The sequence below is a fragment of the Actinoallomurus acanthiterrae genome, assembly GCF_054775715.1.
Window position 1 is genome coordinate 564,327 of sequence record NZ_BAAHCO010000001.1, and the last position, 55,760, is coordinate 620,086.

At 71.4% G+C, this 55,760-nt stretch carries 53 protein-coding genes and 3 pseudogenes (1 of these 56 only partly in view); 25 read left to right on the forward strand and 31 right to left on the reverse strand.

From position 1 onward, the window contains the following. Positions 1-156 precede the first annotated feature (156 nt). The 5 genes from ACYVF7_RS02775 to ACYVF7_RS02795 all read right to left on the reverse strand — a co-directional run bounded on the left by ACYVF7_RS02775 (position 157) and on the right by ACYVF7_RS02795 (position 3,523). Positions 157-366: a heavy-metal-associated domain-containing protein gene (locus ACYVF7_RS02775; protein ID WP_460334348.1), complete on the reverse strand. Its 210-nt coding sequence runs from the start codon at positions 364-366 to the stop codon at positions 157-159. Positions 367-539: 173 nt separating this feature from the next. After that, positions 540-770 carry a heavy-metal-associated domain-containing protein gene (locus tag ACYVF7_RS02780; RefSeq protein WP_460334351.1) on the reverse strand — a complete coding sequence of 77 codons (231 nt, stop codon included), beginning with the start codon at positions 768-770 and terminating at the stop codon, positions 540-542. A 118-nt stretch (positions 771-888) separates the two neighbouring features. Next, positions 889-2,310, reverse strand: a complete 1,422-nt coding sequence (locus ACYVF7_RS02785) for a serine/threonine protein kinase (RefSeq protein ID WP_460334354.1) — start codon at positions 2,308-2,310, stop codon at positions 889-891. Positions 2,311-2,500: 190 nt separating this feature from the next. Continuing rightward, the gene (locus ACYVF7_RS02790) at positions 2,501-2,623 is read right to left on the reverse strand and encodes a DUF397 domain-containing protein (protein WP_460334357.1); all 123 of its coding nucleotides are present in this window, start codon (positions 2,621-2,623) and stop codon (positions 2,501-2,503) included. Positions 2,624-2,641: 18 nt separating this feature from the next. Continuing rightward, positions 2,642-3,523: a helix-turn-helix domain-containing protein gene (locus ACYVF7_RS02795; protein WP_460334360.1), complete on the reverse strand. Its 882-nt coding sequence runs from the start codon at positions 3,521-3,523 to the stop codon at positions 2,642-2,644. 241 nt (positions 3,524-3,764) lie between these two features. Here ACYVF7_RS02795 and ACYVF7_RS02800 point away from each other — a divergent pair, with 241 nt between their 5' ends. The 3 genes from ACYVF7_RS02800 (at position 3,765) to ACYVF7_RS02810 (ending at position 5,879) form a co-directional block, all read left to right on the forward strand. After that, entirely contained in the window at positions 3,765-4,064 is a 300-nt protein-coding gene (locus tag ACYVF7_RS02800; RefSeq protein WP_460334363.1) for a hypothetical protein, read from the forward strand. A gap of 178 nt (positions 4,065-4,242) precedes the next feature. Further along, the gene (locus tag ACYVF7_RS02805; protein ID WP_460357758.1) at positions 4,243-4,644 is read left to right on the forward strand and encodes an ATP-binding protein; all 402 of its coding nucleotides are present in this window, start codon (positions 4,243-4,245) and stop codon (positions 4,642-4,644) included. A gap of 104 nt (positions 4,645-4,748) precedes the next feature. Further along, a complete protein-coding gene (locus tag ACYVF7_RS02810) occupies positions 4,749-5,879 on the forward strand; it encodes a methyltransferase domain-containing protein (protein WP_460334366.1) in 1,131 nt (376 codons plus the stop codon). 166 nt (positions 5,880-6,045) lie between these two features. On the opposite strand, the gene ACYVF7_RS02815 is transcribed toward ACYVF7_RS02810, so the two are convergent. Continuing rightward, the gene (locus ACYVF7_RS02815; protein ID WP_460334369.1) at positions 6,046-7,599 is read right to left on the reverse strand and encodes a protein kinase domain-containing protein; all 1,554 of its coding nucleotides are present in this window, start codon (positions 7,597-7,599) and stop codon (positions 6,046-6,048) included. Between the two features lie 441 nt (positions 7,600-8,040). Here ACYVF7_RS02815 and ACYVF7_RS02820 point away from each other — a divergent pair, with 441 nt between their 5' ends. After that, entirely contained in the window at positions 8,041-8,964 is a 924-nt protein-coding gene (locus ACYVF7_RS02820; RefSeq protein ID WP_460334372.1) for a C39 family peptidase, read from the forward strand. Between the two features lie 79 nt (positions 8,965-9,043). Here ACYVF7_RS02820 and ACYVF7_RS02825 read toward each other — a convergent pair whose 3' ends face one another. After that, entirely contained in the window at positions 9,044-9,592 is a 549-nt protein-coding gene (locus ACYVF7_RS02825; protein ID WP_460334374.1) for a DUF6069 family protein, read from the reverse strand. Positions 9,593-9,760: 168 nt separating this feature from the next. Next, positions 9,761-10,906, reverse strand: coding sequence for an MFS transporter (locus tag ACYVF7_RS02830; protein ID WP_460357761.1), 1,146 nt, complete (start codon positions 10,904-10,906; stop codon positions 9,761-9,763). A 188-nt stretch (positions 10,907-11,094) separates the two neighbouring features. On the opposite strand from ACYVF7_RS02830, the gene ACYVF7_RS02835 reads away from it, so the two are divergent. Further along, positions 11,095-12,840, forward strand: coding sequence for a sigma-54-dependent Fis family transcriptional regulator (locus tag ACYVF7_RS02835; protein WP_460334378.1), 1,746 nt, complete (start codon positions 11,095-11,097; stop codon positions 12,838-12,840). Between the two features lie 28 nt (positions 12,841-12,868). Here ACYVF7_RS02835 and ACYVF7_RS02840 read toward each other — a convergent pair whose 3' ends face one another. The 3 genes from ACYVF7_RS02840 to ACYVF7_RS02850 all read right to left on the reverse strand — a co-directional run bounded on the left by ACYVF7_RS02840 (position 12,869) and on the right by ACYVF7_RS02850 (position 15,822). Continuing rightward, entirely contained in the window at positions 12,869-13,966 is a 1,098-nt protein-coding gene (locus ACYVF7_RS02840) for an NAD(P)-dependent alcohol dehydrogenase (RefSeq protein ID WP_460334381.1), read from the reverse strand. An 11-nt stretch (positions 13,967-13,977) separates the two neighbouring features. After that, positions 13,978-15,423 (reverse strand): aldehyde dehydrogenase, encoded by a 1,446-nt coding sequence (locus ACYVF7_RS02845; protein WP_460334384.1) that lies wholly within the window; start codon positions 15,421-15,423, stop codon positions 13,978-13,980. A gap of 138 nt (positions 15,424-15,561) precedes the next feature. Next, a complete protein-coding gene (locus tag ACYVF7_RS02850) occupies positions 15,562-15,822 on the reverse strand; it encodes a hypothetical protein (RefSeq protein ID WP_460334386.1) in 261 nt (86 codons plus the stop codon). 62 nt (positions 15,823-15,884) lie between these two features. On the opposite strand from ACYVF7_RS02850, the gene ACYVF7_RS02855 reads away from it, so the two are divergent. After that, positions 15,885-16,496, forward strand: a complete 612-nt coding sequence (locus tag ACYVF7_RS02855) for a hypothetical protein (RefSeq protein WP_460334388.1) — start codon at positions 15,885-15,887, stop codon at positions 16,494-16,496. Positions 16,497-16,499: 3 nt separating this feature from the next. Here ACYVF7_RS02855 and ACYVF7_RS02860 read toward each other — a convergent pair whose 3' ends face one another. Then, complete coding sequence (locus ACYVF7_RS02860) at positions 16,500-17,396, reverse strand: LysR family transcriptional regulator (protein ID WP_460334392.1); 897 nt, start codon at positions 17,394-17,396, stop codon at positions 16,500-16,502. Positions 17,397-17,508: 112 nt separating this feature from the next. Between ACYVF7_RS02860 and ACYVF7_RS02865 the strand changes: the two genes are divergently transcribed. Together ACYVF7_RS02865 and ACYVF7_RS02870 are read left to right on the forward strand one after the other, a co-directional pair. Next, the gene (locus ACYVF7_RS02865) at positions 17,509-18,009 is read left to right on the forward strand and encodes a nuclear transport factor 2 family protein (protein ID WP_460334395.1); all 501 of its coding nucleotides are present in this window, start codon (positions 17,509-17,511) and stop codon (positions 18,007-18,009) included. 170 nt (positions 18,010-18,179) lie between these two features. After that, on the forward strand, positions 18,180-19,484 hold the full coding sequence (locus ACYVF7_RS02870) for an FAD-binding oxidoreductase (RefSeq protein ID WP_460334398.1): 1,305 nt from the start codon (positions 18,180-18,182) through the stop codon (positions 19,482-19,484). Positions 19,485-19,494: 10 nt separating this feature from the next. On the opposite strand, the gene ACYVF7_RS02875 is transcribed toward ACYVF7_RS02870, so the two are convergent. After that, positions 19,495-19,857, reverse strand: a complete 363-nt coding sequence (locus tag ACYVF7_RS02875) for an ArsR/SmtB family transcription factor (RefSeq protein ID WP_460334401.1) — start codon at positions 19,855-19,857, stop codon at positions 19,495-19,497. A gap of 95 nt (positions 19,858-19,952) precedes the next feature. Here ACYVF7_RS02875 and ACYVF7_RS02880 point away from each other — a divergent pair, with 95 nt between their 5' ends. Further along, positions 19,953-20,885 carry a cation diffusion facilitator family transporter gene (locus ACYVF7_RS02880; RefSeq protein ID WP_460334404.1) on the forward strand — a complete coding sequence of 311 codons (933 nt, stop codon included), beginning with the start codon at positions 19,953-19,955 and terminating at the stop codon, positions 20,883-20,885. A 118-nt stretch (positions 20,886-21,003) separates the two neighbouring features. Here ACYVF7_RS02880 and ACYVF7_RS02885 read toward each other — a convergent pair whose 3' ends face one another. Beyond that, positions 21,004-22,086 (reverse strand): glycosyltransferase family 4 protein, encoded by a 1,083-nt coding sequence (locus tag ACYVF7_RS02885; RefSeq protein WP_460334407.1) that lies wholly within the window; start codon positions 22,084-22,086, stop codon positions 21,004-21,006. Positions 22,087-22,090: 4 nt separating this feature from the next. Here ACYVF7_RS02885 and ACYVF7_RS02890 point away from each other — a divergent pair, with 4 nt between their 5' ends. Further along, on the forward strand, positions 22,091-23,158 hold the full coding sequence (locus tag ACYVF7_RS02890; protein ID WP_460334410.1) for a glycosyltransferase family 4 protein: 1,068 nt from the start codon (positions 22,091-22,093) through the stop codon (positions 23,156-23,158). Here the strand turns inward: ACYVF7_RS02890 and ACYVF7_RS02895 are convergent. Further along, the gene (locus ACYVF7_RS02895; protein WP_460334413.1) at positions 23,134-23,517 is read right to left on the reverse strand and encodes a 6-pyruvoyl trahydropterin synthase family protein; all 384 of its coding nucleotides are present in this window, start codon (positions 23,515-23,517) and stop codon (positions 23,134-23,136) included. The two genes, ACYVF7_RS02890 and ACYVF7_RS02895, sit on opposite strands and share 25 nt — an antisense overlap. Beyond that, positions 23,518-24,498 carry a zinc-dependent alcohol dehydrogenase gene (locus ACYVF7_RS02900; RefSeq protein ID WP_460334416.1) on the reverse strand — a complete coding sequence of 327 codons (981 nt, stop codon included), beginning with the start codon at positions 24,496-24,498 and terminating at the stop codon, positions 23,518-23,520. Between the two features lie 201 nt (positions 24,499-24,699). Between ACYVF7_RS02900 and ACYVF7_RS02905 the strand changes: the two genes are divergently transcribed. Further along, positions 24,700-24,966 (forward strand): hypothetical protein, encoded by a 267-nt coding sequence (locus ACYVF7_RS02905; RefSeq protein WP_460334419.1) that lies wholly within the window; start codon positions 24,700-24,702, stop codon positions 24,964-24,966. Positions 24,967-25,098: 132 nt separating this feature from the next. Next, entirely contained in the window at positions 25,099-25,995 is an 897-nt protein-coding gene (locus ACYVF7_RS02910) for an alpha/beta hydrolase (protein ID WP_460334421.1), read from the forward strand. Between the two features lie 18 nt (positions 25,996-26,013). Here ACYVF7_RS02910 and ACYVF7_RS02915 read toward each other — a convergent pair whose 3' ends face one another. Further along, positions 26,014-27,309, reverse strand: coding sequence for an MFS transporter (locus ACYVF7_RS02915; protein ID WP_460334424.1), 1,296 nt, complete (start codon positions 27,307-27,309; stop codon positions 26,014-26,016). 26 nt (positions 27,310-27,335) lie between these two features. Next, positions 27,336-28,718: a M20 family metallopeptidase gene (locus ACYVF7_RS02920; RefSeq protein ID WP_460334427.1), complete on the reverse strand. Its 1,383-nt coding sequence runs from the start codon at positions 28,716-28,718 to the stop codon at positions 27,336-27,338. A gap of 219 nt (positions 28,719-28,937) precedes the next feature. Between ACYVF7_RS02920 and ACYVF7_RS02925 the strand changes: the two genes are divergently transcribed. After that, positions 28,938-29,852 (forward strand): LysR family transcriptional regulator, encoded by a 915-nt coding sequence (locus ACYVF7_RS02925; protein ID WP_460334430.1) that lies wholly within the window; start codon positions 28,938-28,940, stop codon positions 29,850-29,852. A 4-nt stretch (positions 29,853-29,856) separates the two neighbouring features. Here the strand turns inward: ACYVF7_RS02925 and ACYVF7_RS02930 are convergent, their stop codons facing one another. Next, positions 29,857-30,951, reverse strand: a complete 1,095-nt coding sequence (locus ACYVF7_RS02930) for a carboxylate-amine ligase (RefSeq protein WP_460334433.1) — start codon at positions 30,949-30,951, stop codon at positions 29,857-29,859. 310 nt (positions 30,952-31,261) lie between these two features. Here ACYVF7_RS02930 and ACYVF7_RS02935 point away from each other — a divergent pair, with 310 nt between their 5' ends. From ACYVF7_RS02935 to ACYVF7_RS02950, 4 genes are all read left to right on the forward strand, one after another. Next, entirely contained in the window at positions 31,262-32,020 is a 759-nt protein-coding gene (locus ACYVF7_RS02935; RefSeq protein ID WP_460334436.1) for an AfsR/SARP family transcriptional regulator, read from the forward strand. A gap of 425 nt (positions 32,021-32,445) precedes the next feature. Next, positions 32,446-33,933, forward strand: a complete 1,488-nt coding sequence (locus ACYVF7_RS02940; RefSeq protein WP_460334438.1) for an ATP-binding protein — start codon at positions 32,446-32,448, stop codon at positions 33,931-33,933. Next, on the forward strand, positions 33,930-34,415 hold the full coding sequence (locus ACYVF7_RS02945; protein ID WP_460334441.1) for a hypothetical protein: 486 nt from the start codon (positions 33,930-33,932) through the stop codon (positions 34,413-34,415). Before ACYVF7_RS02940 ends, ACYVF7_RS02945 begins: the two co-directional genes overlap by 4 nt. 38 nt (positions 34,416-34,453) lie before the next feature. Further along, positions 34,454-35,641, forward strand: a complete 1,188-nt coding sequence (locus ACYVF7_RS02950) for an FAD-dependent monooxygenase (protein WP_460334444.1) — start codon at positions 34,454-34,456, stop codon at positions 35,639-35,641. 41 nt (positions 35,642-35,682) lie between these two features. Here ACYVF7_RS02950 and ACYVF7_RS02955 read toward each other — a convergent pair whose 3' ends face one another. Both ACYVF7_RS02955 and ACYVF7_RS02960 read right to left on the reverse strand, forming a co-directional pair. Continuing rightward, complete coding sequence (locus ACYVF7_RS02955) at positions 35,683-36,348, reverse strand: response regulator transcription factor (protein WP_460334447.1); 666 nt, start codon at positions 36,346-36,348, stop codon at positions 35,683-35,685. Further along, positions 36,345-37,559, reverse strand: coding sequence for a sensor histidine kinase (locus ACYVF7_RS02960; RefSeq protein ID WP_460334450.1), 1,215 nt, complete (start codon positions 37,557-37,559; stop codon positions 36,345-36,347). Before ACYVF7_RS02960 ends, ACYVF7_RS02955 begins: the two co-directional genes overlap by 4 nt. A 156-nt stretch (positions 37,560-37,715) precedes the next feature. Between ACYVF7_RS02960 and ACYVF7_RS02965 the strand changes: the two genes are divergently transcribed. From ACYVF7_RS02965 to ACYVF7_RS02975, 3 genes are all read left to right on the forward strand, one after another. Further along, positions 37,716-38,639: an ATP-binding cassette domain-containing protein gene (locus ACYVF7_RS02965; protein WP_460357764.1), complete on the forward strand. Its 924-nt coding sequence runs from the start codon at positions 37,716-37,718 to the stop codon at positions 38,637-38,639. Further along, a complete protein-coding gene (locus tag ACYVF7_RS02970; RefSeq protein ID WP_460334453.1) occupies positions 38,636-40,156 on the forward strand; it encodes an ABC transporter permease subunit in 1,521 nt (506 codons plus the stop codon). Before ACYVF7_RS02965 ends, ACYVF7_RS02970 begins: the two co-directional genes overlap by 4 nt. A gap of 91 nt (positions 40,157-40,247) precedes the next feature. Beyond that, complete coding sequence (locus ACYVF7_RS02975; RefSeq protein WP_460334456.1) at positions 40,248-41,024, forward strand: ABC transporter permease; 777 nt, start codon at positions 40,248-40,250, stop codon at positions 41,022-41,024. Between the two features lie 8 nt (positions 41,025-41,032). On the opposite strand, the gene ACYVF7_RS02980 is transcribed toward ACYVF7_RS02975, so the two are convergent. The 3 genes from ACYVF7_RS02980 to ACYVF7_RS02990 form a co-directional block, all read right to left on the reverse strand. Then, positions 41,033-41,479 (reverse strand): hypothetical protein, encoded by a 447-nt coding sequence (locus tag ACYVF7_RS02980; protein ID WP_460334459.1) that lies wholly within the window; start codon positions 41,477-41,479, stop codon positions 41,033-41,035. Between the two features lie 110 nt (positions 41,480-41,589). After that, on the reverse strand, positions 41,590-42,294 hold the full coding sequence (locus ACYVF7_RS02985; protein ID WP_460357766.1) for a TetR/AcrR family transcriptional regulator: 705 nt from the start codon (positions 42,292-42,294) through the stop codon (positions 41,590-41,592). Further along, positions 42,291-42,545: a GntR family transcriptional regulator gene (locus tag ACYVF7_RS02990; RefSeq protein ID WP_460334462.1), complete on the reverse strand. Its 255-nt coding sequence runs from the start codon at positions 42,543-42,545 to the stop codon at positions 42,291-42,293. Before ACYVF7_RS02990 ends, ACYVF7_RS02985 begins: the two co-directional genes overlap by 4 nt. Positions 42,546-42,772: 227 nt before the next feature. Between ACYVF7_RS02990 and ACYVF7_RS02995 the strand changes: the two genes are divergently transcribed. The 3 genes from ACYVF7_RS02995 (at position 42,773) to ACYVF7_RS03005 (ending at position 46,809) form a co-directional block, all read left to right on the forward strand. Further along, a complete protein-coding gene (locus tag ACYVF7_RS02995) occupies positions 42,773-43,657 on the forward strand; it encodes an alpha/beta fold hydrolase (protein WP_460334465.1) in 885 nt (294 codons plus the stop codon). A gap of 2 nt (positions 43,658-43,659) precedes the next feature. Beyond that, the gene (locus ACYVF7_RS03000) at positions 43,660-45,327 is read left to right on the forward strand and encodes an MFS transporter (RefSeq protein ID WP_460334469.1); all 1,668 of its coding nucleotides are present in this window, start codon (positions 43,660-43,662) and stop codon (positions 45,325-45,327) included. 126 nt (positions 45,328-45,453) lie between these two features. Then, positions 45,454-46,809, forward strand: a complete 1,356-nt coding sequence (locus tag ACYVF7_RS03005) for a glycoside hydrolase family 28 protein (protein ID WP_460357769.1) — start codon at positions 45,454-45,456, stop codon at positions 46,807-46,809. 29 nt (positions 46,810-46,838) lie between these two features. Here the strand turns inward: ACYVF7_RS03005 and ACYVF7_RS03010 are convergent. From ACYVF7_RS03010 to ACYVF7_RS03020, 3 genes and pseudogenes are all read right to left on the reverse strand, one after another. Further along, a pseudogene (locus tag ACYVF7_RS03010) lies at positions 46,839-47,459 on the reverse strand (aminoglycoside phosphotransferase family protein); the annotation flags it as partial. 9 nt (positions 47,460-47,468) lie between these two features. Next, positions 47,469-48,302: a class I SAM-dependent methyltransferase gene (locus ACYVF7_RS03015; protein ID WP_460334472.1), complete on the reverse strand. Its 834-nt coding sequence runs from the start codon at positions 48,300-48,302 to the stop codon at positions 47,469-47,471. Positions 48,303-48,336: 34 nt separating this feature from the next. Continuing rightward, positions 48,337-50,384: pseudogene (locus ACYVF7_RS03020) on the reverse strand (serine hydrolase domain-containing protein). A gap of 28 nt (positions 50,385-50,412) precedes the next feature. Here ACYVF7_RS03020 and ACYVF7_RS03025 point away from each other — a divergent pair. Beyond that, positions 50,413-52,140, forward strand: a complete 1,728-nt coding sequence (locus tag ACYVF7_RS03025) for a sensor histidine kinase (protein ID WP_460334475.1) — start codon at positions 50,413-50,415, stop codon at positions 52,138-52,140. Here the strand turns inward: ACYVF7_RS03025 and ACYVF7_RS03030 are convergent. From ACYVF7_RS03030 to ACYVF7_RS03045, 4 genes and pseudogenes are all read right to left on the reverse strand, one after another. After that, positions 52,060-52,665: a response regulator transcription factor gene (locus ACYVF7_RS03030; RefSeq protein ID WP_460334477.1), complete on the reverse strand. Its 606-nt coding sequence runs from the start codon at positions 52,663-52,665 to the stop codon at positions 52,060-52,062. The two genes, ACYVF7_RS03025 and ACYVF7_RS03030, sit on opposite strands and share 81 nt — an antisense overlap. A gap of 33 nt (positions 52,666-52,698) precedes the next feature. Further along, entirely contained in the window at positions 52,699-53,109 is a 411-nt protein-coding gene (locus ACYVF7_RS03035; protein ID WP_460334480.1) for an SgcJ/EcaC family oxidoreductase, read from the reverse strand. A 78-nt stretch (positions 53,110-53,187) separates the two neighbouring features. Next, positions 53,188-54,138, reverse strand: a pseudogene (locus ACYVF7_RS03040) (sigma-70 family RNA polymerase sigma factor); the annotation flags it as partial. A 75-nt stretch (positions 54,139-54,213) separates the two neighbouring features. After that, a complete protein-coding gene (locus ACYVF7_RS03045) occupies positions 54,214-55,257 on the reverse strand; it encodes an aldo/keto reductase (RefSeq protein ID WP_460334482.1) in 1,044 nt (347 codons plus the stop codon). A gap of 201 nt (positions 55,258-55,458) precedes the next feature. On the opposite strand from ACYVF7_RS03045, the gene ACYVF7_RS03050 reads away from it, so the two are divergent. Beyond that, a protein-coding gene (locus tag ACYVF7_RS03050; protein ID WP_460334486.1) for a fumarylacetoacetate hydrolase family protein crosses the window boundary here: on the forward strand, positions 55,459-55,760 show its 5' end (the start). It continues 586 nt past the right edge of the window; only the first 302 of its 888 coding nucleotides appear in the window; it begins with the start codon at positions 55,459-55,461; its stop codon lies off the right edge, out of view.

A 55,760-nucleotide genomic window follows, 5' to 3' on the forward strand; every position in this document is an offset into this window, starting at 1 on the left:
GTGCGGCTTCTCCTCGGCCCCGACGGGGCCGGCCAGCCGGCCCCCAGTGCCGCGCCGAACACCGCCGCCAGTCCGAGGCCGAAGATACCGAGCCTGGCCGGTGTGTTCATCGCTGTCTCCTCTTGCTCCGGGCGTCTCCGGAGCCGTTCGCTTCGATCAGGAATCGACGACTTCGTAACCGGCCTCGTCCACCGCGTCGCGTACCGCCCTGTCGTCGAGGGGGGCGGTGCTGGCGACGGTGACCACGCCGGAGGTCAGGTCCACCTTCACGTCGGTGACGCCGTCGATGGCGCCGACCTCGGAGGTGACGGCCGAGACGCAGTGCCCGCACGTCATTCCCTTGACCGTGTACTCGGTGGTGGTCATCGCTTTCTCCTCTGTTCGTCGGTGATCGGTCTCTGCGACCGACTCTAACCTTATACCCCTATGGGGTATTCGATGGATAGATGTGAGCCCTGCCACATCGCCGGTGCGAGGCGCCGCCGTCGGCGCCCCGCCGCTGACGCGACCGCCGCGGCGGTCAGGCCTTGGATATCTCGTCAGCCGGCGCCCGCCACGGCGCCCTGGACCGCGCTGTCGTCGGCCTCACCACTCACGGTGAGGCGGCCCGTCGCCAGGTCGACCGCCACGTCGGTGACGCCTTCGACCTGCTGGACCGCGGACGTCACCTTCGTCGCGCACGGCTGGCACGTCATGCCGGTGACGAGGTAGTCGCGTCCGTCGGTGGTGGCTCCGTTGGTCTCCGCGGCGCTGGTCGAACAGCTGCACATGGCGATGCTCCTCTCTCTGACAGGTACCCCAACGGGGTATCAATGAGGAGGACCGTAACATACCCCGGAGGGGTTTCCAAGATCGATGTCTGCGCTAGGAGCCGGTGGTGCCGGGATGTCAGCCCGTCTTCGTGATCACGCCGACCCGGGTGAACACCGTCTGGCTCGCGTCGGTCTTGTAACCGGTGAGGCTGAACCACATCTGGGTCGGCGACTGGAGCACCAGCTGGGCGTTGCTGCCATTCGGGCATTCACCTTTGGTGATGCCCTCGACGAGGTTGACCGTGTTGGCATTGGGGACCGCTTGCGCGGCCCAGGCGTTGCTGACCTGCAGCCGGCTCGCGCATCGGTAGTCCCCGTAGTCGGCGGTCGCGTACGTCGCGCCCGCCGTGATGGTGATCCGTACGCTGCTCTTGCCACCGGGGGACTCGGTGACGGTGCCGGACCAGATGCCCGCCATGTCCGCCGGGAACGCGCTGGCCAGTGGCGTGGACGACGAGGCCGTGGGCGTCGGGGTGGGTTTCGGTGTGTGGCCGCCCTGCTGCGTGGTGAGCACGAGCGGGACGGCGACCGCGGCGGCGGCGAGGACGACACCGGCCGGAATGCCGTACACGACGGCCGACCGCCGCTTGTTCGGCGGCATCGTGACGGTCGGAGGCAGGTACGGGGAAGGGGTACCCGGCGGCCATGACGGCATCGGCGGGAGAATCGCCGGCCCGCCGGATGTCTGCGGCGTCCGGCGGCCGAGGAGCCGGAGCAGGACATCCTGCGCGCTGGGCCGTGCCGCCGGATCCTTCGCGAGGCAGTCGGCGACGATCCCGCGCAGCGGCTCGGCGAGGTCCCCGAGCTCCGGTGGCTCGTGGATGATCCGCCTGATCACCTGCATCACGCTGTCATGGCCGAACGGGGGGTGCCCGGTCGCGGCGAAGACGATCACGCATCCCCACGCGAAGACGTCCATCGGCGCCGCGGCCGGCGCGCCACTGATCTGCTCCGGCGCCATGTAGGCCGGCGTACCGACGACATGTCCTGTGAGCGTCCCCGCGGCGTCCACCGCCCGGGCGATCCCAAAGTCGATCACGCGTGCGCCGTCGGGGCCCATCATGACGTTGCTCGGCTTGAAATCCCGATGGACGACGCCCGCCTCGTGGATCGCGGCGAGTGCCGTCGCCGTCGCCACCGCCAGCCGGTGCAGCGCCGAGCCGACGCGCGGCCCCTGCTCGGTGACCAGCCGATGCAACGAGGGCCCCGGAATGAACTCGCTCGCGACGTACGGCGGGGTCCCGTTGAAGTCGACCTCGATGACCTCGGCCGTACAGAACGCCTCGACCCGCTGGGTCGTCTGGATCTCCTTGACGAAGCGGCCGAGCTGGGAGACGTCGTCCGGCCGCGCGTGCAGGACCTTCACCGCCGCGCGCCTGCCGGTACCGTCCTCGCCGAGGAAGACGACCCCCTGTCCGCCCTCACCAAGCCGGCCGACCAGGGTGAACCGCCCGATGGCCGTCGGATCCCCCGCCCGCAACGCGTCAACGTCGGACATCGCCCCGCCTTCCAGTCCCGCACCCCCACGATGCGACCGGATCATCGCGATTTTATCGACCATCGGTCGAATAGGGCATACCGCCGCGAGGATCGAACGACCCGGGCATGCCGCACCGTGATCGCCGAGGCTTTTCGGTGTCAGAGCACCAGAACCCCTCGGCGATCAAGCGATGACTGCTAGAAAACGGCTATTCGCTGCGGCCGACGGTGAGTGTTGCGACCTGCACGCAGTTGCCGCCGCCGGTGCCGCCGCCACCGGAGAAGCTGCTTTTTCGCCATTCCACGCGTGCGCGCGGCGCGGGGTTCGCCATCCGCGTCTCCCTCCGTGATCAATCGAAGCGGTCCGCTGCCGAAGCGATGAGGTCAACGGACTTGCTCGGGGACAGGGCCTGATCGATCAACATGCCGAATCTGAGGGTACAGCGGCGGACATCTTCGACACTCTCCAAGTAGACCGCCCCGCCGGCTCCCTCGGTGTAACCGATGTCCGGAATGGGTTCAGGGAGCGACAGGAGCAAGAAGGGCCCTTCCAACCCGGGCGTCGCTCCGATGTGCTTGGCGAGTATCTGGACGGTTACGTTCGGGCTGTCGGCGACCTCTATCAGGTGGCGGAGCTGTCCTCGCATCGTCTTCGGGTGCCCAACCCGACGTTCCAGGATTCCCTCGTCCAGGATCACATGGAACTCCGGCGGAGCGTCTTTGGAAAGGATCTGTTGCCGTGCGAGCCGAGCGGCTACGCGACGGTCGGCCTCGTCGCGTGAGAGATCCGGCGTCACCGCGCTGATCACCGCGCGGGCGTAGTCATTTGTCTGCAGCAGTCCGGGAATGAGCATCGTCTCGAATTGACGGAGCGCCGTGGCGGCGATCTCAAGATTCGAGAGGGTGTGGAAGTCGTGAGGTAGGTGACGCCGGTAGGCCTGCCACCAGCCGCGTTCGTTGGCGGTTTGGGTGAGGTCGAGGAGTTGCTTTCGGGTCTTCTCGTCGGCCCCGTATAGATCGAGGAGTTGCTCGACGTCGCGGGGCTTGACCCCTTGATGGCGGTTCTCGATGCGGGAGAGCTTCGGCCGGGACCAGCGGGCGTGTTTCTGGCTGAGTTCGGTGACGGCCTGCTCGATCGTCAGGCCGGCCTGCTCCCGGAGTTGCTTGAGCGATTCCGTGAGCTGCCACCGGCGGACCGTCGCGCTGACCAGGTCCTCATCGTGAGGGCTCATCCGTTTTCTCCCTTTCGATCGGGGTTGCGCTATCGTCCACACTGTTCGTGAGAATCCGTTGACAATCTGTAATTCCACTCTATGGTTAGGCGGTGCGTAGCGAAGTCGTTACGCACAGTAGAGAGTGATCGCTGATCATTTCAGTCGATCGTTGGAAGCCGGGCGCTGGGGACACATCTGCGGCCGGTCACCCGACCCCGCCCTCGGATGACGCAACGGCGTATCACTGGAGGTGGCGCCCATGCCCGTGACCCACTCGGCGAACGAGCCGCACGACTCGGAGCCCTATCTGCGAGCCTTGGGCGCACGCCTCCGCGCGTTCGGCTGGCAGGAGGAACTCGCCCTGCGGCAAGGCGGGAGCCCGTACCTCTGTGTCATCAACCCCGCCGCTCCCGTGCTCAACGAAGAGATCACTGCAGCGCCGACAGTCCCCGGACTGTGGTGGTTCTGGTGGAGCTGGGGCGAACGCATCGCGTGCGTGGAGAACCTCGACCTCGTCATCGCCCGGATCGCGACGGTCCTGCGTGCAGGCGGTCGCTGACCGGCCCGCGGCCACTTCCCCCTGAGAGGGCTCAATGTCCAAAGACGTCCGGTCCTGGCGCTGGAGCACTGTCATTCTCGGCCTGGCCAAAGTCCATCCGCGAGGCCGCCATCAATCGGGTTCGACAGGCGGACGGCCCGTACGGCAGGTGAGCCCAGAGCCTCCGCCCGCCCGGCCGATGGCCGGCCAGGATCGCCATCGATGGTGTCGGCTCGACGGAGACCCGGAGGCCGTACGAACCGCGCGGGGACTGGTGGGCAACGCACTTCGGGCGTGGGGGCACGACGACCTGCTCGATGACGCGACGCTGGTGGTCTCCGAACTCGTCACGAACGCGCTCGTCCACGCGTCGCCTCCGGTCACGCTGACCGTCACGTACGACAACGCGCTCGTCATCGAGGTCGCCGACGCCTCCCGGGACCTGCCGGTTGTGGGGCGTCCCGGCAGCGGCGGGCGGTTCGGCCTGTGGATCGCGGAGGAACTCTGCGATCTCGGCGTCCTGTCCGGTCCCGACGGCAAGATCGTCCGAGCCGTGTTCGCTTCGGAGCCGGTTCCGCTTGACGAAGGGCCGGGGCGATGAACGCTTTTCCGGGTTACCTTCGGGACATGCGAGCCGACGGCCGTGACTCATCGGGAGCAGATGACCGGGAAAGTCCTCGGCCGGAAGACGAATATCCACAGGGTGTGGACGACGTCGCGGTGTTGGCTCGGTTCGCTCCGGACGAGAAGTGGCGGGCCGCGTTGGAACGCGCGCCTCGTCACCTGTTCATCCCCGAGACCGCATGGGCGAGCCCCGACCGGTGGATCGACAAGCGGACCGATCCGTACGCCTGGGCGGCGGCGGTCGCGGATGACAGGCCGATCGTCACGCAGATCGACGACGGCGACACACCGCTGACGGCCGAAACCGCTCGGCGCGCGACGGAGCACACCTGTTCGTGTTCCGCGCCCAGTGTGGTGTTCGCCTGCCTCCGGGCTCTCGAACTTCGTGATCACCATCGGGTGCTGGAGATCGGTACTGGAACAGGGTGGACGGCGGGCCTCCTCACCGCACGCCTCGGGGACGGCAACGTGACGTCGCTCGAAGTGGACCCCGCCTTGGCCACGGCTGCTCGCGTCAACCTGGACCGGGCCGGGCTGTCCCCGAACTTGATCGTCGGTGACGGCGCGATCGGGTGGCCGGATGGTGCCCCGTTCGATCGCATTCACGTCACCTGCGGAGTCCGGACCATCCCCGGCGCATGGATCGCGCAGACCCGCCCGGGTGGCGTCATCGTGTTTCCCTTGGACGCCGAATTCGGAACCGGCCTCATCACCCGCCTCGACGTCCTCGACGACGGCACCGCCATCGGCCGTTTCATCGAGGAAGCCTGGTACATGCGCATGCGCGCCCAGCGGACCGCCCGGACCGAGTGGCCGTGGCAGAGCGACCAAGACGGCGAGATCACCACCACTCGTCTGGACCCCCGAGTCATCGCCGCCATCGACGGCGGAGCGGCGGGTGTGTGGCTGTCCGCGCACCTTCGGAACGTCGATGTCTTGAGCTGGGCCCCTGATCCAGATGGCTTGATCGTTCACTGGCTGCTGGAAAGCGGCCCCCAGGCCGAATCATGGGCGGCCGTCGACTATCGACCGGGGGCGGCACGCTTCGAGGTGGAGCAGTACGGTCCCCGACGGCTGTGGGATGAGGCTGAAACGACGTATCTCGGGTGGCTGCGGGCCGGTCGTCCCGGTCACGAACGTCTCGGAGTCTCCGTCACGACCAGCGGAGACCAGCGGTTCTGGCTCGATTCACCTGACCACCCGATCGGCTGATCGGCTGCCGGAGAGGCGATCCCATGGGTAAGCATCGCAAGGAGACCCCTGCTCCATGTGCAATGGGTCTGGAAACCAAGAGATCTGGAACGACGGAAAGAAAGAGACACGGCCCTGTCCCGGCTGCCGGGGCACCGGAAAGGCCTGATCACGGTCGGTGGTGGTGTCAGCTGAGAAGGCTGACGAGGGCTCCTGCCCAGGTGTTCAGGAAGCCGACGGCACTGTGCACGGCCCAACGCTGGGTGAGGTAGCCGACGGTCTCGATCAGCGGGATCCACACGGCAGCGCAGAACAGACTTATCGCGATGGCAGCGCCCCAGGACTCGCCGGAATCCAGCTCCGAGCCGACCATGCCGAACGCGATGCCGACCGCGCCGAGGACCAGCGCGCCGATCACTGCTCCCGCGTAGAGGTCGCCGGCGATCGCTCCCACGATCAGTCCGACGGCGATGCCGAAGAGGAGCGATATCGCTCCTATGAACAGGGCGACGCCGGTCATTACGTCGTACCGCGTGATCGCGAACCCGGTGACGGAGAAGACGGCGAACATGCTCAGGGGCAGGAGAAGGGCCGCCGTGAAGTAAGTGGTGTGCGCCGCCGGGTGGGCGAAGCCCATGCCGAAGACCAGTGGCGTTCCGGTCAGCAACAGCCCGGTCAGGAAGAGACCGAGATTGCGCCACCCTTTGGAACTCTTGGGCTCATCGTCTTGCCCGGCCGTGGGCTTCCCGCCGGACATGGGCGGTTCGGCCTGCAACGTGTTGGAGGGAGGCGCGGCGACACCCACCGCCGGGACCTCGGAGAATCGTTCTTTCCCGGACGCGGGTGGTGACGTGTCGGCCGTGCCCTGATCGCCGCCGTCGGGTTCAGGCCCGTTGCCGGCGGGCTCCGGAGGGACGGTCGGCGTTCCGACGACTCGGAGTCGTCGCAGTGCCTCCTCCGCCGGCGGTCGGTTCGTCGCGTCGGGAGCCAGCAGGTCCTCGATGAGCTCGCGCAATGCCCCCGCGGCGCGCATGGAGATCGGCCGCTCGTACAGCGTGGCATGGACCGTCGCGGCCGGATTGTCGCGGCGAAAAGGGGGATTGCCCTCGACGGCGTAATAGAGGGTGGCGGCGAGGGAGAACAGGTCCGATGCCTCGATGGGGCGTTGTCCCCGGAGGCGTTCCGGATCGATGTAGCCCGGTGTGCCGATCAGCGAGCCGCTCCGGGTGAGCGTCGTGTCGTCCGCGTGCACGGCGATGCCGAAGTCCACCAGCGTCGCGTCGCCGGCGGCATCGATCAGGATGTTTCCCGGTTTCAGATCGCGGTGCAGCACGCCATGGCCGTGGACGAAGCGGAGCGCTCTGAGCAGCTGTTCGGCGAGATCGGCCGTGTGCTCCTCGGTCAGCGGGCCGTCCTCCCAGACGATCTGTTTCAGGGAGCGTCCTTCGACGAGGTCCATCACCAGCCACGGAAGGCCCTCGACGGTGATCAGGTCGCGTACGGAGACGATGCCCGGATGCGGCGGCAGCCTGGCGAGGGTCCGCCCCTCGCGGCGAGCGCGGGTCAGCAGATCCTCGGGGATCGCGCCCTCCGCGGGGATGATCATCTGCTTCAGGGCGACGTCGATCTCCAGGTGCTGGTGATGGGCGCGCCAGACCGTTCCCATCCCGCCGGTGCCGAGGCGTTCCTTCAGGAGGAACCGGCCGTCGATGACATCACCGGCGCGATGTTCCCCGCCCACCTGCGCACCTCACCCCTCGCGGCCGCGCCCTGGCGGTCCGCTCCGCCGGCGTGCGGTACCGACCTTGCACCAGCGCCGTACGGGGCGCAAGGGAATGCCCGCCCTTGATCCGAGCCGAAGACGCCGGCACCGGCATTCGTCGCCCGATCGAGGTCCGCCGACCGGGCGTCCGGCCATGGCCCTTCGAATAGGCCTGTGGTCCTAGTCGGACGCGGGTCCACAGGACCAATTCGGTGCGCTGGGTAGGGACTTCGGCTTCATACCGCTTCCGCAAATGCGGCGATATGGTGGCGCATCGGAAATCACCGCTGAAAGGCGGGTTAAATGGTGCATTCTTCGGGAAACGCCGCAGAATCGGCTGTGGCTTTCACCGCGAAGAGCGTGAAACGTCGGTGGGTCGCCAGTGTCGGACTCATGGTCGGAGCCTCCACGCTCCTCTCCGTGCCGGCGGCGGAAGCGGCGAGCTGGGGAGCGCAGAGCAGCAGCGGCGTCAGGTACGAGTCGTGCACGAGCGCGCGCAGCTACAAGAACGTCGCGTACGTGACCTGCATCCAGCACTCGTCGGGCTTCAACAAGGCGCGCGTCGTGATCCGGGTCTCGGTGTCGGCGAAGCGCTCGGTCAAGGGTAACCCCTACCTGCGGGTCATCGGCCGGTCGCACAACGTCAGTGCGCCGAGCTGTTCGGGCACCCTCGCCAGAGGTGCCAAGAAGCAGTGCGCGACGGCCTGGCTCAACGCGACGCGCATCGTCCAGTTCGGCGAGGGCACGATCTGGATCTCGGGCAGCAGGCGGCCCGGAATGCGCGTCCGCGGAATGCACTTCTGGGGCAAGAAGCAGGAGAACGCGGAGAAGTACTGCGGCCCGGCCTCGGTCCAGGCGGCCATCCACACGATGAAGGGCTCGGCTCCGTCGCAGGGGACGCTGGCGGGAAAGCTGAAGACCAACACATACGGGTTCACGCCGCCGAACAAGCTCGCTCCGGCGCTGAACGCGTACAAGCCGAGTGCGATCGCCAGTTACCACCTGTACGACTTCGGCTCGACCGGCCAGTCGACGGAGTACGCCTTCCGCCAGCTCTGGCGGTCGATCGAGTCGGGCAACCCGGTGGTGTACCTAGTCGACCCGAGCAAGCTGCCCTGGTCGAGCGCGTCAGGCACCCGGGTGCGTCACTACATCGAGTTGCACGGGTACACGGCCATGCAGGACACGGTCGACTCCAACGTCACGGGTGGGTGGAAGGTCGACCGCTTCCAGGTGTTCGACCCCGCGAGCGGCTCAGTACGCAACATCACGCCGATCCAGCTGCTGAACGCTTCGGTGGCCTCGGACTACATCGACGACGACCTGGTCTTCGCCGCCAAGTAGCGGGCCGGCGATGACCGTCGTGGGCTCGGCGCCTTGACGCCGAGCCCACGGCATGACCAGGTCCGCGGCCGGGAACGCGTCAGCGGTACGACCGCGGGTCGTGCCGGTGGTCGTCTCGGTAGTCGTTCCGGTAGCCGTCTCGGTAGTCGGCCGGGTGGTCCTCCCGGTAGGACTGATGCCGCTGGTGACGTACGGCTGTACGCGAGACGCCGAGCAGCGGGGAGATGATCGCGATGCCGATCACGAAGTAGAACGCCGCGGTCTCCACCTGGGTGAGGATCTTCTGGTCGTCGAGGAACACCTGCAGGACGACGAGGATCACCGCGAGTGACCCGATCCAGGTGAAGAACTGCGAGGCGCTTGGAGTGGTCGCCATCAGTAGATGAAGAAGGCCGGTCGCGATCAGTGTCACCAGCGCCGCCGCGATCGGGAACGCGACCATCGCGTAGTCGGCGGACTGTCTCATTCCTCCGGGGCTGATCAGGGGAGCCTGGAGTAGCCGGTGCATCACCATCACTCCGACCAGCGCGACGCCGGCGGCGACCAGCGCGGTGGCTGCGCCGCCCGCCCAGAGTCGGCCTGCGTCGGCACCGGTCTTCTCGTCCCACGAATAGTCCGTCGAACGCATACGTTCTCTCCTCGTCGGGGTGGCGGCTCGGGGGCGGCCGTGTCCCCTCGTCGGGTCCGGGACCCCGCTAGGCTGTCGCCACGTCACGCTACGTGTCAACACAGACGGCGCTTTTGGTCACAATTCACCCACCAGGCGCAGAAGACAACCGCAAACCCGCGGTGGTCATCATCTGTTCGGCCTGTCGGCACCCGGCCGGTGCCCACCGGGTCCCGCGGACCGTACCGCCAGGGCCACCGCGACGAACGGGACGGCGGCCAGGGCGAACAGCGCACCGGGGCCCGCCCAGGTCGAGCCGAGGGCGTAGGCGGAGTAGGCCGAGACCGCGACGATCTCCGAGCCGAAGCCGGCGACCGAGGTGACCGTCGCCCGGGACTCGTCGCCGATCTGCTCCTGCAGCCGCGCGTCGGCATTGCTCATCGCCCATTCGAAGACGCCGAAGGCCAGGGCCACGGGCAGCAGTCCCGCCGCCCGGCCGCTCGCCGCGCCGGCGGCCAGGCACCCGGCGGCGAGCACCAGCAGGCCGGCCGTCCATCGCGTGCCGCGCCCGGCGAGCCAGCCGCCCGCCGTCAGCCCGGCCGTCACCAGCAGGACGAGGAGCGGAGCGACAGAGGCGGGGGCGCCGGTCGACCCGGCGAGCAGCGGGACGTACTCGTCGAGGGCGCCGGCGGTTCCCATCAACAGCGAGACGATCAGCAGGGACCGGCGGACCGCGGGCGTGCGGCGGACCTCGGCGAGGCCGACGCGCAGTACCTCCCGGTATCCCGGGCCGCGCTCGGTACGGCCCCGCGAGGCGGGCAGCGAGCGGGCGGCCGCCGCGCAGAGCAGGCAGGCGGCGACGCTCGCGATCCCCGCGGCGCGGTGTCCGCCCAGGGCGATGACCGGTCCGGCCAGGCCGGTCGCGGCCATGACCGCCAGCATGCCCATGGCGTGCGTACGGCCGAGGGTCCGCGGATAAGCGTCGGCCGCGCCGTAACGCGAGAGCTCCTCGTACACGAGGGCCTGCAGCGTCCCCGAACGCAGCGCGCCGCCCGCGCCCCAGAGCACGAAGCCGAGCGCGAAGGAGGCGTACGACGGGGCGAAGGTCCACAGCGCGAAGCCCGTACCGGTGAGTAGTGGGGCGATCGTGAGCAGCGACCTGCGTGAGAAGACATCGGCCCACAGGCCGGCCGGGATCTCCAGGAGGAAGGAGGTCACCGACCAGATGACGAACAGGGACGAGATCGCGGCGGGAGACAACCCGGCCTTGGCGAACAGCACCGCGTAGACCGGATACAGGAGGACGAAGTCCTCGAGGAACGCGTAGGCGTACAGCCGCCGCGCGAGTCTGGAGGCAGGTGAGGATCAATGTCGTCGTCGCATGGCCGTAGCGTACGACAGGACCGTCCGCGCGGCCATCGGGTTTACGAGCACTACGCTCATGGACGTCGGGCACATTATTGACGACGGTCATGTGAGCGCCTAAAGTCGCCTTGACCTTTCGAATCGCAGGTGAGTCGGCGATGAACCTGGACGACGAGCGCCGCGTATCCCCCGGGCCCCGGACACTCACCCCACGAGGACGCCCCGATGCCCGCGCGCCGCGGCAGGCGGCCGACGACCGCGGGTTCACGACGAGGTTCCCCGAGGCGGAGCGGCTGCGCCCGGAGATAGCGCAGTCGTGGCGGCGCTCGTCACTGTCGGGGCTCCGGCCGGACGCGCCGGCCGACCGGTTCACCGTCCTCGACGTCGACCTCCGGAGCAGGCTGCTCGTGGCGGCCACGCCGGTCCTCGACGCGATGGCCGAGGAGCTCGCCGGGACCGGCTTCTTCGTCGCCCTCGTCGACCAGGAGTCGCGGGTGGCCGCGCTGCGGTTCGGCGAGCGGTCCGTGCGGGCGACGATGGAGGGGCTCGGTGCCGCCATGGGCCGGCCGTTCCGCGAGGACACCACCGGCACGAACTCCATCGCCACCGCCTTCGAACTCCGCCGGGGCATCGCCGTACGCGGCCGGGAGCACTACCTCGAGGCTTTCAAACGGTTGAGCTGTTACGGACATCCACTCATCGACCCGGCGAGCCGGCGGATGGTGGGCGTCCTGGACATCACCTGCCGGACCAGGGACGACAGCCCGCTGCTCGCCCCGTTCCTCCTGCGCGCCGTACGGGACGTCGAGCGCCGCCTGCTGAACGGCGCGCGGGAGGCGGAACGCCGCATGCTGGCTGCGTTCCAGGCGGCCGCGCTGCACAAGACCCACCCGGTGCTGATGCTCGGCAACGGCATCGTGCTGGCGAATCCGGCGGCGATCGAGACGCTGGACGGCACCGACCACGCGCTGCTGTTCGGCCTGACCGCCGACGGACCGTCCGTACGGCCGGCGACGCGCGAACTGGCCCTGTCCTCCGGGCGCACGGCACGGGTCACCTGGTCGCGCGACGGCGACAGCGGGGGAACGCTGTTCGAGCTGTTCCTCCCCGATGACGGCGGAGAGCACGTGCCGCGCCGCGCTCGGCAGGACCGAGAGCTCGAACGCCAGCGTGAGCGGCGGCTGCCCGTGCTCATCCGCGGTGAGCCGGGCTCGGGACGCAGCACGGCCCTCCGGTCGCTGGCGGGACCCGCCGCACCGGCCGTCCTGGACGCCGCCGACCTCGATCGGCGTGGAGAACGCGCCTGGCTGGCCGACCTGGAACGCCTGGCCGGCGAGCACGACGGGCTGGTCGCGGTCGAGGCCGTGGAACTGCTGCCGGAGCCCGTCGCCGCGAAGGCGGCGCGCCTGCTGCGCACCGCCGGGGCGTGGTTCGCCCTGACCGCGTCGTCCGCGGCCGAACTGCGCGGCGAGCGGGCCGCCCTCGCGGCGCACTGCATCGCGCGCGTGGACCTGTCGCCGCTGCGCGCACGACGCGACGAACTCCCCGAACTGGCCCGGGTGATCCTGGCCCGGCACGCGGGAGGGAGGCTGCGGCTGACGCCGACGACCCTGGAGGTCCTCGCCGGTCATCCCTGGCCGGGCAACCTCCGGGAACTGGAGGAGGTCCTCCGGGACGTCGCCGCGCGGCGCTCCGCCGGGGACGTCACCGTACGGGACCTGCCGTCCGCCTACCAGGGCAGTCGCCGGTCACGTCGGCTGACCCCGCTGGAGCAGGCCGAACACGACGCGATCGTCGCGGCGCTGCGGGCCGGCGAGGGCAACAAGGCGCACGCGGCCCGACGGCTCGGCATCAGCCGCACGACCCTCTACAACCGGATCCGCGCACTCGGCGTCGCACTCTGACGCGAACTGACCGGGGTGACGCCCCGACTCACATCAGGACGACGGGCTTGACCGTGACGCCCTTCTCGGAGTCCTCGGCGGCGCGGTCGATCTCATCGAACGGGTACGTGCGGATCATCCGGTCGTACGGGAACCGGCCGCGCTCGTACAGGTCGATGAGCTGCGGGATGAACAGCCGGGGGACGCTGCCGCCCTCGATGATGCCCCGCACCGACTTGTCGAAGAGCAGCGCCGACATGTCCAGCGACACCTCGGTGCCGATCGGGGCGGCGCCGACGACTCCGCAGGTGCCGCCGTGGTTCAGGGAGTCGACGGCCGTGCGCAGCACCGCCGGACTGGCCGTGGTCTCCACGGCGAAGTCGGTGCCCCCGCCGGTGATCTCCAGGATCTGCTCGACGAGGCCGTCGGCCGCGCCGTGGAGGCCGTGCGTGGCGCCGAGTTCGGTGGCGAGCGCCAGTCGCTCGGGGACCAGGTCGACCGCGACGATCGGTCCGCAGTGGGCGACGTCGGCCGCCATGATCGCGCTCAGCCCGACCGTGCCCGCGCCGAAGACGACGATGGAGCTGCCGGGCGGTGGGGCGAGCGAGTTCAGGACCGCGCCCGCCCCCGTCTGGACGCCGCAGCCGAGCGGGGCGGCCACTTCCAGCGGCAGATTTGAGGGAAGCGGTACCACCGCGTGCTCGGGTGCCAGCGCGTACGTGCTGAACGACGACTGGCCGAAGAAGTTGGCGTTGATCGGCGAGCCGTCGCCCGTACGCACGGTCGCGGAGCCGTCGGCGCGGCGGCCACCGAAGTTCCGGGGGAAGAAGTCCGTGCAGTACGCGGGCCGTCCGCGCAGGCAGTTGCGGCAGGTCCGGCAGAAGTCGAAGGACATCGCGACCCGGTCGCCGGGCCGTACGGAGGTGACGTCGGAGCCGGTCCGCTCTACGACGCCCGCGCCTTCGTGGCCGAGCACCACGGGGGGTTCCGGCGGATACCACTGGTCGCGGACGATGAGGTCGGTGTGGCAGATCCCGGAGGCGACGACCCGGACGACGACCTCGTTCGGCCGTGGCTCGTCGAGGACGACCTCGCGCAACTGGAACGGTGCGCCCTTGCCGGTCATCACGGCCGCGGTGGCGTACATGACATCGACCCCTATCCCGCCAGGTAGACGGACTTGAGCTGCTGGTAGGCGGTGAGCCCTTCCGGGCCGAGTTCGCGGCCGATGCCGCTGTCCTTGACGCCGCCGAAAGGCGCCACCGGCTCGGGCAGGTAACCGTTGACGCCGATCGTCCCGGTCCGGACCCGTGCGGCGACCGCGACGCCCCGGTCCGGGTCGGAGGTCCACACCGAGCCGCCCAGGCCGTAGTCGGAGTCGTTGGCGATCGCCACGGCCTCGTCGACGTCGGCGTACGGGGTGATCGTCAGCACTGGGCCGAAGATCTCCTCCTGGGCGATCGTGGCGCGGTTGTCGACGTCGGCGAACACCGTCGGCTCGACGAACCATCCCCGGTCGCGGGCGACCGGCCGCCCGCCGCCCGCGGTGAGCCGGGCGCCGTCGCTGCGGCCTTTGGCGATGTAGGACTCCACCCGGTCGCGCTGCCGGGCGCTGACCAGCGGTCCGATCTGCGTCTCCGGGTCGAGGGAGTCGCCGACCCGCAGGGCCCGGGCCAACTCGGTGACGGTGTCCACGACCCGGTCATACCTGCTGCGCGGGGCGAGGACACGCGTGCCGAGGTAACAGGTCTGGCCGTTGTTGAGCAGGCAGGCTCCGAACAGGTCCTGCAGATGCTCGTCCAGGTCGGCGTCGTCCAGCACGATCGCCGCGGACTTGCCGCCGAGTTCGAGCGTGACCGGCCGCAGCAGCCGGCCGCACGTCTCGGCGATCGACCGGCCGGCCGCCGTCGACCCGGTGAAGGCGACCTTGTCGACGCCCGGGTGCGCCACCAGGTGGGCGCCCGGCTCCCGCCCGCCGGTGACGATGTTGACGACGCCGGGCGGGAGCTGCGCGTCGATCACCGCCTGCGCGAGCAGGTAGGCGTCGAGCACGGTCTCCGGCGACGGCTTGATCACCATCGTGCATCCGGCGGCGAGCGCCGGTGCGATCTTGAACGACGCGAGCGTCTGCGGATAGTTCCACGGCACGATCGCCGCCACGACCCCGATCGGCTCCCGCCGGACCAGCGCGGACCCGCCGAGCAGCCCCGGCCTGGTCTCCTGCGCGGGAGTCCGCCGGATCAGGTCGGCGTAGTAACGGAGCACCAGGGCGGGCATGCCCGCCTCGATCTGCCGGGCGATCGCGATCGGCATGCCATTCTGGCCGCTCACCCGGGCGGCCATGTCCTCCGCCCGCGCGTCGAGCGCGTCGGCCAGGCGCTCCATGGCGGCGGCCCGCGCCTCGGGCGGCCACGCGGCCCAGCCCGACGGGTCCTCGAACGCCCGGCGCGCCGCCGCCACCGCGTCGTCGACATCGGCCTCGACGGCCTCGGGGACGTCCCCGACCTCGTCCTCGGTGTTGGGGGACCGGACGATGATCCGCCCGGTGCCGTGCGGCCCGGCCCATTCGCCGTCGATGAACAGGGAGTCGTACCGCAGTCGCATGCCGTCCTCCGTTTCGCCGGGAGAGGCCGGGCCGCCGATGACGGCCCGGCCGGCTTCCGCACCGAAGCCCATGGTCGGGCCGCCGGAGGCCGGCTAACTGTCCAACTTCTGGACACCACCGCGCCCGGCGGCCAGGGCTCAGCGGGCCCAGGGCCCGTGGGCCGTGCCGGCACGCAGTTCGTCCCGCAGTGCTTCACAGGCGGCGACGTGTGCGTCGATCGCGGCGGCGCCCTTGCGGTGCGCCCATTCGCCGACGTGGTCGGCGAGCGCGTCGTCGAAGGGCAGCGCGGGCTCGCGCGGGAGCCTTCGGTCCCGGAAACGGAAGCGGGCGACCCGATCGGCGCGCTGGTTCGTGCTGTCCGCCGCGGCCTTGACCGTGGCGGCGTCGCTGCTGATCACCGGGCGACTGCTCGCGGGGTGAGGCCGGTCCATCGTGGCCGCGTCAGGGGAGAATGCCGGTCATGTCCAGGTCCACGACGACGGTGACGCCCCCCGCGGCGGCCCTTCCCGCGAACGAGACGAACCGCTACCTCGCCAAGGTCAAGACGTCCCTGGCCCGCCGGTGGTCGCACACCCGCATGAAGGAGCTCTACGACCAGGCCGACCTCGCCAGGTTTCTGTGGGCGCTGGAACGGGAGGCGGAAGCGCTCGACGTCCTGCGCTCCGTCACGGCGGCGGTTCCGGTGCCCGGAGCGGAGCCGAACTACAACGTCTGGAGCCCGGTCGTCACGATGAACGCGCTGGAGGCGCGGATCTGCCGGCTCGCGGGCGACGAGGCGGGTGCCGCGGCGGCGGCCGCGCGGATCCTGGCCGACCCCGGGCTCGCACCGAACCGCGACTCCATCACGGCGGAGATCACCGACGCCCCGGGCGCGCTGGAGAAGGCGAACGCGGAGACGTCGGTGAAGTGGGCGTGCCACAAGCTGTCGCGCAGAACCGGCTCGCTCATCCACCTCTGCGAACTGGCCGTCGCCGGCCACCCGTACGGCGAGTGGTACGACGCCGAGGAGGTGGACCGGCTGATCGTCGAGGGGCGCGCGCTGCTGGCCGCCCGGCTGCGGGCGGCGGCCTGACCCTCAGGTGTTCTCCCTGACCAGGTCGTGGGCCGCCTCGGCGAAGGCGCGGACGCGAGCGGTGGCGCCGTCGGCCCGCCACAGCAGACCCCACCGCAGCGGCGGGGCGTCGGAGAACGGGACGTAGACGACGTCGGGGCGGGCGTAGTAGCGCTTGGCGTGCGCGCCGACCGGGAAGACGCCCTGGCCGGCGCCGATGAGGGTGAGCATCTCGTTGAACGTGGACGCCGCGGGGCCGGGCTCGATCGGCCGCCCGGACGGCGTGGTGCGCGGGGTGCGGTCCTCGCGCAGGGCCTCGGGCAGCGTGCCGGGGAGCTGGAGGAGCTTCGCCCGCGCCAGGTCTTCCAGGGAGACCGACGCGCGGCGGGCGAAGGGATGCTGGGCCGGGACGGCGAGGATGCGCGCCTCGGAGACGAGCACCGGGCCGGTGGCGATGCCGGGCTCGTCGATGGGGCACGTGCCCATCGCGAGGTCGACCTCCCCGGTCCGCAGCCAGGGCATGAGATCGATCATCTGCGCTTCACGAAGGTGGACGTCGCAGTCGGGGTTGCGCGCCCGGAAGAGCTCGGTGGCGCCGACGAGCAGCTGCCCGCTCGCGGCGCCGACGAAGGCCACCCGGAGCGTGCCCGTGAGGCCGCGGCCGACGGCGACGGCCTGCTCGAACGCCACGGTGATCTGATCCCAGGCGGGCCGAACCTCCTCGTACAACCGCTGTCCCACCGCGGTCAGCTCCACCCGGCGGCTGGTGCGGTTGAACAGGGGGATCCCGATGCGGCGTTCCAGCTTGGCGATGGTCTGGCTGACCCGGGCGGTGGACACGCGCAGGCGCTCGGCGGTACGGCCGAAGTGCAGCTCCTCGGCGAGGGTGAGGAACGCCTCCAGTTCGTGCCGCTCCAGCATGACCGTTAAGTCTAGCTTGACGATCCTTGCGCAGAGCCGCGTTGATCGGGGCCTCTCCCCGGACGAGGGTGGAACCGCTCGAAAACCCCTCTGACCTGCACGGGAGTAGACGATGTTCGTCACCGACGAGTACGCGGTGTCCGCCCGGCACGCCGACGCGGTCGTCAAGGAACTGCGCGATCGTGCCGAGATCCTGGACGCGCTGTACCGGTTCGGCCTCGGCCAGGACCTCAAGGACAAGGAACTGTTCGCCTCGGCCTTCGCCGCCGACGCCGAACTGGACTTCCGCCCCGCGGCCGCCAAATGGGGCGGCCGACCACCGGTGATGGTCGGGCGGGACACGATCGTCACCACCATCCTCGCCATGTTCACCGGCCGGGTGGACACCACCCACCAGGTCACCAACCCGCGCATCGCCGTCGACGCCGACACCGCGCGGCTGACCGCTCTGGTGGAGGCTCAGCACCTACTCACCGCCGACCACGGAACCTTCGCCCTGCTGAAGAACCCCTACGACGTCGAACTGGTCCGTGACGGCGACCGCTGGGTCATCCGCCGGGTGCGCATCGAGAACGCCTGGTACACCGGCGACCCCACCGCCATCTTCGGCTGACGCGCACCGGGCGCTTCGCGGCACCCAACTCCACCCCAGCCCGATCCCAAACCCCACCGGGCACGGTGAAGCCATCAAGAGCACCGGACGACGTGCCCGGCTCGACCTGAGCGCGCCGACGTGCTCGAGCACGTCGCGGCCTGATTCACCACGAGAGAAGGAAGATCGCCATGAATCCCCTGACCACTCTGCGCTCCGTCGTCCGCGGCCGGGTCCTGCTGCCCGGCGACCCCGATTTCGACGCCGCCCGCCGCCCCTGGAACCTGGCCGTCGAGCAGCCGGTGGCCGCCGTGGTCGAGGCGGCCGACGCCGACGACGTCGCCGCGCTCGTCCGCCACGCCCGATCCGCCGGACTCGGCGTCGCCACCCAGCCGAACGGGCACGGGGCCACCGGCCGTACCGAGGGCACGATCCTGCTGCGCACCGGGCGGCTCGACGCCCTCGACATCGACCCGGCCGCCCGCCGTGCCCGCGTCGGCGCGGGCGTGCCCTCGGGCCGCGTGCAGGCCGCCGTCGCCCCGTACGGCCTGACCGGCCTGCCCGGCAGTTCCCCGGTCGTCAGCGTCACCGGCGTCGCCCTCGGCGGCGGGCTCAGCTGGTTCGGCCGCAAGCACGGCTGGGTCGCCGACAGCGTCACCGCCTTCGACGTCGTGGACGCCGAAGGCCGACGGCGGCACGTCACCGCCGACACCGACGCCGACCTGTTCTGGGCCCTGCGCGGCGGAGGCGGCGACTTCGCCATCGTCACCGCCCTGGAACTGGCCCTGCACCCCGCGCCGCACCTGTACGGCGGCCGGGTCCTGTGGACGGCCGAGCACACCCCGGACGTGCTGGACGCCTACCGGCAGATCGTCGCCACCGCGCCGGACGAGCTGACCGTCTGGCTGGACCTGCTGCACTTCCCCGGCGCGGACCCCATGGTCGCCGTGGACGCCACGTACCTCGGCGACGCGGACGAGGCACGCGACCTGCTGAGCCCACTGGACCGCCTCGCCCGGCCGCTGTCCGACGGCAGACGGGTCATGCCGGTCTCCGAGCTCGGGACCATCACCGCCGAACCGACCGACCCGGGGGCGGGCCTGTCACGCGGCGAACTGCTGACCGAACTGGACGACGTCGCCGCCAAGACGCTGCTGGCCGAGCCGATCGCCCCGCTGCTGAGCGTGCAGATCCGGCACCTCGGCGGCGCGTTCACCCAGCCGTCCGACAGCCCGCACGGCCCGCTGACCGAGCCCTTCGCGCTCTACCTGTTCGGCATCCCGGCCGACCCGGCGACGGCCCAGGCCGTCGCGGACCGGCAGCGCGCACTCGCCGAGGCCCTTCCCGTCAGCGGCCGCAAGCCCCTCACCTTCCTGAACCCCGGGGAGACCGTGGCCGACGCGGTCACCCCCGCCGCGCTCGCCCGGCTGCGCGACGTCAAGCGTCGGCACGACCCGCACAACGTGTTCCGCAGCAACTTCCCCGTGCTGCCCTGACGGCTTCCCGTCAGGCGGTGCGCGGGGGGACGTCGGTCACGCCGAGACGGCGGTGCTCGATATGGCTGACGGCCTCGTCCAGCAGCGTGGCGACGTGGCTGTCGTACAGCTGGTAGACGATGCTGCGGCCGTGCCGGTCCCCGGTGACGAGACCCAGGTGGCGCAGGTAGCGCAACTGGTGGGAGACGGCCGAGCGTTCCATGGCGATCGAGTCGGCGAGCTCGCCGACGGAGCACGGGCCCTGCCGCAGGCGGCTGAGGATGAGCAGCCGGCTGGGGGTGGCGAGGGCCTGCATGGTCTCGGCGACGCTCTTGGCCAGGTCGGCGTCGATCGGCCCGGTGGGGGTCGTGTGTCCGTCAACGCCGTGTCCCATGTCGCCATCGTAACCGCGAGGAACATGTGAACACCTATTCACTTGATCACCTATGATGGAGGGGAGTGACCGTATGAGCCGAGGAGTGCGCTGCCGTGACATCCGCCGTTCCCGCGTCCACCGGGCGTGACGAGGCCGCCGACCGTAGAGCGGCGAACCGTGCGATGGCGGTCTCGGCGGCGGGCCTCTCGGTGACCGCCCTCGTCGAGATCGCCCTGGCCCTGGTCACCGGATCGGTCGCGCTGCTCGGCGACGGCCTGCACAACCTCTCCGACGTGTCGACGTCGGCGGTGGTCTTCCTCGGCTTCTGGATCTCCCGGCGGCCCGCGACGGCCCGATACCCGTACGGCTACGAGCGGGCGGAGGATCTCGCCGGGCTCGGCGTGTCGCTGGTGATCTGGGCCAGCGCGCTGTTCGCCGGGTACGAGAGTTACCAGAAGCTCATGGGCGGCACACCCACCACCGACGCCGCGCTGGGCATGGCGGGTGCGGCGCTCGGGATCGTCGGCAATCAGATCGTCGCCCGGTACAAACTCCGGGTCGGCCGCCGAATCCGGTCGGCGACGATGATCGCCGATGCGAAGCACTCCTGGCTCGACGCGGTGTCCTCGCTCGGCGCGCTGGTCGGCCTCGCGCTCGTGGCGGCCGGCTACCGCTGGGGCGACCCGGTGGCCGGGCTGGCCGTGACACTGTTCATCTGCCACGTCGGCGTCGAGGTCACCCGCGACCTGCTGCACCGCCTGATGGACGGCGTCGACCCCGAACACCTCGACGCCGCGCGCACGGCCGCCGCCGGTGTGCCGGGCGTCGGCGCGGCCGAGGTCCGGGCGCGCTGGATGGGCCGGACCCTCGCGGTGGAGGTGGAGACCCATCTCGACGACGGCATCAGTCTCCTGGACGCCGACGGGATCAACGCCACAGTGGAGCGAGCGGTGCGCACCGCCGTTCCCGACGCCGGCGACGTGCACGCCCACGCCCACGCCGCCCGGTCGGCACCGCCCGTACCGGCCGACACCGGCCCCCGCTGACCCCGACGCCCGTTCTCGCCAACTCTGAGCTCCGCTGACCTGCGATCCGTTCGAGCGGCCGCCGTGCGAGGGCGGCCCGTGGAGCCCGGCTGCACGACGGGCGTGACGGTGGAGGCGTTCACCGAGGCCGTGTCGGCCCTGCCGGCGTGAGCTCGCGCAGGGTGCCGAAGAAGAGCGCCGCGCTGTCCTCCCAGGTGGGGAACTCCTCGGCCCGCCGCCGTGCCGCCGCGCCGAGCCGGTCACGCAGGCCGGAGTCGGCGCACAGCCTCGCGAGGGTCGCCGTCAGGGCGGGGATGTCGCCCGGTTCGACGATGAGGCCTTCGCGGCCGTCCCGGGCCAGGTGGGGGAGGTTGCCCGCGCGCCATCCGACGACGGGCAGCCCGGCAGCCATGGCCTCCCCGTACACCGTGCCGTACGGCTCGCGCAGGCTCGGCAGGACGAAGACGTCGGCGTCGCGGTAGAGGCGGGCGATCTCCTCCTTCGGCAGGCGTCCGTGGCGGACGACGCGTCCGGCCAGGTCCGGCTCGCCGAGGCGTTGCCGCACCTGCGCGGCGTACGCCGGGTCGGCGTCCTCGTCGCCGGCCAGGTGCAGGCGGGCGCTGCCGTCGGGGAGGGCCGCGACGGCGTCGAGCAGGTCGAGGACGCCCTTGCGGGGCAGCCAGTTCGCCACGCACAGGAGCGCTGCCTCGGCCCCGGCGCGCAGATCAACCGCCGGGCCCGGGGGCGGCTCGGGGACGTCGCGGCCCGGCGGGACGACGACGAGGCGGTCGGCGAAGCCCTGCCGGGCGAGCTCCGCGCCGAGAGGCTCGCTGGCGACGAGCAGCCGGGCGGCCCGGCGGTACGTCCACCGGTCCAGCACCGCCTGCGCGAGCGCGCGCGGTCGGCCGTGGTCGATGCCGCCCGGCGGCTGGTGCAGGATCGCGGCGACGGGCAGGCCCGGCGGCAGGCGCACCGGCGCGAGGAACGCCGCGGCGATGCTGTCGATCAGGACCACGTCGGGACGCTGCTCGCGGACCGTCCGCAGGACCCGGCGCGCGGCCAGGGCCGGGAGCGGGAAGGCCAGGGACGGGAAGGAAGCGAACGTGAGCCGGGCGTCGTACGCCGGCGCGAGCTCGGCCATCCGCCGGTGGTAAAGGTAACCGCCCGTCATCGTCAGCGGATCGCCCAGAGTGACGAGGGAGATCGACAGGGTGCGCGTCATCCACGTGGCTCCGACGGTTTTCGGGGCCGACGGCGTGTACGGCGGCGGTGAGCGGTATCCGCTGATGCTGGCCCGGGCGCTGGCGCGCGGCGTCGACTGCGAGCTGGTGACGTTCGGGCCGGGTGCCCGTCTGATCCTGGAGCCGGGCGGCCTGCGGATCCGGGTGCTGCGCCGGTGGGGGTGCTGGCGCGGGCATCCCGCGCACCCCCTCGCCCTGGGCCTACCACCGGCGCTCGCCGGCGCCGACGTCGTCCACACGCATCAGCTGCGCAGCGCGCCCAGCCGTCTGGCCGCCCTCGTACGGCGGCGGCACCTCGCGGTGACCGACCACGGGCTGGGCGGCGGCGGGTGGTGCGGGCTGCTGCCGCGCCTGTTCGACCGGTTCCTCGTCGTGTCGCGGTTCTCCGCGCGGACGCTGAACGCCCCTCCCGGCCGCACCGACGTCCTGTACGGCGGCGCGGACCCGGCCTGGTACCGTCCGGACCCGCGCGCCGACCGCGCCGGGGTGCTGTTCGTCGGGCGGATCACCCCGCACAAGGGGCTCGACCGGCTGATCCAGGCGTTGCCCGACGGCGCCGAGCTGACCGTCGTGGGCAGCACCGGGCACGATCCGCACCCGCCCGAGTCCGGCTATCTCGCGCTGCTCGCCCGGCTCGCCGCCGGGAAGCCCGTACGGTTCGCCGGCCCGGTCGACGACGTGGAGGCGGCCCGGCTGTACCGGGAGGCCGCCGTCGTGGTGCTGCCGTCGGTGCACCGGACCTGCTACGGGCGGACGGTGGAGATCTCCGAGCTGCTCGGCCTGACCGTCCTGGAGGCGATGGCGAGCGGCACGCCGGTGATCTGCAGCCGGCTCGGCGGGCTGCCCGAGGTCGTCCGCGACGGGGAGACCGGGTTCCTCGTCGAGCCGGGCGACGTCGGGGAGTTGCGCGACCGCATCCGCACGCTGCTCGCGGACCGCCCGCTCGCCCGCAGGCTCGGCGACGACGCCCGGCAGCTCGTCCTCGAGCGCTTCACGTGGGACCGCTGCGCGCAACGCTGCCTGACCGCCTACGCCACGATGCTCGCCGAGTAGCCGCCGAACGCCTCCGGCGACTCCCAGACCCGTACGGACAGCGTCTCCGCGCCCGACTTGCGTACGGTCTCCGCGAGCGTGTCGTGCGCCCAGCGCGCCAGCACCTCGACGGTGACCGCCGCCGCCTCGGGCGGACGAATCATCTCCAGGTCCCGGTTCTCGATCCGCCCGAGCATGTCGGCGAGCGCCGCCTCCAGAACGTCCAGGTCGCAGACCATGTCCTGCTCGTCCAGGCGTTCGCGGGCCACGACGACCTCGAACCGGTAGTCGTGGTGGTGGGGCTCCCCCTCCGGCGGTGGTTTGCCGGGCATCTGGTGAATCGCCCGTACCGTCTTGTGCAGCCCGACCTCGTACCCCATCTAGTCTCCCCTTCCGTACGACAGCGCGGCGTGCATCACGCCATCCTCGCCGCGGTCCAGAGCCGCGAACGCCTCGGCGACCCGTTCGACCGGGAAGGTGTGGGTGGCGAGCGACTCCAGCGGCAGCCCGGCCAGCAGCGCGGCGGCCTCCCGGCGACGGCGCTCGATCGTCCAGCCGCCACTGAGCGCGGCCGGGATCGTCGAGACCTGCGTGCTGCGGATCGTCAGCCGGCGGCGGTGGAAGTGGCGGCCGAGAGGGAGCGTCGCGTCCTTGGTGCCGAGCCACGAGGCGATCAGCAGGGTGCCCTCGTGGGCGAGGAGGGCGAGCGCCGGGCCGGGCGCGTCCGCGCTCCCGGTCGCGTCGATGACCGTACGGGCGCCCGCGCCGTCGGTCTCCCGCCGGATCACCTCGGCCAGCTCCTCCGGCGGTACGGCGCGCAGGCCCAGCGACGCGGCGAGCTTCCGGCGCCAGGGGAGCGGCTCGGCGGCCACCGTGCGCGCGCCGGTCCGTTCGAGCAGGAGGGCCGTGAGCGTGCCGAGCACGCCGAGGCCCAGCACGACGACGGTATCGCCGTAGCCGGGGGCGGCGTCCAGCGTGACCTGCAGCGCCGTCTCCACCAGCGGGAACAGTGTGGCCACGCGTGGGTCCACCGCGGGCAGGCGGATCAGGGAGTCCGCCGGCGCGGTGAACACGTCCTGGTGCGGGTGAAAGGCGAAGACCAGGTCGCCGTCGTCGGCCCGGCCGACGCAGCTGTAGCCGTAGACGAACGGATAGCCGAAGGTGCCCGAGAGGGCGTCGATGCCCTCGTCGAGGGCCGTCTCCGGCGGGACCTCCCCGCGGTAGGCGAGCAGTTCGGTGCCCGAGCTGATTCCGGAGAAGATCGTCTCGACCGTGACCTGCCCGGGTGCCGGGGACTCGACCTCGCGTTCGCGCAGCTCCACGCGTCGAGGGCCGACATGCAGAACGAACCGGGCTTTCACGGCGCGTCTCTACCCTTCCGTGGACTCCGAAAAACCGCGTAGATCTTCGGTCGCGATTGAAGCACGTTGTCTCCCGACGCTAGTCCGGGAGGTCCCTATGTGACCCTCCCGGCCGTCGTCGGGGGTTTCCGTCTGGTTCGTCCGGGTACACGCAGCGCCGCGGCCGCTCAAGCGAAGCAACGAACGAGGAGGCAAGCGATCATGAGCGAGACCGGCGAACACCGTACTCACGAGCCCGACCGCGGCCCCGGCGCACACTCCGGCCACGAGAGCCTTCCGCAGCAGCGCGTGATACCCGGCATGGCGAGCGCGTCGGAGGGCTACGCCGCCGACGCCAAGGGCACGGGGCAAGGCGACCCGCTCTCCGGGGTCGAGCTCCGGCCCGACGAGGCCTCCCGAGAGGCCGGCCCGGGCGACGCACCGGCGCCGGAAACGGCACGTGATGGGACTCCCCTCCCCAAGGACTGACAACGGACCGGCATCGCGGGACTCCTCGCCCCGGGGACTGACGACGGGGCGGCGGCCGACGCCCGGAGTCGAACCACGGGCCGCCGGCGGGCGTCTGTTCTGTTCGGAACATGACGGCGAGAGGCGGTTTCCATGGTGTCGAGGCGTGCCTTCCTGTTCGGCGGCGCGGGACTCGGGGCGGTCGCGGTCGCCGGAGGGGTCGGCGCGGTCCTCGTCGAGGAGGACGTGCTGCCGGGCAAGGTGGCGTTCGACCGGGCCATCGGGCGTTGCGGGTCCGTGCCCAGCCCTCCGAGCACCCCCGGCGTGGTCCAGAATCAGACCTTCTCCTCGCGTCGGCGGGGCACCGACGTCACGGCCGTCGTCGTGCTCCCGGCCGGCGTCACGTCGCTGCGCGGGCTGCCGGTCGCGGTGGCGCTGCACGGCAACGGTGGCAACGGGGTCTCGGCCGCCGCGAATCTCCGCCTCGACCGCTACCTGACCGAGGTCGTGCGCACTCGCGGCGTCCCGCCGTTCGCGCTCGTCGCGGTGGACGGCGGGCCCAGCACGTACTGGCACCGGCGCGCGAGCGGCGAGGACCCCATCGGGATGATCGTCGATGAGCTGCTGCCCCGGCTGCGCCGGCAGGGGGCGTCGACGGACCGGTTCGGGGTGATCGGCTGGTCGATGGGCGGCTACGGCGCGCTGCTCCTGGCCGAGACGGTCGGCGCACCACGGATGGCCGCCGCCGTCGCCTCCTCGCCCGCGCTGTTCCCCTCGTACGACAACGCCCGCCGCACGAACCACCAGGCGTTCGACGACGCGGCCGACTTCGCGCGCAATGACGTGTTCGCGGGCCTGGACCGGCTGAAGGGCGTGCCGGTCCGAGTGGACTGCGGCACCAGCGACCCGTTCGCGCCGATGGTCCGCAAGCTGCGTACGCGGCTGCGCCCGGAAGGGGCGATGAGCGGCGGATGCCATGACGGAGCGTTCTGGCAGCCGCACCTGCCGGACCAGTTGGTCTTCCTCGGCGGTCACCTGCACGCCCGCTGATGCTCGCCGCGGGAGTGGTCAGCGGAGGCCGAGGCGGCGCCGCGCGATCAGTACGGATGCCAGGCTGAGCACGGCGAGGGCCATCAGGTACCAGGTGATGGCCAGCTTGTCGCCGGTGACGTCGACCAGCCAGACGATCAACGCGGGGGTGGTGCCGCCGAAGAGCATGACGCCCAGGTTGTAGCTGAGCGACATCCCCGTCGCGCGGCTGCCGGTCGGGAACAGGTCGGACAGCAGCGCCGGGAGCGGGCCGAAGTAGCCGGCCTTCAGGACGCCGATCAGGAACATCACCCCGAGGATCACCCCGAAGCCCGGATGCGCGACGAGGAAGGCGAACGCCGGATACAGCAGCGCCAGGATCAGCACCGCGAACAACGCCATCGGCCGGGTCCGGCCGACCTTGTCCGACCAGTAGCCGACCAGGGGAGTCCCGACCGTGAGAACGGCACCGGTCACCATGGTCGCGGCGAACCCGGTCGAGGTGGGCAGCCCGAGCTGCTTGACGGCGAAGACCGGGATGTAGGTGATCAGGTAGGTGATCGCCGTGGACACGGCGAGCGCGCCGATCGCCAGCAACACCCGGCTCTTGTGGTCACGCAGCACCGCGGCCACCGGTCCGTGCGCCTGCCCCGCCTCAGCCGCGCGGGCGAACGCCGGGGTCTCGTCGACCTTCCGGCGGATGTAGTACCCGATCGGCCCGATCAGCAGGCCGAAGGCGAATGGGACGCGCCAGCCCCAGGTCTCCAGCTGCGCCGTGGACAGCGACCCGGTGAGCACCGTTCCGAAGGACGCCGCGAGCAGTGTGCTGACACCCTGACTGGCGAACTGCCAGCTGGACATGAACCCGCGCATGCCCGGGGCGTGCTCGACCAGGAACGCCGTCGAGCTGCCGAACTCTCCGCCCGCCGAGAAGCCCTGCACGAGCCGGGCGAGGAGGATCGCGACCGGCGCGACCAGGCCGATGGCGGCGTACCCCGGCATGACGGTGATCACGAGGGTGCCGAGCATCATCAGCCTGATCGACAGCATGAGCGCCGCCTTGCGGCCGACCCGGTCCGCGTACCGGCCGAGGACGATCGCGCCTAGCGGCCGCACGACGTACGACACGCCGAAGGCACCGAGCGCGAGCAGGAGCGAAACGGTGTCGTCGGAGGCGGGGAAGAAGATCTTGGCGATGGTCGCCGCGAAGAACCCGTAGATCGCGATGTCGAACCATTCGAGCGCGTTCCCGATGGACGCCGCGATGATCACACGATGTACCGAGGTTCCGTACGGGCTGTCCGCCGGCCGGTTCGCGGTGGTCGAAACGTCCATCTCTCTCCTTGTATGCGCCGGGGCGGTCACGTACGGGCGGTGTCGCCGAGGTCCCAGAAGAGACCTGCCATGATCTCCAGCGCCTCACGGGCCAGGGGCGCGAGCAGGTGCTCGTCGGGGGCGTGCTGGGCGCACGCCGGGTACGAGTGCGGAAGCCAGATCGTGCACAGGCCGAGCGCGTCGGCGAATCCGTCGTTCGGGATGGTGCCGCCGAGGTTCGGCATGATGGCGGGCGCGGAGCCGGTGGTGCGTTCTACCGAGGTCGCGGCCCACCGCACCCACGGGGCGTCCGGGTCCGTCCTCGTGGCCGGCATGACGCGGCCCGCCTCGACCTCCACCATCGGGAAGCCGTGCTCGTCGAGGTGCCGGCGTATCGCGGCCTCGGCGCCTGCCGCATCCGTGCCCACGACGAAGCGGAGCTGGCAGTGGGCGAACGCTTCGCCGGGGATGGCGCCCACCGGCCGGTCGGGCGTTCCGCCGGACAGGGCGAGGACCTCGAAGGTGTTCCAGCCGATGAGACGTTCGGCGGGGGTGAGCCCTGGCTCGCCCCAGTCCTCGTCGACGTCCGGGTCTCCGGGGCCGCCGCCGACCGGAAGGTCCGTGAGGGCCTGCCGGACGTTGGCCGGGATCTCCGGGGGGAGCAGGCCGGGCACCAGGATGCGTCCCCGCCCGTCCACCAGGGACGCCAGCGCGTTGGCGAGCACCGTGGCGGGGTTGCGCAGGAGACCGCCCCAGTTTCCCGAGTGATGGGCGCCGTCCCGGAGCCGTACGCGCAGGGTGAGGTTGAGGCCGCCGCGCGAGCCCAGGAAGAGCGTCGGACGCTCCGCGCTGACGCGGGGACCGTCGGAGGCGATCAGCAGGTCGGCGGCGAGGTCGTCCGCCATGGTGGCGCACAGCGCCCGCAGCCCCGGCGAGCCGGTCTCCTCACCGGTCTCGATGAGGACTTTGAGGTTGAAGCCCAGCCGGCCGTTCCGCGCGCGGAGCACCTGCTCCAGCGCCGCGAGGTTGACGGTGTGCTGTCCCTTGTTGTCGGCGCTGCCCCGCCCGTACCAGCGATCGCCCTCGACGACGAGACGCCACGGGTCGAGGCCGACGCGCCACCGCTCCGCGTCACCCGGGACGACGTCGGCGTGCCCGTAGGTCAGCACGGTCGGCAGTCCGTCCCCCTCGTGGCGGTGGGCGACGAGGAAGGGGCCGTGGCCGGCCACGGGGTTGTCGATGATCCGGTGGGCGGCGCCGAGGCGTTCCACGGCCGGCGCCATCTCCCGTTCGAGATACCGGCGCAGAACGGGCACCGACTCGGGCCTCCCGCTCTCGGTGGGGACCGCGACCCGCCGCTCGAGGGCGGCCTGAAATGCGCCGGAGTCAAAGTAATCGCGGGCGTATCGGATCGCCGCCGAACGTGACACCGTGATCCTTTCCAGAGTCAGGAAACATCGCGGCGATATGCCCGTCGACCTGCCGCAAGACCAATTCGTCTAATGCCAGGCAGGCTAGTGAGTGCCCTTCATCGGCACAATTATCATTATCCGAAGGCGGCATTGCCGATACGGCAAGGCAGACGCGCCGCCCGACGGATAGGGTCGTCCGATCGGCGCCGTCCGCCGGGACAAGGGGGTGAGTGCGGCGTGAACCTCAGTGGCGTGAACCTCACCGGTCCCGTGCTGCGCTACTTCCTCGAGGTGGCCGGCACCGGCTCGATCAGCCAGGCCTCGGAGCAGCTGCACGTCGCGGCGTCCGCCATCAGCCGGCAGATCGCGAAGCTGGAGCACGACCTCGGGGTGCCGCTGTTCGAACGGCGGCCGCGCGGCATGGTGCTCAGCGAAGCGGGCGAGCTGCTGGCGGCGTACGCGCGGCGCAGCCGGCTCGAGTCCGACCAGGTCATTGAGGAGATACGCGGCCTCGGCGCGCTCCGGCACAGCGTCATCCGGCTGGCCAGTTCGGAGGGCTTCGCCCGGGACCTCCTGCCCGAGGCGATCGTCGCCTTCCGCGGGTCGTACCCCGGCGTGCGGTTCCGGCTGCGCGTCGACGCGCCGTCGGCGGCCACCGACGCGGTCCGCGAGGGGGCCGCGGACCTCGCCGTCACCTATGCCCTGGCCCCGGAGCCGGACATCAAGGTGGAGTACTCCGCGGCGCAGCCGATCCACGCGCTGGTCCCGGCCGGTCACCGGCTCGCCGAGCGGACCGAGATCCGGCTCGCCGACCTGCTGCCGTATCCGCTGGCGCTGATGGAAAAGGGCACCACGATCCGGCAGTTGTTCGATATCTGCGTCAGCCTGGAAGGGCTGCGATTCGAGCCCGCCTTCGTCAGTAACTATTCCGGTGCGCTCTACGGATTCGTGCAGAACAACGGCGGTGTCACCATCGCGGGCTCGCTCACGCATCGGCGGCGGCTGGGGCCCGACGGGCTGGTGGCCGTGCCGATCAGCGACCCGGAGATGTCCCGCCGCAGCCTCCAGATCCAGTCGATGGCCCAGCGGACCCTGCCGAAGGCCGTCTCCGCGTTCCTCGTCCACCTCATCGCGCACATCGACCGGCCGTAGTGGCTCACTCCTCCAGCGTGCGGGCCACGGCCTGGACGACCACCTGGGACAGGTCGCCGGTCTGCTGGTGGAACTCCCGTTGCTGGTCGGCGCCGTTGCCGCGTTTGAGCACGTCGAGGAGGAGCCCTTCGACCGCGATGAGGTCTCCGCTCTCGGCCAGGACGGGCGCGGCGTGGTCGAGTAGCGCCCGTACGGCCGTCTCGGCCGGGACCGGGACACCTGTCAGGGGGTGCACCAGGTCCTGCCGCAGGCCGTACCGGGCCGCCCGCCAGGTGGCGAGCTGGAGCTGTCCCACCCGGTCCTGCTGGGGCGGCTCGCCCGCTCGCCAGGCCGCGGCAGCCGTCTCCACCAGCGCGCGGACCAGCGCGGCGATCAGCACGGCGTGATCGACCAGGAGACAGACGTCGGCGACCCGGATCTCGATCGTCGGGTAGTGGTGGGAGAGCCGCGCGTCGAAGTAGACCATCGCCTCGTCGAGGATCGCGCCGGTGCGCAGCATGTCGTCGATCGCGGCCCGGTAGCCGGCCGCCGATCCGAACAGTTCGGTGGGGCCCGCCGACGGCCAGCGCCCCACCGCCAGCCGGCGGTAGCTGGCGTAGCCGCTGTCGGCTCCCTGCCAGAACGGAGAGTTGCCGCTCAGCGCGAGGAGCGTTGGCAGCCAGGGACGGATCCGGTCGAGGACGGCGACGCCCTCATCGGGTGATCTGACCGCGACGTGGACATGACACCCGCAGGTGAGGTGTTCGGCCGCGGTGAGGGAGTACAGCTCGGCCATCCGCAGGTACCGCTCGGTGGGCGTCACGATCGGCCGGACGGGGAGCGGGCAGGTCCCGAGTGCGGCGATGGTCACGTCATGGCGCTGGGCGGCGGCCGCCGCGCGGCGCCGTCTCTGGCGGATCTGATCGGCGAGTTCGGTCATCGAGAGGCACGGGCGCGTTCCGGTCTCCAGCTGCTGGCGCTGGAACTCGCTCTGGAGCAGCCCTCCATCGCCTCCGTGCGGCAGGAGCCGGAGTACGGCGTCGGCCGCCGCGCGTGGCGTTCCGGTGTTCGGGTCGACGAGGAGGAATTCCTCTTCAACTCCCACGGTGCGAATATCCACTGTGTCCTACTTTGCAGGTTTTTCGCGACGATCACGTAAAGGCATGGCAACTCCAGTTCACGCTGGATAAAAACCCCCGCATCGCATGATCGATGATCAATACCCCCTGTCTATGTCAGAGTAAAACGCGGCGAACTCCTACCTACCGGGAATCGCGGGTTTAGTTGGCAGATAGTCTTGATCCGGGCGACTATCTGAAAATTCGTGATTGCAGCGGCGTAACGGGGCGGATGTGGTTCCGGTGCACTCCGGTGCGGCGGACGGCCGCCTCCGGCCGTTGAACGTCCGGTTTGCCGGGACAATCGTCGGCATGTGGTTCGGCATCCTGGGTCCCCTGGACGTGCGGTCGGCCGACGGGGAGCCGATCTCCGTGGGCGGTCCCCGGCCCCGTGCGCTGCTCGCGATGATGCTGCTGCACGCGGGCCGGCCGGTCGGCGTGCAGCAGCTGGTCGACGGCCAGTACGGCGACGAACCGCCATCCGGTGCACTCAACGCCGTTCAGGCGCAGGTGTCCCGGGTGCGGCGTCACCTGCCGCCGGGGACGCTCGAGTACGACGGCATCGGATACCGGCTGGCGGTCGACCCCGACGACGTCGACGTCCATCGCTTCGAGCGGCTGGCCCGGGAAGGGCGGAGACTCCTGGGAGCGGGCGCCCACGCGGACGCCGCCGCGATCCTCCGCCGGGCCCTCGGGCTCTGGCGCGGCCCGGCCCTGGCCGACCTGCCCTTCGCCGACGCGGACAAGGCCCGCCTGGAGGAGCTCCGGCTGGCCGCGACCGAGGACCTCGTCGAGGCTCAGCTGGCCCTGCCCGACGGGTCGCCGGTCGCGGAGCTGCGGCGGCTGGTGGCCGAGCACCCGCTGCGGGAACGGCTCCGCGGCCAGCTCATGCGCGCCCTGAACGCCGCCGGGCGGCCCGCCGAGGCCCTCGCGGTGTACGAGGAGACCCGACACCTGCTCGCCGAGGAGCTGGGCGTCGACCCCTCCCCGGAACTGGCCGCCATCCAGCTGGCCGTCCTGCGCGCCCAGCGGCCGAGCCGGCGCCGCACCGGCGGCCGACGGCCCAGCTGACGAGCTTCGTCGGACGCGAGCGCGAGCTCGCCCGCATCGAGGAGCTCCGCGACGCGCGGCTCATCACGGTCCTCGGCCCCGGCGGCGCCGGCAAGACCCGGCTGGCGATCGAGGCGGCGGGCCGGGGCCGGCGTGAGTCGGTCTTCGCGGACCTGTCCCCGCTGGAGGACGGGGACCAGGTCCCGCAGGCGGTCCTCGGCGCGCTCGGCCTGCGCGAGGCCGGATTCCAGTCGCTCGAGGCGCCCGACCCGATCGGGCGCCTCGCCGCGGCGATCGCGGACCGGGACCTGCTGATCGTCCTCGACAACTGCGAGCACGTCATCACCGCCGCCGCGGCGCTGGCCCGCCGCCTGCTGGGCGAGTGCCCGGCGCTGCGGATCCTGGCCACGAGCCGGGAGCCGCTCGGGATCACCGGCGAGACGCTGGTGCCGCTCGCGCCGCTGGACGTTCCACCGCCGGACTCCACGCACGCCGTGGACTACCCGGCCGTGCGGTTGTTCGCCGACCGGGCGGCGGCCGTACGGCCCGGCTTCGCGGTCGGACCCGGCAACGCCGAGGCCGTCACGCGGATCTGCGCGGCGCTCGACGGGCTGCCGCTCGCCATCGAGCTGGCCGCTGCCCGGTTGCGCACGTTCCCCGTGGAGGAGATCGCCCGCCGCCTCGCCGAACACGACCGCTTCCGCCTGTTGTCGCGCGGCGACCGTACGGCCGCGTCCCGGCACCAGACCCTGCGCGCGGTCGTCGAGTGGAGCTGGGACCTGCTCGGACCGGACGAGCGGGTGGCGGCCCGGCGCTTCTCCGTCTTCGCCGGGGGCGCGTCGTTCGAGGCGGTCGAGGCGGTGTGCGGCCCGGACGCCGCCGACGTGCTCGTCGACCTGGCGGACAAGTCGCTCGTCGAGACGGACGGCGTCCGCTACCGGATGTTCGACACGATCGCCCTGTTCTGCGCCGAGCGCCTGGCCGAGACCGACGAGCCGCAGCGCGTACGCGCCGCCCACGCCCGCCACTTCCTCGACCTCGCCCAGCGCGCCGATCCCCATCTGCGCCGCGCCGAGCAACTGGAGTGGCTGGCCCGGCTCTCCGCCGACCACGACAACCTGATGGCCGCGCTGCGCTGGGCCGTACGCCACGACCGGGAGACGGCGTCGCGGCTCGTCGCCGCGCTCGGGGCGTACGGCTGGCTGAGCGGGCGGCGCGGCGAGGTGGGCAAGGCCGCGGCCGAGCTCCTCGACGCGCCCGCCGAAGGACTGGACGAGGAGTACCTCGCGTGCATCGTCCAGGCCATGCCCCGGCCCGGTGCGGAGCACTGGAAACGGGCGGAGGCGATCATACGAACGCTGGACCTGCCCCTGCGGTACCCGTTCACCGTGGCCCTGTGGGCGATGACCGCCGGGCCGCCCGGGCCGTCCGATGCCCGCAGCGACCGCCTGCTGGAGGGCGACCCGTGGATCCAGACGCTCGAACGGCTCGGCATGGCCCTGATGATCCTGCTCGGCGGCGATCAGGCCGAAGGCGAACGCCGGATCGACGACGTGCTGACCCGCTTTCGCGCGATCGGCGAGCGCTGGGGGACCGCCCAGGCCCTGGACTGGCTCGCGGTGATCGCGGGCCGGCGCGGCGAGTGGCCTCGCGCCCGGGACCTCTGGCGCGAGGCGCTCACGCTGCTCGACGAACTCGGCGCGTACGAAGAGACCGTCGACGTCCTCGTACGCCGGGCCGAGGCGCTCATCCGGGAGGGCGACCTTCCCGCCGCGACCGACGACCTCCGGCGGGCCGAGGAGCTGTCCCGAAAGGCCGGCCGGACGCGCCGGCGTCGGTGCATCTCGGGCTGGCGGAGATCGCCCGGTTCGGCGGCGACCTCGCCGAGGCCAGGCGACGGCTCGATCAGGGCCTGCGGGTCTCCGGAAGCGTGAGCTTCGGCGCCGAGAAGACCCAGCCGTGGATGTTCACCGCGCTCGGACGGCTCGCCGAAGCCGAAGGGGACGACGACGCGGCCCGGACCTGGCATCACCGTGCCGTCGCCGCCGCGCGGGAGTCCCCGCTGGCCGTCGACCTCGCCGACGCCGTCGAGGGACTCGCCGGAATCGTCGTACGGGACGGGGCAGGGGAGCGCGCCTCGGTACCGCTCAAGGCGAGGAATCGCGCCCCGGCCCTGCCTGGGGCCGGGGAGCACGGCTCGGTCCCGCTCCGGACAGGGGAGCGCGCCGCGGTCCTGCTCGGGGCGGCGGTCGCGCTGCGCGGGACGGCCGTGACACACGACCAGGACGTCGACCGGGCCGCCGCCCGTGCCCGCGACCTCATCGGCGCGGAGGCGTTCGCCGGGGCGTTCGCGCGCGGTGCCGCGATGTCCCGCGCGGAGGCGCTGACAGTCGTCGACGAGACTGTCAGCGGATAGCGGACGGACTGTCAACGCCCCCGGCGAAGGTCGGGGACATGAAGAACACGACAGTCCTCATCTCCGGCGCGAGCATCGCCGGCCCCGCCCTCGCCTACTGGCTGGAGCGCCACGGCTGCACCGTCACGGTCGTCGAGAGGGCCCCCGCCCTGCGCAGCGGCGGTCAGGCCGTCGACTTCAAGGGCCCGACCCACATGACGGTCCTGGAGCGCATGGGCATCCTCGACGAGGTGCGCCGTCGTCAGACCGGCGGGCACGACACCAGCTTCATCGACGCGGACGGCCGGCCGCAGGCGGTCATGCCGGGCGAGTTCAGCGGCGGTGAGATCGAGATCGGCCGCGGTGACCTGGCCGCCCTGCTGTACGAGCGGACCGCCGGGCGGTGCGAGTACATCTTCGGCGACTCGATCACCTCGCTCACCGAGACGGCCTCCGGCGTCCACGTCACCTTCGAGCGCGGCGCGCCGCGCACCTTCGACCTCGTGGTCGGCGCGGACGGCATCCACTCCAACGTCCGCCGCCTGGCCTTCGGCCCCGAGGAGGAGCACGTGCGCTTCCTCGGCCACTACTACGCGCTCGCCGACGTCGCCGCCGCGGGCCCCGCCGTGCAGAGCGTGATGTACAACGAGCCGGGCCGCATGGTGTCGCTCTGGGGCAACAAGGCGTCGGCGTTCTTCGTCTTCGCCTCCGAACCGCTGCAGTACGACCGCTGGGACACCGAGCAGCAGAAGCGCCTCCTCGCCCGCGCCTACCAGGGCGCGAAGTGGAAGGTGCCCGAGATCGTCGCCGCCGCGTCCGGCGCCTCGGAGTTCTACCTCGACTCGATCAGCCGCGTCGAGATGGACCACTACGCCAAGGGCCGGGTCGTCCTGCTGGGCGATGCCGCGTACGGCAACACCCTGGGCGGCTTCGGCACCGGCCTGGCCATCGTCGGCGCGTACGTCCTGGCCGGGGAGCTCGCGGCGGCCGGCGGCGACCACCGGGTGGCCTTCCGCCGGTACGAGGAGGAGTTCCGCGGCTACGCCAAGGTGGCCCGGAAGGGCAACGCCGGCCCGTTCCTCGCCCCGCCGACCCAGGCCCGCATCACCATGCGGAACCAGATGTTCAAGCGCCGGCTCCTGCTCAAGTCGTTGCTGTGGATGACCGACAAATTCGCCTCGAACATCGACCTCAAGGACTACCCCGCCCCGGGCCACCCGCGCATGTCCCCGACGCACGAGGCATGACGACGGCACCCTTCTCGCCTTTCTCGGCCGCGTTGTCTAGATCAGCCGGGATCGACGACGCGGTAGCCCACGCCGGGCGTGGTGATGACGACGGGTGGGTCGCCCAGTTTGCGGCGCAGTCGGCCGATGGTCACCGCGACCGTGTTGGTGAAGGGGTCGGCGTGCTCGTCCCAGACCTGTTCGAGCAGGCTCTCGGCGCTGAGGAAGGCGGGCGTGGCGCGCAGGAGCGCTTGGAGGACCCCGAACTCCTTGACGGACAGGTCGAGGAGGCGGCCGTCGCGGGTGACGGTGCGCCGTACGGGATCCAGTTCGATCCCCGCCGCGCGCAGCGTACGGGCCCGCGCGGCGGGCCGGCGGCGTGCGAGGGCCCGGACCCGGAGGACGAGCTCGGGGAAGTGGAACGGCTTGGCGAGGTAGTCGTCCGCTCCCAGGATCAGCCCGCTGACGCGGTCGCCGGGTGCTCCGGCCGCGGTCAGCATGAGGACCATGGCCCGGTCGTCGTTCTCGGTGATCATCTGGCAGAGGGTGTCGCCGTGCAGTTTGGGCAGGTCGCGGTCGAGGACGACCACGTCGTAGGCGTTCACGTCGAGCTTGGCGACGGCCTCCAGCCCGTCGTGGGCGACGTCCACGGCCATGCCCTGGTCGCGCAGCCCTTCGGCCAGGACGTCGGCGAGCGAACGGGCGTCCTCGACCACCAGCACCCTCACGCCGGAACACCCGCGTGCACCAGCGACGGCAGCGAGACGCCGACGCGCAGCCCGCCGTCGGGGCGGGCGCGCAGGTCCAGGGTGCCGCCGTGCGCGGTGGCGACGGCCGCGACGATCGACAGCCCGAGCCCGGTCCCGTCGTCCGTGCCCGTACGGTCGGCGCCGAGCCGCCGGAACGGCCGGGTCAGCTCGGCGACCTGCCGTGGGTCGAGGACCTCGCCGCCCGTCTCGACCACCAGGTGCGCGTTCTCGCCGTCGGCCACGGTGGCGACCCGGATCCAGCCGCCGTCCTCGTTGTGGCGGATCGCGTTCTCGATGAGATTGTCGACCATACGGCGCAGGAGCGCCCGGCTGCCCCGTACCGGCGTGTCGCCGTCCGCGGTCTCCTGGACGGACAGCCGCCGGGCGGCGATGTCCGCGGACCGGGCGGCCACCGCTTCGGAGGCGACGTGGGCGAGCGAGAGCGTCGCGCGGTCCGGGAGGTCGCCGTGCTGCGTCCGGGCGAGGACGAGGAGACCCTCCAGCAGGCGGTCGACCTGGTCGAGCTCGCCACGGAGCCGGTCGGCGAGGGCGACGGTCTGCGGCGGCGCGGGCTCCGGCTTGGCCACCGCCACGTCCAGTGACGCCCGCATCGTGGTGAGCGGCGTGCGCAGCTCGTGAGAGGCGTCGGCGACGAAGCGGCGCTGGGCGGCGAAGGAGCTCTCAAGGCGTTCCAGCAGGTCGTCGATGGTGTCGGCGAGATCCTTGACCTCGTCGGCGGGGCCGGCCACGGCCAGCCGCTCGTGCAGGTTGTCCGCGGTGATCCGCCGCGTCGCCGCGGTGATCGTCCGCAGCGGACGCAGCACCCGTCCCGCGAGGAGGCGTCCCAGGACGATCGACGCCACCGCCATGACGGCCAGCGCGATCGCCGACCCGACCAGCAGCCGACGATTCTCGGCCTCATGCTGCTCGGTGAGCTGAGTCTGCAGCCAGGCGATCTGCATCTGGGCCTGGGCCAGCGCCGTCTCCTGGGGCGCCGGCTCCTGGCCGGGCGGGTGCATGGTGCTGACCCGCGATCCGAGGGTCGGGACGTTGGCGATCGCCAGCAGTCCCGCGGCGGACACGAAGAACACGACGCCGTACAAGGCGGTGAACCGCGACCGTACGGTGCGCCCCGGCCGGGTGAGGCGGCGGACCGGCCGGGTGAGGTGATGATCCGACCCGTTCGACATGTCCAACTCCTCCGTTTCCGCGCGGGCACTCAGCATGCCCGGTCGGCCCTAACAGCGGAATAACGGCGTCCGTTCGGCCCTGGTCACGGCGTTCGCTCCAGGATCGGCCCGGTTCCACAGCCGAGCGAAGAGGAGGGGACAGTGAACGGGGAAGCGATCATCGAGGTCAATGGCCTGCGCAAACGCTTCGGGTCGACCGTGGCGCTGGACGGGATGTCGTTCACCGTGCGGCCTGGACGGGTCACCGGGTTCGTCGGGCCCAACGGCGCCGGGAAGTCCACGACCATGCGGGTGATCCTCGGCCTGGACGCGGCCGACACGGGCACCGCGCTGGTCGGCGGCCGGCCGTACCGGAGCCTGCGCGATCCCCTGCGCCACGTCGGGGCGCTGCTGGACGCCGCCGCGCTCCAGCCGAGCCGTACCGCGCGGAGCCACCTGCTGTGGCTGGCCCACTCCCAGGGCATGGACGCCAGGCGGGTCGACGAGGTGATCGAGCAGGTCGGGCTGCGGTCCGTGGCGCGGCGCCGGGCCGGCGGCTTCTCGCTGGGCATGCGGCAGCGGCTGGGGATCGCCGCGGCGCTGCTCGGTGACCCGCCGGTGCTCATGCTCGACGAGCCGGTCAACGGCCTCGATCCCGAGGGGATCCGATGGATCCGCGGGTTCCTGCGGTCGCTGGCGGCGGAGGGCCGCGCCGTGCTGGTGTCCAGTCACCTGATGAGCGAGCTGCAGGACACCGCCGACCACCTCGTCGTGGTGGGCCGCGGCCGGGTCGTCGCGGACACCGGCGTCGCGGACCTGATCGCCACCGCGTCCCGTGGCCGCGTCACGGTGCGCACGCTGGAGCCGGACCGGGCGATGACGGCGCTGGCGCACTCCGGCGTCGCCGTGACCGTCACCGGCCGCGACACACTCGTCGTCTCCGGGCTGCCGGCGGAGCGGATCGTGGCGTTCCTCACCGCGAACGCGCTGCCGTTCTCCGAGGTCGCGGCCCACCGCGCGACCCTGGAAGAGGCGTACATGGAGCTCACCCGGGACGCGGTCGAGTTCCGCGCCGCCACGGCGCGGGAGGCGACCCGATGACCTTCGCAAGGTTGCTGCGCGCGGAGTGGACCAAGTTCCGTACGGTCCGCGGCTGGGTGATCGGCCTGGTGGTCGCGGCGCTGGTCACCGTGCTGCTCGGGCTCTTCTCCGCCTCGGGAAGCCACTCGTCGTGCGGCGGACCGACCGACGTCTGCCCCGCCGTGCCGATCGGGCCGGGCGGCGAGGCGGTGGACGACAAGTTCTACTTCGTCCACCGGTCGCTGCAGGGGGACGGCTCCATCACCGTTCGCCTGACCTCCCTGACCGGACAGGTCCGCCTCCCGGACGCCACGCCCGGCGTCCGGCAGGTCGCCTCCAAGGTCGAGCCGTGGGCGAAGGCCGGCGTGATGGTCAAGGACGGCACCCGGCTGGGGTCGGCGTACGCCGCGCTGATGGTCACCGGCGGACACGGCGTGCGGATGCAGTACGACTACACCCACGACGTCGCCGGCCGCTCAGGCGGCGTGTCGAAGACGTCCCCGCGCTGGCTGCGGCTGGTCCGCTCCGGCGACGACCTCACCGGCTACGAGTCGGCCGACGGCAGCCGGTGGTCGAAGGTGGGCACGGCACGTCTGGCCGGGCTGCCGGCCACCGTGCGGATCGGCCTGTTCGCGGCGTCCCCGGGCGACCTGACGGTGACGCAGGCGGATCTCGGCGGGGTCGTCGCGGCGTCGCGGTTCGCCCAGGCCACCGGGGTCTTCGACGAGGTGAGCCTGGGTGGCGGGACATCGGGCGGCGCGTGGAGCCACGACGACCTCGGAGCCACCAGGGAACCCGACGGGGCGATCCACCATCCGGGCGGTCTGGTGAGGTCCGGCGGCACCTTCACCGTGACCGGGGTCGGCGACATCGCCCCCCGCACGGACGGCATGACCGTCGAGAAGACACTCTCCGGACTGCCGGCGGGGCTCATCGTCGTGATCGTGGTGGCGGTGGTGTTCATCACCGCGGAGTACCGCCGGGGCCTGATCCGGACCACCCTGCTCGCCTCCCCGCGGCGGGGCCGGGTGCTGACGGCGAAGGCCCTCGTGCTCGCCGCGCTGACCTTCCTCGCCGGGCTGGCCGCCGCCGGCGTCACGATGCCGGTCGCCACGCACATCCTGCGCTCCAACGGGAACTACATCCTGCCGGTCGGCTCGCTCACCCAGCTGCGCGTCGTGGCCGGTACCGCCGCACTGGCCGCCGTCGTCGCCGTCCTCGCCCTCGCGCTCGGCACGGTGTTCCGGCGCAGCGCCCCGGCGATCACGATCACCCTCGTGCTGGTCATCCTGCCGCGCATCCTGGCGACCACGTCCGTCCTGCCGGTGGACGCGGCGCGCTGGCTGCTGCGCCTCACCCCGGCCGCCGGGTTCGCGATCCAGCAGAGCATCCCGGCGTACCCCCAGGTCACCGCCTCCTTCTCACCCCAGGGCGGCTACTACCCGCTGCCGCCATGGGCCGGTCTCGCCGTCTGCTGCGGATACGCCGTGCTCGCCCTCGGCCTGGCCGTCCTCCTGCTGCACCGGAGGGACGCATGAGTCAGCACAGCGCCCCCGATCGAGGAGGGCTCATGAGCGAGCGGAGCGTGAGCATGGCGGCTCGGGTCACTCCCCCGACGAAGGAGGGCTCGTGACGCGCGAACTCCACGCGGAGTGGACGAAACTGCGCACCGTGACGAGCACGGCCTGGCTGCTGCTCGGCGGGGTCGCGCTGACCGTCGCCATCAGCGCCGCGGTCACCGCGACCGTGTCCTGCCCGGCGACGGGCTGCCCGTACGACACCCCGAAGGTCGCCCTGACGGGGGTCCAGGCGGGCCAGGCGATCATCGCCATCCTGGCTGTCCTGACCATCACCGGCGAGTACGGCACCGGCATGATCCGGACCACCCTGGCCGCGATGCCGCGCCGCAACGCCGTCCTGGCCGCCAAGGCGACGATCCTCACCGGCCTGACACTGGCCGCGGGGACGGTGGCCGTGCTCGGGTCGCTGCTCACCGCACGGCTCATCCTGCCCGGCAACGGCTTCGTCCCCGCCCACGGTCAGGCGCTCTTGTCCCTGGCCGACGGGCCGACGCTGCGCGCGGCCGTCGGCTCGGTCCTCTACCTCGCGCTGATCGCCCTGCTCGGCCTCGGCGTCGCCACCGCCGTACGGGACTCGGCGACGGCCATCGGCGTCGTGTTCGGCCTGCTGTACATCCTCGCGGTCCTGCCGGTCATGACCTCGGACCCGGACTGGCAACGGTTCCTGTGGCGGATCTCGCCGATGGAGGCGGGCCTCGCCATCCAGTCGACCACCAACCTGTCGAGCCTGCCGCTCGGCCCGTGGGCGGGGCTGGGCGTGCTCGCCGCGTGGGCCGCCGGGGCGCTGCTCACCGGCGGCCTGCTGCTCCGAATGCGCGACGCGTGAGAGCGGCGTCAGAGCGCCTTGGCGTCCTTGACCTTCCCGTTGATCGTCAAGCTCTTGTGGAACAACTTATCGGCCTGCACCATGAAGCAGGTTCCCTTCTTCATGGTGCGCGGCTTTTCCTTAGCCGTCATCACGTAGTACTTGTTCTTCTTCATGTAATCCTTTAGGTACGTGTACCTCCAGTCGGTGAACGACACGTGGCGCTTGTCGCAGGTGACGAGGCGCAGCTTGAGCGAGTCCACGCCGCCGGTGTTCGTCAGCTTGATGTAGACCTTGCCCGTGCGAGTGATCTTGAAGCGTCCCTTGGTCAGGGCCTTACTGAAATTCTTCGTGTGCAGGGACCATTTGGCCTCCGACGCCTTCGCGGTGACGGACGCGTCGGCGGTCGCGGCGGGCAGTGCGATGGCGGCGGCCGCCATTCCGGTTAGCAAGGCGAGGGAAAAGAGCTTGCGCATGTGGACTTCCTTCTAGGGAAATTTCCGAAGCGGACATTGCCGGTCTTGTTGCCATTGACCGAGCGCAACCATACGCCATCGTATGGTTGCTCACAAGAAGGCTTCACTGTTTACGTTCGGGCTTGATCCCCTACGAAGGTGGCGAAACCGTCGAGATGGCGGGCAAGGCTGTACTCGAACAGTCCGTCCAAGTCCGAGGCTGTTTCCTGTTCGATCGTGGCCAGCAGTGGAAAGCGTCCGCTGCCGAGGAGTTCGTTGGCCCGCTTTCGCTGTTCCAGCCACCATTGGTCGAGCGGCACACCGGTCTCCTGCTCCGCTTCGGTCTCGTCCGCCATGGGCAGGGCAACGGTGATGACCAGTGCGTGCAGCGTGAGGGCCTCGCGAAGCCGCGTCGTCATGGGCAGCCCGAGCCCGTCGAGTGCGCGAAGGGTCCATTCGGTGTGCGCCATCATGTTGGGCACCAGCAACGGGCGAGTGAACGAGACGGCCCTGGGCAGCCAGAGGTGCCGTCGGCACAGCTCCCACTGTCGGCGGGAGATCAGTTCGAGCTTGGCCCGCCACCCTTCTGGTCCCGGGACGGGTAGCTCGGGTTCGCCGAAGACTTCGTCGGTCATCTGCGTCACCAGTTCGTCCTTGTTCGCCACGTGGCGGTAGAGCGACATCGGACCGACCTCGAGCTCGGCCGCGAGCCGTCGCATGGACACGGCGTCGAGTCCCTCGACGTCGGCGATCGCGATGGCGGTGCGGAGGACCTGCCTCCGGTTCAGCGCCTGTTTGGGGACCCCGGCCGGCCGCGGTCTCGGCGACGTCGTCAGGCCGGCTGCCTGGGGCGCGTGCGGGCGCTGACCACTGTGCCGGAACCGACCTTGGCTTCAACGAGCCCGTCGTCGCGGAGAGCCGCCATCACTTTGGTCGCGGTCGCGATCGCGACGCCCCATCGCTGGGCGATCTGCCGGATGGAGGGCATCCGGTCGCCGGGCCGCAGGTCGCCGGACAGGATCTGCGCGCGGATCTCCGCGACGATCCGCCGGTAGGGCGGATCCGGTCGCGGCGTTGACGACGGCATGGGAGCCCCCGATCCATCGGTGAGGTCGTTCGCTTGGCGAAAGTGTACTAGTTCAATTACATCAGTACTAGTTCACTTTGTTGGCTTTGACGTGGGGAAATAGTTCATATCTTTAACGACATGGATACCATGTACGCATAGTGGCTATACGCCGTACGCATCAGCGCGGTGGCCGTGAACGCAGACCAGCGCCACCCGCTCAGGCATAAGGGGAGACAACGATGACGATGAACCACGAAGCAGAGGCCGCCGCTGACGATCGCCGACCGCCGACCCTGGTGTTCGTCCACGGCACCAACTCCTCGTCGTTCTTCTGCTCGGCGCTGATCAGCGAACTCACCCTGCGCGGGCACCGGGCCGTGGCCGTCGACCTTCCGGGACACGGCGCTGAAGGGTTCTTCCCCCGGGCGTACCAGGCTCCGCAGGACCTCGAGGCGCTGGCGACCGAGCCGTCGCCGCTCGCCAAGGTCACCATCGACGACTATGTGGAGCGCGTCGTGGACGTGGTGCGTCGCGCTCGTCGGCACGGGCCGGTGATCCTCGCCGGCGCGAGCCAGGGCGGCGTCACGGTGAGCAGGGTCGGCAACGCCATCCCCGACCTGCTCGAGCGGGTCGTCTACATGGCGGCGTACTGCTGCGTGGACCTGCCGAACCTGGCCGCCTATCTGGGAACGCCGGAGAACAGCGAGAGCCTGCTTCCCCGGGTGATGGCGGCGATGGCCGCCGATCCGGCGAACCTGGGCGTGAGCCGGATCAACTGGCGATCGGCCGACCCGGCGGTGGTCGACGGTATCAAGCAGTGCCTGGCCGGTGACTTCACCGACGAGGGGGTGAGGCGGCTGCTCAACATGCTCGAGCCGGACGAGCCCGCCGGCATTCCCATGGCCGAAGCCCGGGGCGAAGCGCGGACCTGGGGCCGGATTCCCCGGACGTATGTGCGCTTCACCCTCGACCGCCTGATTCCGCCGGCGCTGCAGGACCGGTTCATCAGCGAGGCCGACCGTCTCACTCCGGACAACCCGACCGACGTACGAAGCGTCGCGGCACCCCACGTCGGCCCGTTCGAACGACCTGAACTGGTGGAGATCTTTTCCGAACTCGCCGCCCGCTGAACATGACCGCGACCGATGAGCCGCGTGCCGGGACCGCCGTCCCGGAGGTGTACCGGTGGCGGTGGGTGGCGTTGTTCGTGCTGCTGGCCGCCGAGGTCATGGACATGCTCGACGCCGTGATCACGAGTATCGCGGCACCGTCCATCCGGGCCGATCTGGGTGGTAGCGCCACCATGGTGCAGTGGCTGGGGGCCGCCTACACCCTGGCGATGGCGGTCGGCCTGCTCACCGGAGGGCGCTTGGGCGATGTCGCCGGGCGTAAGCGGATGTTCCTGGTCGGCGCGTTCGGTTTCACGGCCGGCTCGCTGTTGTGCGCGCTGGCGTGGTCGCCGGAGACGCTGATCGCCTTTCGCGGAGTGCAGGGCCTGTTCGGGGCGGTCATGATCCCGCAGGGTCTGGGCGTGATCAAGGAGATGTTCTCCGGAGAGGAGATGTCCAAGGCGTTCGGGATGTTCGGCCCGGCCATGGGGTTGTCCACCGTCGGCGGGCCGATCCTCGCCGGCTGGTTGATCGACGCGGATTACTTCGGCACCGGCTGGCGCATGATCTTTCTCGTCAACCTGCCGTTCGGGCTCCTGGCCGTCCTGGGTGGTCTGCGGTTCCTGCCCGAGTCGAGGTCCACGCGTCCGCCCAGGCTGGACCTGGTCGGTGTGGTCTTCGCGGGGGTGGCCTCGCTGCTCTTGGTCTTTCCCCTGGTGCAGGGCCGCGAGCTCGGCTGGCCGGTGTGGACGTTCTCGATGATGGCCGGGGGTGCCGTCGTCTTCGGTCTCTTCGGCTGGTACGAGAGCCGTCGGCAGCGTGCGGGCGCCGACCCGCTCGTCGTGCCGGGCCTGTTCCGCAAGCGGGGTTTCAGGGGCGGGCTGATCGTGGGGGTCGTGTTCTTCGCCGGGATGGCCGGGTTCTCCCTTGTCTTCAGCCTGTTCTTGCAGGTGGGTCTGGGATATTCGCCGCTGCGGGCGGGGCTGTCCACGGTGCCCTGGTCGGTCGGTGTGATCGTCGGGTTCGGCGTCGCTCAGGCCGTGCGGCGGTTCGGACGCCGGGTCATTCACGGCGGCACGCTGTTGATGGCCCTCGGCGCCGGGGGGATCGTCCTCACTCTGCACCTGGCCGGCACCGGCGTCGGCCCCTGGCAGTTCGCTCCCGCGCTGATCGTCACCGGCACCGGAACAGGTCTGTTGATGGCGCCCTTCTTCGAGACGGTGCTCGCGGGGGTCGAACGGCATGAGACCGGTTCGGCGTCCGGCGCGCTGACCTCCGTCCAGCAACTCGGTAGTTCTCTAGGTGTGGCGGTGCTGGGCACGATCTTCTTCGGTGTCCTCGGTGGGCAGGTCGCCGCCGCCACGGACACCGTGGCGCCGAAGGCGTTCGCCGGGGCCGGGGTCTCCGGTCCGCAGCGGGATCGGCTCGTCGCGGGCCTGCGCGCGTGCGGTCACGACCGGGCGGTGGCCAAGGACGAGCAGGCGGTCCCGGCGTCGTGCCTGCGGGCGGAGGGGCCGGTGCGGGCGGCCGGGGTTCCGGTTCAGCGGGCCGCCGCCGAGGCCGGCCGCGATGCGCTGAAGGGCGGGTTCGTGGGGGCCATGAAGGTCACGCTGTGGGTGGAGATCGGCCTGCTGGCCCTGACCTTCCTCGCGGTGTTCCTGCTGCCGAGGCACGCCCGCCCACGGGAGTGAGCCCCAGGGAGTGCCTCGGGATGCGCCGTTGACGGAGGCCCGCTCGCATGTCACCTTCTGTAGGAAAACCTTTTCCCATTTCGTGAGGTGGCGATGACCGGTCCCGGGAGACGAGACGTGCTCAGGATGGGCGCGCTGATGGCGGGCGGGCTGCCGATGCTCGCCGGCCCCCGCCCCGCGGCCGCGGCGAATGTCGCCGCGCGGCCGCCGCGGTTCCGCGACGCCTGGTTTCCGGTCACCGACTTCGGTGCCGTGGGCGACGGCACGACCGACTGCACGCGGGCGATCGACGCGGCGATCCAGGCCTGCCACACGGCGGGCGGCGGTCACGTCCTGGTGCCCGCGGGCCGGTGGGCGACCGGCGCCATCCACCTGCTCAGCCGCGTCGACCTGCACGTCGACCGGGACGCGACCCTGCTGTTCAGCACCGACCCGGCCGCGTACCTGCCGGTCGTGCTGACGCGCTGGCAGGGCGTCGAGGCGTACAACTACTCGCCGCTGATCTACGCCAACGGGCAGCGGGACATCGCCGTGACGGGCCAGGGCGTCCTCGACGCCCAGGGCGACAACGGACACTGGTGGTTCTGGGTCGGCTCCGGGCAGTACGGCTGGAAGCCCGGCATGCCGAACCAGCGGGCGGACTGGACGGCCCTGGAACGCATGGGCGTGGAAGGAACCCCGGTCGACCAGCGGGTCTTCGGGGCGGGCCACTATCTCCGGCCGAGCTTCATCCAGCCGTACGCCTGCCGGAACGTCCTGATCGAGGGCGTCACCCTGCGCCACTCTCCCATGTGGAACATCCATCCCGTGCTGTGCCGGAACGTCACGGTGCGCGACGTCTCGGTGGAGAGTCTCGGGCCGAACGGCGACGGCTGCGATCCCGACTCGTGCCAGGACGTGGTGATCCAGCGCACGAGGTTCGCCACCCACGACGACTGCATCGCCATCAAGTCGGGGCGGGACGAGGACGGCCGGCGGGTCGGGGTGCCGTCGAAGAACATCCTCATCGAGGACTGCGTCTTCACCAGCGGCGGCGGCGCGGTGGCGATCGGCAGCGAGATGAGCGGCGGCGTGTCGGACGTGGTCGCCCGGCGGCTCCACCTCCCGTACGACGCGTCGCTCGACGAGGCCAGCGTCGCCTGGATCCTGTCGGTCAAGTCCACCTCGACGCGCGGCGGGTACATCCGGGACGTCCGGGTCACCGACGTCTCGTGCCCCGCGTGGACGTACGTGCCGTTCGAGGTGACCTACACCTACATGGGCGGCGCCGGCGGCGAGCTGTACCCGGACGTGTCGGGCATCACCGTACGGAACTGGTCGGTCGGCGGCCCGTGCGACTACGCCTACCGGATCCGCGGCGCGCAGACCGCCCCCGTGCGCGACGTGCGCCTGACGAATCTCACGTTCGAGCACGCCGCGCACGAGCCGGTCGTCGAGAACGCCGACGTCATGACCCGGCACGTGACCGTCCGAGGGACCTGACGCGTCCGCCCACGGGCCCATGCGAGGTCTCACCGACGGCGCAGCAGGGCCATGGCGATGGCGACCTGGGCGGGTTCCAGCGTCGCCTTGCCGTCTTCGATGTCCCACAGGGCGTTCTGCAGCACGCGGCCGAGGGTCCAGCCGGTCGCTCGTTTCCGGTCCAGACCGAGGACCTCGGTCAGCAGGTCGAAGCGCCGGAGCGCCGTGCGAACCACGTCACCGGTGGCCTCCCCCTCCAGTGCCGGCAGCAACTCGAATCCAGGGTCGCCTGCCAGCGGTTCGGGATCGATCGCCAGCCAGGGTTCCCGCTCTCCGGCGAGAACGTTGTCGTAGTGCAGATCCCAGTGCAGCAGGCGGTCGCCGGGTTCACCGACCAGCTCGGCCACGGCGGACGCGCAGGTGCGCACCAGCCGCTGTTCGGCAGGGGCGTGCAGTGCCGGCACCGCCTGCGGGACCTGGTCGAGCATCGCGGCGGCGATGTCGGACAGCCGCCGCAGATCCTTCGGGGCGGGCACCGAGGTCAGGCGTGCCATCAGTTCGGCCAGGATCCGTACGGCCGTGGTGTCGTCGGCGATCGAGGACAGGGGCCGGGCGGCGTCCAGCCGCTCGAGCAACTGCGTGGCGCTGTTCTCGTCATGGTCGAGCAGGCGCCGTCTCCTTCAGAACCGGTAGCGGAGGACCCGGCCGCTGTCCCGGCCGCCGGGGAGGCGTGCCCCCAGCCGCAGGCCAAGCCGGGCCGCGGTCGGGAGCTCGTCCACGTCGGGCTGGTCGACGACGTACAGGTCGTCAACGTACTCGAGCCCCGCATGCGAGTCTTCCAGCGCGCGCGGGTCGTCGATGCCCCAGTGCCAGCTCCGCGCGACCTCGCGCAACCTGCCCCCCATCCACCAGAACCGGCGGCTCCAGCGGACGAGCCTGGTGCTGAAGCAGTCGAACAGCAACTGCCCGCCGTCGAACCGCTCGCAGATCCGCTGGATCAGCCGTCTGCCCTCCTCCTCGTGCAGGTACATGGTCAGCCCCTCGAACACGGCCACGGTCGGGCGGTCGGCAGGTATCTCCTCCAGCCACCCCTCGTCGGTGACCGAGGTGCCGAGCATCCGGTAGTCCCCGCCGGGATGGGGCAGCAGCCGGCGGCGCAGGTCGACGACGTCGGGGTAATCGACGTCCAGCCAGCGCACCGACGACGAGGGGACCAGCCGGTGTACCCGGGTGTCCAGGCCGCAGGCCAGGTGCAGCACGGTGGCCTGCGGGTGGTCGGCCAGGAACTCGGCGGTCCAGCGGTCCAGTTGCCGTGCGCGCAGCGCCAGCATGGCCGCGTCCCACGGTGCCTGCGTACCGGTCTTGCGCCAGTCGTAGTCGATGCGCCCGACCGCCTCGTCGGCGGTGCGGTCACCCAGGATGGAGTGCGGGGCACGGCTGTCCAGCGCCCTGGCGTACAGGGTGGCGAGCATCGTCTTCTGGACAGGGGTGAGCTCGATCTTTTCGCGGTCCATGACGCCTCGTTTCGAGGATGGGGGGACAGAGGTACTAGCCGAACGGCAGGGCGACGAGGTTGTAGGTGAGCGCGACCTTCAGGAACGCCACTCCGGCCAGGCCGATCGCCGTGTACGCGAGCCGTCCGCTCCAGCCCCACCAGCCCGTCCACCAGGCGATGGCCGTGCCCACGAGAACGCCGGCGGCCGGAACGAACGTCGCGGCCATGACGACCGGCAGGACGGTCAGCGACGGCGATCCCAGCATGATCTTCTCCTGGAGAGCGTCGCCGTCGGTCATCAGCGACGCGAACCCCGCCAGGAACGCCGTGGCGAGCGCGCCGGTGACCCAGGCGGTCAGCCAGGCGGCGCGGGACGCGCGGGAGCGGACGGGGCGCCGGCGCAGACGCCGTACGAGCGCGGCCACCGGGACGCCCAGGAAGCACAGCACCAGCGCCACGGCGCCCGCCCCGAACATCGGCAGGTAGAGCGCCGGGGAGTCGGCCCACTCCAGCTTCTCGTACGCCTCCGCGGGCGTCGCCGACGCGGACAGGATGCCCTTGCCGTCGAAGGCGATCAGGTCCTGGCCGCCGCGCTCCCGGAACAGGCCGGGCCCGGCCCGCACCCAGTGCTGTGTCGCCTTGGCCGGGTCGGGGGTCAGCCCGCTGGTCGTGAGGGCCCCGGCGCCGTCGGCCCGTACGGTCACCGGCGCGACGAGGGTGGAGACCTTGGTCAGGGCGTGGTGGCTGGTGCGGACCGACCGGTACGTCCCGGCGTACCGCGACGCGTCGCCGGCCGGGGCGTTCTGCGGCACGGTCGTGCTGCCGGGGAGGTACCGGTCGATGAGGCGGTTGATGATGCTCAGGCCGTCCCAGCCGGCGACCGCGTCCGTGCCGTCGCCGTTGAAGGCGACGTAGATGCCGATGCCCTCGTCGGGCAGCAGTGCCATCTGATCGTGGAAGCCCGGCACGTCGCCGTCCTTGAACAGGACCCGCCGGCCGTCGCGCGGGCGCTCCTCGAACTGGTAGCCCATGCCGGGGATCCGCGGGTCCTGCGCGAAGTGACGCTGCTGCATCCGCCGGGCGACGTCCCGGCCGAGCCGGGAGTCGTTCGCCAGCTGGGCGAGCATGAACCGGCTCATGTCGGCGGGGGTCGAGACCGGCCCCGCGCCGGTCGGCGACCACGGTCCGTACTGGCCCTTCTCGGCGGCGTACCCGGAGCCGGCCGGTAGCCGCGGGCCAGGGTGGCGTCGATCGCGGCCGGGTGCGGCTGGGCGAACGTCGTCGCGCTCATTCCCAAAGACTCCAGGACGTGCTCGTCGACGTACCGCGCGAACGGCTCTCCGGACGCGACCTCGACGAGGTACCCGGCCAGGGCCGCTCCGTAGTTGTCGTAGGCCACGACGGTGCCCGGCGGGCGCACTCTCGCCGGCTGCCGCTTCGCCAGGCTTTTGCCGAGGGGCTCGACGTCGGCCGGGTTAGCCCGGGCGGCGCCGACGATGTCGTCGTCGAAGCCCGCCGTGTGGGTGAGGAGGTTCTCCAGGGTGACGGGCCGGCCCGGGTAGGTGTCGCGGATCTTGAAGTCGGTGAGGTACCGGTTGACGTCGGTGTGCAGGTCGAGCCGTCCCTGGTCGACCAGTTGCAGGGCGGCGGTGGCGGTGAACAGCTTGGCCATCGAGCCCATGAAGAAGCCGGTGTGCTCGGGGTCCACGGGCCTGCGCGCACCGACGTCGGCGACGCCGTACCCCCGGGCGAAGACCTGTCGTCCTCCGGCCACCACCACGACCGCCGCTCCGGGGATCCGGTCCTTGGCCAGCAGACCGGGCACGATCCCGTCCACCGTCGCGCCGACGTCGCGCAGCGTGGGCGCCCGCTCGCCGGAGCGGCCCGTCGCAGCCTCTGCGGGCGCCGCGGCCCCGGCGACCAGCGCGCCGGTGAACAGCAGTGCGACGATCTTCTTGAACATTCGCATGGAGGCGAGTGCGAGGACGGCGGCACAGACGGTGCCGAGTGCGACGGGCGTTCTGGTCATGACGTCGACGATCCCTGGGCGGGGGCGGACGTCACCAGTGCCGGGCACACCGGCCCGACATGTAGAACGCATGATCCGGACAGGTAACTAAAATCACGACGTGGCGATCATCCTCGTGGTCCTCGTCGGCCTGGCCGTCGACCCGTGGCTGATCCACCCGAGCGTTCCGGCGATCCTGATGCTCGGCCTGCAGATTCTTCACTGCCTGCCGGAGACGAAGCGGCTCCGTGGCCGGTGGACCCTCGTCGCCCAGGCCGTGCTGTTCCCCTGGACCGGGCCGCCGGGCTTCCTCGCCGCCTCCGTGCTGCTGATCGTCAGGGGCCGGATCCGCTGGGCGCTGTTCGCCGGCGTCGTGGCCGCCGCCGGGCTGATGAACCTCGGCGACGTCTACGCCTGCGCCAACGCCATGGGCAACGCCCTGGCGATCGGGGTCACCGTCTACGGCCTCACGAGGCTCAGCGACCTACGAGCCGAACTCCGCGCCGCCCGCGGCGAACTGGCCGCCGAGTCGGTCGCGGGCGAACGCGAGCGGTTCTCCCACGACCTGGACGCCGCACTCGGGTCGGCACTCTCGGAGATCGTCGGCCTCGCCGCGCAGGGGCGGACCCAGGAGATCCTGAGCCTGGCCCGGGAGACCGCGGTGCGCGTCCGGACCACACCCGCCGCCCCCACCGAGCCGCCGCCCACCGACCTGACGCCCAGGCTCGCGCTGCCGATCGTCGTCGCCGCACACCTGGAGTACCTGGCCGTCGGCGCGATCGCGGTGTGGGGCGAGTCTCCGCCCGCACCCCTCCTGGCCGCCGCTCTGGGCGGCCTCGTCGTCATCATCGCGCTGTCCGTCTACCACTGCCTGCCGCGCCCTCCCGGCGTACGGCCCCGCCACGCCCGCTGGACGCTGCCCGTCCAGACCGCGCTCGCCTGCCTGCCGCTCCTGACCCCGGGCGCTCCCGAGCCCAGGATGGTCGGCTTCGCCGCGGGCTCGATTCTGATCATCATCGGCGGACGTCTGGCATGGCCGCTGTTCGGGGCCGTCGTCCTGAGCGTCCCCGTCGTCCTGCTCGCCCGTTCCGTCCCCCTGGGGGAGGCCGTGTCCCTGACCGTCGACACGGTGACCATCGCGTTGATCTTCTACGGGCTGGCCCTGCTCACCGGGCTCGTCCACGAGGTGCGGGAGGCGCGCCTGGCACTCGCCGCGATGGCCCTGGCCCGCGAGCGGCGGCGCATCGCCCGGGACGTGCACGACCTGCTCGGGTACGGTCTGTCCGCCATCATCGTCAAGGCCGAGCTGGCCGAGCGGGACCCCGACCGGGGCGAACGCGAGCTGGCCGACATCGCACTGACCGCTCGCCGGGCCCTGGGCGACCTGCGCGCGATCCCGGGGGACGATCCGCGAATGTCCCTCCGGGCGGAGCTCGCCTCGGCGCGCGACGTACTCACCGCCGCCGGGATCACCGTACGCGTCGGCGCGTCCCCCGACGGCCTACCGGAACCGGTCGACGCGCTCCTGGCGACCGTGCTGCGCGAGGCCGTCACCAACGTCCTTCGGCACAGCCACGCTCGTACCTGCTCCGTGGAGGTGTCCGTCGCCGACGGCACGGCCCGCCTCCGCGTCACCAACGACGGCGTGCCCGAGGCCACTGCGGACCCGAGCGGGCAAGGCGTCGGCAACCTCACCGAACGCGTGACGGCCATGGGCGGCTTGCTCACGGCCGGCCCGCGCTCGGGGGAGGAGTACGAGCTCCTGGTCCTACAGCCAGTCGGCCTCGGTGGCGATGCGGACCGCGTCGATGCGGTTGCGGGCGTCCAGCTTGGTGACGATCGCCCCTAGGTAGTTGCGCACGGTGCCCTTCGTCAGGTGGAGCCGTGCGGCGATCTCTGAGAGCTCGGCGCCCTCCGCGGCCAGCCGCAGCAGCTCCACCTCTCGCGCCGTCAGCGGGTTCGGCCGGGCCTTGATCGCCGCGGCGGCCAGCGGCGGGTCGATCACGAACTCTCCGGCGGCCACCCGGCGGATCGCCTCCGCCAGCTCGGCGGGCGGCGAGTCCTTCACCATGAACCCCCGGACCTGGGCGGTCATGGCCCGGCGCAGGATCTCCGGGCGGCCGAGCGCCGTGAGGATCAGCGCGCGGCAGTCCGGCAGCCGGTCGGCGAGCGCCGTGGCCGCCGCGAGCCCGTCGACACCCGGCATGTCGACGTCCAGGACCGCGACGTCCGGCCGGTGCTCGAGCGCGGCCGGGAGCACGGCGTCACCCCTGGACACCTCGGCGACCACCTCGATGTCGGGCTCCAGATCAAGCAGCGCGACCAGGGCACCCCGGATGAGATGCATGTCCTCCGCCAGGAGTACCCGGATCACGCCACAGCCTCCGATAAGTCCGTCAATAAAGGGTCACTGCCCAGGCGCCAGCACAGGGCTGTTGTGATAGGCGGCGATCAGCCACTGGCCGTCCCGCTTCTCGAAGACCCAGGTCGCGTTCACCTTGCCCGCGTCCGGGACCTCGGTGTCCCCGGCGAACAGGATGCCGGATTCGCTGACGACGATCGCGGCGTCCCTGCCGACGAAGCGGAGGCTGAGCTGCTTGTTGTAGGTCGAGCTGCCCTTGAGCGGCCCCTCGAAGGCCAGGGCCATGCTGTCGCGGATCACGTCACGGCTGTCGCGGAGCGAGCCGGTCATGATGGCGGTCGCGTCCGCGGTGTAGTCGGCGACCATGCCGTCGGCGTCGCCGGCGTCCCACGCCTTGTAGGAGTCGACCAGTACGGCCTGGATGGCGGCCGCATCTTCCGCACGACTGTCTGACATTGAATTCTCTCCTTGTGACCGGCTCGCCCGAGGAATTCCGGCGAACTCGTCAGTACATACCGGCGAGGTCGGCCGGACTCATCGCGGGTCGGGTGACTCCTTGGAAGAAATCCGTCGAGGCACGTCGAAGAGCTCGAGGACCGCCGGATCGGTGAAGACCACGTTGCGGGCGATCCGCCCCTCGACGACCGTGAGGACCTGGATCGAGTGCAGAACGTGTCCGCCGTCGGGCTCAAGGGTGTAGGCGGCGAGGGTCGGCTGGCCGTTGGCCGTGAGGGTACGGATGAGCCAGCCCGTTCCGCGCATGTCGAACACCCGCTCCATGAACAGGCCGTAGTCGCGGCTGCCGACGAACCAGAGCGGGACCGGCGGCATCTCCATGACCGCGTCGTCGGCGAGCAGCCTGAGCAGGCCGGGGACGTCGGCGGCCTCGAAGGCCCGCACATACCGGTCGACCACCGAGCGGACCTGCGCGTCGTCCGGCTCGGTGACGCCCTCGGCGTCCTGCGCGCCCAGTTCGGCGAGCGCCGCGCGGGCCCGCTGCAGGGTGCTGTTGACCGCCGGTACGGTCGTCTCCAGCTGGGCCGCGACCTCGGCGGCGCTGAACTCCAGGACCTCGCGGAGCACCAGGACGGCCCGCTGCCTGGGCGGCAGGAACTGCATCGCCGCCACCAGCGCCAGCCGCAGGTCGGCGCGGGCGGCCACGTCGAGCCGGGTGTCGGGGAACGGCTGCAGCCAGGGGATGTCGAGCGCGGGAGTCAGCGGGGCCTGCGGATCGTCGCTCGGTGCGCCCAGGCCGGACGGCAGCGGGCGGCGGGCCCGGCCGTCCAGGGCGGTGAGGCAGACGTTGGTGGCGATCCGGTAGAGCCAGGTCCGCAGCGAGGCCCGGGTGTCGTCGTACCGCTCCCTGGCCTTCCAGGCGCGCAGCATCGTTTCCTGGACGGCGTCCTCGGCCTCGTGGAAGGAACCGAGCATGCGGTAGCAGTAGGCCACCAACTCGCCCCGGTAGGGCTCAAGCTCCATGGACTCATCATGCCTGTGACATCTCCGGCTGAGCCATCCCTCGCGGGGATGGACCCCGACGAAGGGATACGGCTGCGCTGGTCAGGGGCGCTCCGGGCCGGTGCCGGCACCCGACGCGGTGATCGCGGCGGCGATCTCGGCTAGGTCCGACGGCGTCAGCTCGACGGAGCCCGCGCCGATCCAGCCGTCGACCTGGGCAGGCCTGCGGGCGCCGACGATCGCGCCGGTGACGCCGGGCCAGGACAGCGCCCAGGCGATGGCGACCTCCGCGACCGTCGTTCCGTGCCGTTCGGCGATGGGCCGCAGCGCGTCCGCGACCTGGAGGTTGGCGGTCAGGCCGGTGGTGAAGTCGGGGTGGGCGGCGCGCCAGTCGTCCGCGGGCAGGTTCGCCACGCGCTCGGCGGAGAACGCGCCGGTGAGCAGCCCGGACTGGAGCGGGGAGTAGGCGATCACACCGGTGCCGTGGTCGGCCGCCCAGGCGATCTCGGCCGCGGCGGACCGGTTGATCGCCGAGAACGGCGGCTGGACGGCGTCGACGTGGGCGATCCGCTCGGCGGCCTCGAGCTGCTCGACCGAGTGGTTGGACAGCCCGATGGCCCGGACCTTGCCCTCGGCCTTCAGGTCGCCCATCACCTGCCAGTACTCCTCGAGCGGTGTGGCGTCGGGGGAGACGGCGCCGCTGCCGTCGCCCGCGACCTCGATCGACGTGCCGGTGTCCGGCCAGTGCACCTGGTACAGGTCGATGTGGTCGACGTTCAGCCGCCGTAGCGAGTCCTCGACCTCGCGGCGTACGTGCTTCATGGTCCGGCGGGGTGCCGCCTCCGGGTCGTCCGGGTCCCAGACCAGCCCGGCCTTGGTGAAGATGTACGGCCGGTCGGCGTCGGGCAGGTCCGCGACGGCCTTGCCGACCAGTTCCTCCGAGTGGCCGAGGCCGTAGACGGCGGCGGTGTCGATCCAGTTGACGCCCGAGGTGATCGCGTGGCGGATCGCAGTGATCGACTCGGCGTCGTCGGTGGCGCCCCAGCCGAAGCGCCAGCCGGAACCCGCGACCGCCCACGAGCCGAACCCGACGCGGGTGATGTCCATGCCGGTCGTGCCGAGGGCGTGGGTGGGAAGGTGACCCATGGTGACGTGCTCCCTGAGGGTGTCCGGGCGGTCGCCCGGCGGCCGGAACCTTTCCGGCACGCACCACTGTCGTCGCGGGACCCCGGGCCACCCAGTGCTCTCCGCAACCTGGGTCCGGCAGAACCACGCTCACGCGCTGGACCGCTCCACATCCTCCCGCTGTACGTTTCTGGGACGGCGCTCTCTGGAATGAGGAATCGCGTGGAAATCGTCCGTTTCGTTGTGGCCGGCGGCGACCGTCCGCTGGTGGGAGTCTCCGACGGGTCGACCGTCACCGAACTGGGTGAGACCCTCGGCGAGCTGCTCCGGCTTCCTCTGGCGGAGCTGCGGGACCGCTGCCGTACGGCCGACGGCCCGCGCCACGACGCCGCCGCCGTACGGACACTGCCCCCGGTGGACGGACGGATGGAGGTCTGGGCGGCCGGCGTCACGTACCGGCGCTCCCGCGAGGCGCGGGTCACCGAGAGCGAACGGTCGGCCGACGTGTACGAGCAGGTGTACGA

Coding starts and splice junctions, on each gene's coding strand:
- ACYVF7_RS02805 (WP_460357758.1), top strand. CDS start 4,243: ATGGCCGGCCAGGATCGCCATCGATGGTGTCGGCTCGACGGAGACCCG.
- ACYVF7_RS02835 (WP_460334378.1), top strand. CDS start 11,095: ATGAACCTGGACGACGAGCGCCGCGTATCCCCCGGGCCCCGGACACTC.
- ACYVF7_RS02855 (WP_460334388.1), top strand. CDS start 15,885: ATGTCCAGGTCCACGACGACGGTGACGCCCCCCGCGGCGGCCCTTCCC.
- ACYVF7_RS02895 (WP_460334413.1), bottom strand. CDS start 23,517: ATGGGGTACGAGGTCGGGCTGCACAAGACGGTACGGGCGATTCACCAG.
- ACYVF7_RS02870 (WP_460334398.1), top strand. CDS start 18,180: ATGAATCCCCTGACCACTCTGCGCTCCGTCGTCCGCGGCCGGGTCCTG.
- ACYVF7_RS02825 (WP_460334374.1), bottom strand. CDS start 9,592: ATGCGTTCGACGGACTATTCGTGGGACGAGAAGACCGGTGCCGACGCA.
- ACYVF7_RS02990 (WP_460334462.1), bottom strand. CDS start 42,545: ATGCCGTCGTCAACGCCGCGACCGGATCCGCCCTACCGGCGGATCGTC.
- ACYVF7_RS02860 (WP_460334392.1), bottom strand. CDS start 17,396: ATGCTGGAGCGGCACGAACTGGAGGCGTTCCTCACCCTCGCCGAGGAG.
- ACYVF7_RS02950 (WP_460334444.1), top strand. CDS start 34,454: ATGAAGAACACGACAGTCCTCATCTCCGGCGCGAGCATCGCCGGCCCC.
- ACYVF7_RS02995 (WP_460334465.1), top strand. CDS start 42,773: ATGAACCACGAAGCAGAGGCCGCCGCTGACGATCGCCGACCGCCGACC.
- ACYVF7_RS02980 (WP_460334459.1), bottom strand. CDS start 41,479: ATGCGCAAGCTCTTTTCCCTCGCCTTGCTAACCGGAATGGCGGCCGCC.
- ACYVF7_RS02910 (WP_460334421.1), top strand. CDS start 25,099: ATGGTGTCGAGGCGTGCCTTCCTGTTCGGCGGCGCGGGACTCGGGGCG.
- ACYVF7_RS02840 (WP_460334381.1), bottom strand. CDS start 13,966: ATGTACGCCACCGCGGCCGTGATGACCGGCAAGGGCGCACCGTTCCAG.
- ACYVF7_RS02935 (WP_460334436.1), top strand. CDS start 31,262: ATGTGGTTCGGCATCCTGGGTCCCCTGGACGTGCGGTCGGCCGACGGG.
- ACYVF7_RS02795 (WP_460334360.1), bottom strand. CDS start 3,523: ATGAGCCCTCACGATGAGGACCTGGTCAGCGCGACGGTCCGCCGGTGG.
- ACYVF7_RS03045 (WP_460334482.1), bottom strand. CDS start 55,257: ATGGGTCACCTTCCCACCCACGCCCTCGGCACGACCGGCATGGACATC.
- ACYVF7_RS02790 (WP_460334357.1), bottom strand. CDS start 2,623: ATGGCGAACCCCGCGCCGCGCGCACGCGTGGAATGGCGAAAAAGCAGC.
- ACYVF7_RS02865 (WP_460334395.1), top strand. CDS start 17,509: ATGTTCGTCACCGACGAGTACGCGGTGTCCGCCCGGCACGCCGACGCG.
- ACYVF7_RS03005 (WP_460357769.1), top strand. CDS start 45,454: ATGGGCGCGCTGATGGCGGGCGGGCTGCCGATGCTCGCCGGCCCCCGC.
- ACYVF7_RS02780 (WP_460334351.1), bottom strand. CDS start 770: ATGTGCAGCTGTTCGACCAGCGCCGCGGAGACCAACGGAGCCACCACC.
- ACYVF7_RS02960 (WP_460334450.1), bottom strand. CDS start 37,559: ATGTCGAACGGGTCGGATCATCACCTCACCCGGCCGGTCCGCCGCCTC.
- ACYVF7_RS03035 (WP_460334480.1), bottom strand. CDS start 53,109: ATGTCAGACAGTCGTGCGGAAGATGCGGCCGCCATCCAGGCCGTACTG.
- ACYVF7_RS02845 (WP_460334384.1), bottom strand. CDS start 15,423: ATGCGACTGCGGTACGACTCCCTGTTCATCGACGGCGAATGGGCCGGG.
- ACYVF7_RS02875 (WP_460334401.1), bottom strand. CDS start 19,857: ATGGGACACGGCGTTGACGGACACACGACCCCCACCGGGCCGATCGAC.
- ACYVF7_RS02775 (WP_460334348.1), bottom strand. CDS start 366: ATGACCACCACCGAGTACACGGTCAAGGGAATGACGTGCGGGCACTGC.
- ACYVF7_RS03000 (WP_460334469.1), top strand. CDS start 43,660: ATGACCGCGACCGATGAGCCGCGTGCCGGGACCGCCGTCCCGGAGGTG.
- ACYVF7_RS02905 (WP_460334419.1), top strand. CDS start 24,700: ATGAGCGAGACCGGCGAACACCGTACTCACGAGCCCGACCGCGGCCCC.
- ACYVF7_RS02800 (WP_460334363.1), top strand. CDS start 3,765: ATGCCCGTGACCCACTCGGCGAACGAGCCGCACGACTCGGAGCCCTAT.
- ACYVF7_RS02915 (WP_460334424.1), bottom strand. CDS start 27,309: ATGGACGTTTCGACCACCGCGAACCGGCCGGCGGACAGCCCGTACGGA.
- ACYVF7_RS02885 (WP_460334407.1), bottom strand. CDS start 22,086: ATGACGCGCACCCTGTCGATCTCCCTCGTCACTCTGGGCGATCCGCTG.
- ACYVF7_RS02785 (WP_460334354.1), bottom strand. CDS start 2,310: ATGTCCGACGTTGACGCGTTGCGGGCGGGGGATCCGACGGCCATCGGG.
- ACYVF7_RS02970 (WP_460334453.1), top strand. CDS start 38,636: ATGACCTTCGCAAGGTTGCTGCGCGCGGAGTGGACCAAGTTCCGTACG.
- ACYVF7_RS03015 (WP_460334472.1), bottom strand. CDS start 48,302: ATGGACCGCGAAAAGATCGAGCTCACCCCTGTCCAGAAGACGATGCTC.